The organism is Teretinema zuelzerae (genome assembly GCF_021021555.1).
Lineage (GTDB): Bacteria > Spirochaetota > Spirochaetia > Treponematales > Treponemataceae > Teretinema > Teretinema zuelzerae.
The window spans coordinates 1-54,889 of the sequence record NZ_JAINWA010000003.1; the positions used below are offsets into that span (position 1 = coordinate 1).

The 54,889-nt window shown below is 53.9% G+C and carries 59 protein-coding genes (1 of these 59 cut by a window edge); 24 read left to right on the forward strand and 35 right to left on the reverse strand.

Going from position 1 to position 54,889, the window contains the following annotated elements:
* The 4 genes from hgcA to K7J14_RS07280 all read right to left on the reverse strand — a co-directional run.
* On the reverse strand, nucleotides 1-984 hold a 984-nt coding region (gene hgcA, locus K7J14_RS07265; protein WP_230754839.1), incomplete at its 3' end, for a mercury methylation corrinoid protein HgcA.
* Nucleotides 969-1,454 carry a MarR family winged helix-turn-helix transcriptional regulator gene (locus tag K7J14_RS07270; protein ID WP_230754841.1) on the reverse strand — a complete coding sequence of 162 codons (486 nt, stop codon included), beginning with the start codon at nucleotides 1,452-1,454 and terminating at the stop codon, nucleotides 969-971. The genes hgcA and K7J14_RS07270, both read right to left, overlap by 16 nt.
* Before the next feature lie 65 nt (nucleotides 1,455-1,519).
* The gene (locus K7J14_RS07275; protein WP_230754843.1) at nucleotides 1,520-1,864 is read right to left on the reverse strand and encodes a Rieske (2Fe-2S) protein; all 345 of its coding nucleotides are present in this window, start codon (nucleotides 1,862-1,864) and stop codon (nucleotides 1,520-1,522) included.
* A gap of 15 nt (nucleotides 1,865-1,879) precedes the next feature.
* On the reverse strand, nucleotides 1,880-2,554 hold the full coding sequence (locus K7J14_RS07280; protein ID WP_230754846.1) for a hypothetical protein: 675 nt from the start codon (nucleotides 2,552-2,554) through the stop codon (nucleotides 1,880-1,882).
* 325 nt (nucleotides 2,555-2,879) lie between these two features.
* On the opposite strand from K7J14_RS07280, the gene carB reads away from it, so the two are divergent.
* The gene (gene carB, locus K7J14_RS07285) at nucleotides 2,880-6,116 is read left to right on the forward strand and encodes a carbamoyl-phosphate synthase large subunit (protein WP_230754848.1); all 3,237 of its coding nucleotides are present in this window, start codon (nucleotides 2,880-2,882) and stop codon (nucleotides 6,114-6,116) included.
* Nucleotides 6,117-6,272: 156 nt separating this feature from the next.
* On the opposite strand, the gene K7J14_RS07290 is transcribed toward carB, so the two are convergent.
* Entirely contained in the window at nucleotides 6,273-6,698 is a 426-nt protein-coding gene (locus K7J14_RS07290; RefSeq protein ID WP_230754850.1) for a MarR family winged helix-turn-helix transcriptional regulator, read from the reverse strand.
* 105 nt (nucleotides 6,699-6,803) lie between these two features.
* Here K7J14_RS07290 and K7J14_RS07295 point away from each other — a divergent pair, with 105 nt between their 5' ends.
* Nucleotides 6,804-7,286 (forward strand): DUF2798 domain-containing protein, encoded by a 483-nt coding sequence (locus K7J14_RS07295; protein ID WP_230754852.1) that lies wholly within the window; start codon nucleotides 6,804-6,806, stop codon nucleotides 7,284-7,286.
* 37 nt (nucleotides 7,287-7,323) lie between these two features.
* Entirely contained in the window at nucleotides 7,324-8,259 is a 936-nt protein-coding gene (locus K7J14_RS07300; RefSeq protein ID WP_230754854.1) for a 2-dehydropantoate 2-reductase, read from the forward strand.
* Nucleotides 8,260-8,321: 62 nt separating this feature from the next.
* On the opposite strand, the gene K7J14_RS07305 is transcribed toward K7J14_RS07300, so the two are convergent.
* Nucleotides 8,322-9,527, reverse strand: a complete 1,206-nt coding sequence (locus K7J14_RS07305) for a cation:proton antiporter (protein ID WP_230754856.1) — start codon at nucleotides 9,525-9,527, stop codon at nucleotides 8,322-8,324.
* 110 nt (nucleotides 9,528-9,637) lie between these two features.
* Here K7J14_RS07305 and K7J14_RS07310 point away from each other — a divergent pair, with 110 nt between their 5' ends.
* Nucleotides 9,638-10,411 (forward strand): hypothetical protein, encoded by a 774-nt coding sequence (locus K7J14_RS07310; RefSeq protein ID WP_230754858.1) that lies wholly within the window; start codon nucleotides 9,638-9,640, stop codon nucleotides 10,409-10,411.
* Between the two features lie 25 nt (nucleotides 10,412-10,436).
* On the opposite strand, the gene pdxT is transcribed toward K7J14_RS07310, so the two are convergent.
* The 6 genes from pdxT to hisS all read right to left on the reverse strand — a co-directional run bounded on the left by pdxT (nucleotide 10,437) and on the right by hisS (nucleotide 15,652).
* On the reverse strand, nucleotides 10,437-11,102 hold the full coding sequence (gene pdxT, locus K7J14_RS07315; protein WP_230754859.1) for a pyridoxal 5'-phosphate synthase glutaminase subunit PdxT: 666 nt from the start codon (nucleotides 11,100-11,102) through the stop codon (nucleotides 10,437-10,439).
* A gap of 4 nt (nucleotides 11,103-11,106) precedes the next feature.
* Entirely contained in the window at nucleotides 11,107-11,991 is an 885-nt protein-coding gene (gene pdxS / locus K7J14_RS07320) for a pyridoxal 5'-phosphate synthase lyase subunit PdxS (protein WP_230754861.1), read from the reverse strand.
* A gap of 25 nt (nucleotides 11,992-12,016) precedes the next feature.
* Nucleotides 12,017-13,564, reverse strand: coding sequence for an aminotransferase-like domain-containing protein (locus tag K7J14_RS07325; RefSeq protein WP_230754863.1), 1,548 nt, complete (start codon nucleotides 13,562-13,564; stop codon nucleotides 12,017-12,019).
* Nucleotides 13,565-13,628: 64 nt separating this feature from the next.
* A complete protein-coding gene (locus K7J14_RS07330) occupies nucleotides 13,629-14,030 on the reverse strand; it encodes a bacteriohemerythrin (protein ID WP_230754867.1) in 402 nt (133 codons plus the stop codon).
* Nucleotides 14,031-14,081: 51 nt separating this feature from the next.
* The gene (locus K7J14_RS07335) at nucleotides 14,082-14,330 is read right to left on the reverse strand and encodes a YkgJ family cysteine cluster protein (RefSeq protein WP_330165593.1); all 249 of its coding nucleotides are present in this window, start codon (nucleotides 14,328-14,330) and stop codon (nucleotides 14,082-14,084) included.
* A 20-nt stretch (nucleotides 14,331-14,350) separates the two neighbouring features.
* Nucleotides 14,351-15,652, reverse strand: a complete 1,302-nt coding sequence (hisS, locus tag K7J14_RS07340; protein WP_230754871.1) for a histidine--tRNA ligase — start codon at nucleotides 15,650-15,652, stop codon at nucleotides 14,351-14,353.
* Nucleotides 15,653-15,722: 70 nt separating this feature from the next.
* Between hisS and K7J14_RS07345 the strand changes: the two genes are divergently transcribed.
* Nucleotides 15,723-16,505, forward strand: a complete 783-nt coding sequence (locus tag K7J14_RS07345; protein WP_230754873.1) for a type III pantothenate kinase — start codon at nucleotides 15,723-15,725, stop codon at nucleotides 16,503-16,505.
* Here the strand turns inward: K7J14_RS07345 and K7J14_RS07350 are convergent.
* Nucleotides 16,471-17,565 (reverse strand): N-acetylneuraminate synthase family protein, encoded by a 1,095-nt coding sequence (locus tag K7J14_RS07350; RefSeq protein ID WP_230754875.1) that lies wholly within the window; start codon nucleotides 17,563-17,565, stop codon nucleotides 16,471-16,473. The two genes, K7J14_RS07345 and K7J14_RS07350, sit on opposite strands and share 35 nt — an antisense overlap.
* Before the next feature lie 133 nt (nucleotides 17,566-17,698).
* On the opposite strand from K7J14_RS07350, the gene K7J14_RS07355 reads away from it, so the two are divergent.
* The 6 genes from K7J14_RS07355 (at nucleotide 17,699) to queA (ending at nucleotide 22,197) form a co-directional block, all read left to right on the forward strand.
* On the forward strand, nucleotides 17,699-17,923 hold the full coding sequence (locus K7J14_RS07355) for a hypothetical protein (protein ID WP_230754877.1): 225 nt from the start codon (nucleotides 17,699-17,701) through the stop codon (nucleotides 17,921-17,923).
* A 163-nt stretch (nucleotides 17,924-18,086) separates the two neighbouring features.
* On the forward strand, nucleotides 18,087-18,827 hold the full coding sequence (locus tag K7J14_RS07360) for a YebC/PmpR family DNA-binding transcriptional regulator (RefSeq protein ID WP_230754879.1): 741 nt from the start codon (nucleotides 18,087-18,089) through the stop codon (nucleotides 18,825-18,827).
* Between the two features lie 189 nt (nucleotides 18,828-19,016).
* A complete protein-coding gene (locus tag K7J14_RS07365) occupies nucleotides 19,017-19,448 on the forward strand; it encodes a crossover junction endodeoxyribonuclease RuvC (protein ID WP_230758817.1) in 432 nt (143 codons plus the stop codon).
* Nucleotides 19,449-19,479: 31 nt separating this feature from the next.
* Complete coding sequence (gene ruvA / locus K7J14_RS07370; RefSeq protein ID WP_230754881.1) at nucleotides 19,480-20,103, forward strand: Holliday junction branch migration protein RuvA; 624 nt, start codon at nucleotides 19,480-19,482, stop codon at nucleotides 20,101-20,103.
* Complete coding sequence (gene ruvB / locus K7J14_RS07375; RefSeq protein ID WP_230754883.1) at nucleotides 20,100-21,161, forward strand: Holliday junction branch migration DNA helicase RuvB; 1,062 nt, start codon at nucleotides 20,100-20,102, stop codon at nucleotides 21,159-21,161. The genes ruvA and ruvB overlap by 4 nt, the downstream gene beginning before the upstream one ends.
* Entirely contained in the window at nucleotides 21,136-22,197 is a 1,062-nt protein-coding gene (queA, locus tag K7J14_RS07380) for a tRNA preQ1(34) S-adenosylmethionine ribosyltransferase-isomerase QueA (RefSeq protein ID WP_230754886.1), read from the forward strand. The genes ruvB and queA overlap by 26 nt, the downstream gene beginning before the upstream one ends.
* On the opposite strand, the gene K7J14_RS07385 is transcribed toward queA, so the two are convergent.
* Genes K7J14_RS07385 through loaP form a run of 6 tightly spaced genes read right to left on the reverse strand, consistent with a single transcriptional unit; the run spans nucleotide 22,190 to nucleotide 28,762 of the window.
* Nucleotides 22,190-23,029, reverse strand: coding sequence for an FAD binding domain-containing protein (locus K7J14_RS07385; protein WP_230754888.1), 840 nt, complete (start codon nucleotides 23,027-23,029; stop codon nucleotides 22,190-22,192). The genes queA and K7J14_RS07385 overlap by 8 nt on opposite strands.
* Complete coding sequence (locus K7J14_RS07390; protein WP_230754890.1) at nucleotides 23,019-23,495, reverse strand: (2Fe-2S)-binding protein; 477 nt, start codon at nucleotides 23,493-23,495, stop codon at nucleotides 23,019-23,021. Before K7J14_RS07390 ends, K7J14_RS07385 begins: the two co-directional genes overlap by 11 nt.
* On the reverse strand, nucleotides 23,495-25,582 hold the full coding sequence (locus K7J14_RS07395) for a xanthine dehydrogenase family protein molybdopterin-binding subunit (RefSeq protein ID WP_230754892.1): 2,088 nt from the start codon (nucleotides 25,580-25,582) through the stop codon (nucleotides 23,495-23,497). The genes K7J14_RS07390 and K7J14_RS07395 overlap by 1 nt, the downstream gene beginning before the upstream one ends.
* Before the next feature lie 5 nt (nucleotides 25,583-25,587).
* Nucleotides 25,588-26,751, reverse strand: a complete 1,164-nt coding sequence (locus tag K7J14_RS07400) for a DegT/DnrJ/EryC1/StrS family aminotransferase (RefSeq protein WP_230754894.1) — start codon at nucleotides 26,749-26,751, stop codon at nucleotides 25,588-25,590.
* Complete coding sequence (locus K7J14_RS07405) at nucleotides 26,741-28,240, reverse strand: polysaccharide biosynthesis protein (RefSeq protein ID WP_230754897.1); 1,500 nt, start codon at nucleotides 28,238-28,240, stop codon at nucleotides 26,741-26,743. Before K7J14_RS07405 ends, K7J14_RS07400 begins: the two co-directional genes overlap by 11 nt.
* The gene (gene loaP, locus K7J14_RS07410) at nucleotides 28,241-28,762 is read right to left on the reverse strand and encodes an antiterminator LoaP (RefSeq protein ID WP_230754899.1); all 522 of its coding nucleotides are present in this window, start codon (nucleotides 28,760-28,762) and stop codon (nucleotides 28,241-28,243) included. It lies immediately after the preceding gene.
* Between the two features lie 89 nt (nucleotides 28,763-28,851).
* On the opposite strand from loaP, the gene K7J14_RS07415 reads away from it, so the two are divergent.
* From K7J14_RS07415 to K7J14_RS07425, 3 genes are read left to right on the forward strand one after another with little or no spacing between them, the layout of a single operon-like run.
* Complete coding sequence (locus tag K7J14_RS07415; protein WP_230754901.1) at nucleotides 28,852-29,379, forward strand: hypothetical protein; 528 nt, start codon at nucleotides 28,852-28,854, stop codon at nucleotides 29,377-29,379.
* Between the two features lies 1 nt (nucleotide 29,380).
* Nucleotides 29,381-30,817, forward strand: a complete 1,437-nt coding sequence (locus tag K7J14_RS07420; protein WP_230754903.1) for an SPOR domain-containing protein — start codon at nucleotides 29,381-29,383, stop codon at nucleotides 30,815-30,817.
* A 3-nt stretch (nucleotides 30,818-30,820) separates the two neighbouring features.
* Complete coding sequence (locus tag K7J14_RS07425; RefSeq protein WP_230754905.1) at nucleotides 30,821-31,894, forward strand: diacylglycerol/lipid kinase family protein; 1,074 nt, start codon at nucleotides 30,821-30,823, stop codon at nucleotides 31,892-31,894.
* Between the two features lie 81 nt (nucleotides 31,895-31,975).
* On the opposite strand, the gene secA is transcribed toward K7J14_RS07425, so the two are convergent.
* Nucleotides 31,976-34,756: a preprotein translocase subunit SecA gene (gene secA, locus K7J14_RS07430; protein WP_230758819.1), complete on the reverse strand. Its 2,781-nt coding sequence runs from the start codon at nucleotides 34,754-34,756 to the stop codon at nucleotides 31,976-31,978.
* A 76-nt stretch (nucleotides 34,757-34,832) separates the two neighbouring features.
* Between secA and K7J14_RS07435 the strand changes: the two genes are divergently transcribed.
* The 5 genes from K7J14_RS07435 to K7J14_RS07455 all read left to right on the forward strand — a co-directional run bounded on the left by K7J14_RS07435 (nucleotide 34,833) and on the right by K7J14_RS07455 (nucleotide 37,914).
* The gene (locus K7J14_RS07435; RefSeq protein WP_230754907.1) at nucleotides 34,833-36,074 is read left to right on the forward strand and encodes an LIC_12708 family protein; all 1,242 of its coding nucleotides are present in this window, start codon (nucleotides 34,833-34,835) and stop codon (nucleotides 36,072-36,074) included.
* Nucleotides 36,071-36,634: a hypothetical protein gene (locus tag K7J14_RS07440; RefSeq protein ID WP_230754909.1), complete on the forward strand. Its 564-nt coding sequence runs from the start codon at nucleotides 36,071-36,073 to the stop codon at nucleotides 36,632-36,634. The genes K7J14_RS07435 and K7J14_RS07440 overlap by 4 nt, the downstream gene beginning before the upstream one ends.
* Before the next feature lie 85 nt (nucleotides 36,635-36,719).
* On the forward strand, nucleotides 36,720-37,133 hold the full coding sequence (locus tag K7J14_RS07445) for a hypothetical protein (RefSeq protein ID WP_230754911.1): 414 nt from the start codon (nucleotides 36,720-36,722) through the stop codon (nucleotides 37,131-37,133).
* Between the two features lie 6 nt (nucleotides 37,134-37,139).
* Nucleotides 37,140-37,550, forward strand: a complete 411-nt coding sequence (locus K7J14_RS07450; protein ID WP_230754913.1) for a (deoxy)nucleoside triphosphate pyrophosphohydrolase — start codon at nucleotides 37,140-37,142, stop codon at nucleotides 37,548-37,550.
* Nucleotides 37,537-37,914: a hypothetical protein gene (locus K7J14_RS07455; protein WP_230754915.1), complete on the forward strand. Its 378-nt coding sequence runs from the start codon at nucleotides 37,537-37,539 to the stop codon at nucleotides 37,912-37,914. Before K7J14_RS07450 ends, K7J14_RS07455 begins: the two co-directional genes overlap by 14 nt.
* Before the next feature lie 22 nt (nucleotides 37,915-37,936).
* Here K7J14_RS07455 and rlmN read toward each other — a convergent pair whose 3' ends face one another.
* The 6 genes from rlmN to K7J14_RS07485 form a co-directional block, all read right to left on the reverse strand.
* Entirely contained in the window at nucleotides 37,937-39,010 is a 1,074-nt protein-coding gene (rlmN, locus tag K7J14_RS07460) for a 23S rRNA (adenine(2503)-C(2))-methyltransferase RlmN (protein WP_230754917.1), read from the reverse strand.
* Between the two features lie 9 nt (nucleotides 39,011-39,019).
* On the reverse strand, nucleotides 39,020-40,159 hold the full coding sequence (locus tag K7J14_RS07465; protein WP_408033980.1) for a tetratricopeptide repeat protein: 1,140 nt from the start codon (nucleotides 40,157-40,159) through the stop codon (nucleotides 39,020-39,022).
* A gap of 12 nt (nucleotides 40,160-40,171) precedes the next feature.
* Nucleotides 40,172-40,459: a hypothetical protein gene (locus K7J14_RS07470; protein ID WP_230754920.1), complete on the reverse strand. Its 288-nt coding sequence runs from the start codon at nucleotides 40,457-40,459 to the stop codon at nucleotides 40,172-40,174.
* A 96-nt stretch (nucleotides 40,460-40,555) separates the two neighbouring features.
* The gene (rsmD, locus tag K7J14_RS07475) at nucleotides 40,556-41,125 is read right to left on the reverse strand and encodes a 16S rRNA (guanine(966)-N(2))-methyltransferase RsmD (RefSeq protein WP_230754922.1); all 570 of its coding nucleotides are present in this window, start codon (nucleotides 41,123-41,125) and stop codon (nucleotides 40,556-40,558) included.
* 1 nt (nucleotide 41,126) lies between these two features.
* On the reverse strand, nucleotides 41,127-42,413 hold the full coding sequence (locus K7J14_RS07480) for an FAD-dependent oxidoreductase (protein ID WP_230754924.1): 1,287 nt from the start codon (nucleotides 42,411-42,413) through the stop codon (nucleotides 41,127-41,129).
* Nucleotides 42,414-42,425: 12 nt separating this feature from the next.
* On the reverse strand, nucleotides 42,426-42,866 hold the full coding sequence (locus K7J14_RS07485; protein WP_230754926.1) for a hypothetical protein: 441 nt from the start codon (nucleotides 42,864-42,866) through the stop codon (nucleotides 42,426-42,428).
* Nucleotides 42,867-43,046: 180 nt separating this feature from the next.
* On the opposite strand from K7J14_RS07485, the gene rpsF reads away from it, so the two are divergent.
* From rpsF to dnaB, 5 genes are all read left to right on the forward strand, one after another.
* Nucleotides 43,047-43,328 (forward strand): 30S ribosomal protein S6, encoded by a 282-nt coding sequence (rpsF, locus tag K7J14_RS07490; protein WP_230754929.1) that lies wholly within the window; start codon nucleotides 43,047-43,049, stop codon nucleotides 43,326-43,328.
* A gap of 17 nt (nucleotides 43,329-43,345) precedes the next feature.
* Entirely contained in the window at nucleotides 43,346-43,861 is a 516-nt protein-coding gene (gene ssb, locus K7J14_RS07495; RefSeq protein WP_330165594.1) for a single-stranded DNA-binding protein, read from the forward strand.
* Between the two features lie 11 nt (nucleotides 43,862-43,872).
* On the forward strand, nucleotides 43,873-44,178 hold the full coding sequence (rpsR, locus tag K7J14_RS07500) for a 30S ribosomal protein S18 (RefSeq protein WP_230754931.1): 306 nt from the start codon (nucleotides 43,873-43,875) through the stop codon (nucleotides 44,176-44,178).
* Nucleotides 44,179-44,315: 137 nt separating this feature from the next.
* Nucleotides 44,316-44,870: a 50S ribosomal protein L9 gene (rplI, locus tag K7J14_RS07505; RefSeq protein WP_230754933.1), complete on the forward strand. Its 555-nt coding sequence runs from the start codon at nucleotides 44,316-44,318 to the stop codon at nucleotides 44,868-44,870.
* A gap of 9 nt (nucleotides 44,871-44,879) precedes the next feature.
* On the forward strand, nucleotides 44,880-46,214 hold the full coding sequence (gene dnaB, locus K7J14_RS07510) for a replicative DNA helicase (RefSeq protein WP_230754935.1): 1,335 nt from the start codon (nucleotides 44,880-44,882) through the stop codon (nucleotides 46,212-46,214).
* A 28-nt stretch (nucleotides 46,215-46,242) separates the two neighbouring features.
* Here dnaB and K7J14_RS07515 read toward each other — a convergent pair whose 3' ends face one another.
* From K7J14_RS07515 to rpsB, 9 genes are all read right to left on the reverse strand, one after another.
* A complete protein-coding gene (locus tag K7J14_RS07515; protein ID WP_230754937.1) occupies nucleotides 46,243-48,249 on the reverse strand; it encodes a WD40 repeat domain-containing protein in 2,007 nt (668 codons plus the stop codon).
* On the reverse strand, nucleotides 48,242-48,862 hold the full coding sequence (locus K7J14_RS07520; RefSeq protein ID WP_230754939.1) for a CpXC domain-containing protein: 621 nt from the start codon (nucleotides 48,860-48,862) through the stop codon (nucleotides 48,242-48,244). The genes K7J14_RS07515 and K7J14_RS07520 overlap by 8 nt, the downstream gene beginning before the upstream one ends.
* Before the next feature lie 27 nt (nucleotides 48,863-48,889).
* Nucleotides 48,890-50,218, reverse strand: a complete 1,329-nt coding sequence (gene rseP / locus K7J14_RS07525) for an RIP metalloprotease RseP (protein ID WP_230754941.1) — start codon at nucleotides 50,216-50,218, stop codon at nucleotides 48,890-48,892.
* Nucleotides 50,212-51,324 (reverse strand): 1-deoxy-D-xylulose-5-phosphate reductoisomerase, encoded by a 1,113-nt coding sequence (gene dxr, locus K7J14_RS07530; protein WP_230754943.1) that lies wholly within the window; start codon nucleotides 51,322-51,324, stop codon nucleotides 50,212-50,214. Before dxr ends, rseP begins: the two co-directional genes overlap by 7 nt.
* On the reverse strand, nucleotides 51,321-52,175 hold the full coding sequence (locus K7J14_RS07535; protein ID WP_230754945.1) for a phosphatidate cytidylyltransferase: 855 nt from the start codon (nucleotides 52,173-52,175) through the stop codon (nucleotides 51,321-51,323). Before K7J14_RS07535 ends, dxr begins: the two co-directional genes overlap by 4 nt.
* Nucleotides 52,172-52,882: a polyprenyl diphosphate synthase gene (uppS, locus tag K7J14_RS07540; RefSeq protein WP_230754947.1), complete on the reverse strand. Its 711-nt coding sequence runs from the start codon at nucleotides 52,880-52,882 to the stop codon at nucleotides 52,172-52,174. Before uppS ends, K7J14_RS07535 begins: the two co-directional genes overlap by 4 nt.
* Nucleotides 52,882-53,436: a ribosome recycling factor gene (frr, locus tag K7J14_RS07545; protein ID WP_230754949.1), complete on the reverse strand. Its 555-nt coding sequence runs from the start codon at nucleotides 53,434-53,436 to the stop codon at nucleotides 52,882-52,884. The genes uppS and frr overlap by 1 nt, the downstream gene beginning before the upstream one ends.
* Before the next feature lie 81 nt (nucleotides 53,437-53,517).
* Complete coding sequence (gene tsf / locus K7J14_RS07550) at nucleotides 53,518-54,357, reverse strand: translation elongation factor Ts (RefSeq protein WP_230754951.1); 840 nt, start codon at nucleotides 54,355-54,357, stop codon at nucleotides 53,518-53,520.
* Nucleotides 54,358-54,371: 14 nt separating this feature from the next.
* Nucleotides 54,372-54,889, reverse strand: the 3' portion of a protein-coding gene (rpsB, locus tag K7J14_RS07555) for a 30S ribosomal protein S2 (protein ID WP_230754953.1). Its footprint extends 352 nt past the window's final position; 518 of the gene's 870 nt are visible here — the last part of the coding sequence; its start codon lies beyond the right edge, outside the window; it ends in the stop codon at nucleotides 54,372-54,374.

Genomic DNA, 54,889 nt, shown 5'->3' on the forward strand with positions numbered 1-54,889 from the left:
GAGCTCGGCTCCCTTCTGATTCGTGAATGTGGACGATCCGGTGAAGTTCATCGCGATGTAGGCCGCGGCCGCGCCCGATAACAGAACGGCGGCCGTCGTCGGAACGGCGTGGAAGGTTTCGGCGAGCCGCGGGCTGCCCATGCCGCCGGGCGATGAAAACGCGCAGAGGGCAGCCGCTGCTGTCGTCGCCGCGAAGGGGGCGAGCGAACGTACCGAGAAAAAGCGGCCGGGAAGCCAGGGCAGGAGCAGCGGAACCCCGGCGGCTCCCGCGGCGAGAGAGGCGGCGAGATACGCCGCATACGCTCCATAGCGCGCGCCGTACAGCGGATCGAAGGGCAGGGCGAGGGCGAGGGGAACGATAAGCGACGCGAGAAACAACGGCCGGGCATGGACCAGCTCGATGGGAATCAGCACCGCGCGATCCGCAAGAGTGAAATCAACCGTACTCATGCCGGCGGTTTTTCTCATTCCCGCTTCCAGATACGGTTTGATGTCTCGCGCGCGGACGGGTCCGAACAGAACCTTTCTGCCGGTCGCCCGGCGCAGTTCGTTCGCGTCGACTCCGCTCGCGGAAAGCTGGGGGAGTATCAGCGGAGCCTTCGGCGCGGCCGCGTCCAATCCGCAAAGCCGCGCTCTTCGCGCGATTTCCCCGGCGCAGAACGTTCCCTTTCCCGCGGCGCACCACACGTTCACGCCCTTCGTGTCGATCGCCATAATCCACGCATTTACGCCCGAGAGTTCCTTTCTGAGCGCGTCGAACGAGAGCCGATAGTTCGACGTCACGAGAACCGGCGAATTCGGGTCGGGCTTTCCTGCAAAGTACAGTCCTGGTCCGATGGCGGCTTTATTCCGTCCGATTCCGAGCCTGAGTCGAGCCGCCGCGAGCCTGTCCCCGATCGACAGCTTCGACGAGACGGCGCGCGCGGGAATCGCGGCCTTCATCGCCGGCGAACCCTGCCGGGCGGAGATTACCCGGCGCAGCATGAGTCCGCTCCCTTCGCTTTTCCTGCTCCGCCTTCCGTCCGCTCCTCGGCCATGGCCGCTGCAATGAGGGCGACCGATTCGAGAACCGCTTCGTGCTTGTCCGCGGGGATTCGGGCGAACAGGGCCCGGTATTGTCCGTCGCATAATGCATGTATGTAATCGCACTTCCCGCGTCCCGTTCCGGTGAGAACGAGCGAGATTTTGCGGCGGCTCGTTTCGTCTTCGGTCCGCTCGGCCCATCCCTCGCGCACAAGGGAGTCGGCGGTCCGGCTCAGCGTGCTTTTGTCGAGGGCGAGCGCGTCGGCGAGATCCTGCAGGCTCGAAGGCCCGCGCTCTTCCATTTCCAGCATAAGATGGCACTGGGCGACGGTGACCGAACAGCAAGCCGTTTCGCCGGCGAGAAGCATTCCGGTTTCCCGTTCGAGCGAACGCATGGATTTCCGGAATCTTCTGATTGTTTGTTTGTTCATGCAATAGTTGTATTATGCAACAGTTGAATTGTCAATATCGAATTTTCTCGCCGAGAGGACTGCCCTCAAATTTCGACGTATACGCTACCGTCCTCGATTTCGACCGGAAGCAATTTCAGCCTCATCGAATCGATTCCTCTCGCAATGATGTTGTTTCTGAAATCGTCTTTGATGTCGTTGACGTCGACTTCCCCGGTTTTCAGGCTGAATCGCAAACCGTGGCTGGGACACACCACGTATTCGTCCTCGTAATCCGCCCTGCGCAGATCTCCCTGGGCGTGGGGGCACTTCGCCGCGAATACGCAGATGGTTCTTTTATAGCAGTAGACGACGTACGGTTTTCCCTCGTGAGAAAACTCCGTGATGAAGTTATTGCGCACGTCGAATTCGCTTCCGACTAATACTTTCATATTCGATCCTTCCGTTCAGGCGTGTTGAAGCTCCATCATCGCATGATCAAGGCTCTCCCTGTCAAGATCGGACTTTTCCCGGTAGTCGATTCCGATGTTGACGTTGTTCATTTCGAAAACGTAGAACAGGCATTCCTGGATCAGGTGCTCTCCTTCGAGTTTTTTCTGGAGAACGACGCTCGAATTAAGAACGGACAATCTGCGCGCGCTGATGCGTTCCAGTATTTCTTTCAGGCTTAAGGGGTTGTTCATGCAATCGAGGAGGATTAGTCCGTGGGCCGTTATATACGAGTGAAGACTCGTTTGCATTCCGGAAAAATAATCGTCGATGCTTTCTTTCTGTAACGGGGGAGAGTCGACGCGGTTCGCCGTTAATAAAGAAAACGACTTCGTCAACACCTCAAGATACTCGGTCTCCTGCTTTTCCTGCAGGTATTTATACGCGAACAGATTAGCGAGATATTCGGTTCTTCCGGGTTTTGCCCCGCATTCGGCGTCGAACAGATGCAGGATTATGTGTCCGATTTTATGCAGGATATGGAATCTCGAGAAATATATATCGAAGTAGTACGCTGATTTTGCTTCGTCGAGACCGAGATACCCGGAAATATCGTTCTTTGCCGGCGCAGAAAGGGTATTCCATCTGAATTCCGGAATAATGAATCTGGGCGAATCGTTTTCTTCTGTCATGTGCTCTCCCTTTTTTCTGTTCGAAAGGCTAGCACTTTTTTTAATATGGATTGAAGTCGGAGGACTGCGTCCCGACGCACGCATTCCGTCGTCTCAATATAGCATAGAATTTAAAGGCGTATCTATCGATACTTTCCGGTTATGGGAATATTTTTCGGTATTCCTGTATTCCCTAGCAACAGGTGTAACGACTCTTGAAAAATAACTGCGTAGTTGTTGCATGAAAAGCTTTTCGCTGATTTTCAGCAGGAGATTCTGCAGTCTCATTGCTTTTCTTGAAGTCCTGTTTATGCTATATTTCGCAAAACGGTACAAAGAGGTAGCGATGAAACGGACAGATATTAACAAGGTATTGATTATAGGTTCCGGCCCGATCGTCATCGGTCAGGCATGCGAGTTCGATTATTCCGGCACGCAGGCGTGCAAGGCGTTGCGCGAGCAGGGTTATAAAATCGTCCTGGTTAATTCTAATCCGGCGACCATCATGACAGACCCGGTCATGGCGGACGCTACGTATATTGAGCCCCTCAATATCCGCAGGCTCGAGCAGATCATTGAAAAAGAGCGTCCCGACGCCCTCCTGCCGAACCTCGGCGGGCAAACCGGCCTCAACCTCGCCTGCGAACTGAGCAAGGCCGGAATTCTCGACAAATACAACGTGAAGGTTATCGGCGTCAATCTTGAAGCCATAGAACGCGGGGAAGACCGGGAAATTTTCAAGAACACCATGCGCGAGCTGGGCATCGACACACCCCGCTCAGATATCGCCCACACCGTCCAGGATGCGGAGAAAATTGCCGAACGGCTCGGCTATCCGGTAGTCGTGCGGCCCGCGTACACCATGGGCGGCGCCGGTGGCGGGCTCGTATACAACGTAGAAGAGCTTCAGACGATCGCCGCGCGCGGACTCGAGCTTTCCATGACTCATCAGCTGCTCATAGAAGAATCCATTCTCGGCTGGGAGGAGCTCGAAGTCGAAGTGGTGCGCGATTCAAAAAACCAGATGATTGCCATCTGCTTCATCGAAAATATCGACGCAGTCGGCGTGCACACCGGCGATTCCTTTTGCTCGGCGCCCTTCCTGACCATCGATAAAAAGCTGGAGGAGCGTCTAAAAGCCGAAGCCTTCAAGATCGTCGAATCCATCGGGGTAATCGGCGGAACGAACGTCCAGTTCGCCCACGACCCGAAAACCGGCCGCGTGGTCATCATCGAAATCAATCCGCGCACCTCGCGCTCCTCGGCCCTTGCTTCCAAGGCCACCGGCTTCCCGATCGCCCTCATTTCCGCGAAGCTCGCCTCCGGCCTCACCCTCGACGAAATTCCGTACTGGAGGGACGGCAGCCTGGAGAAATACACTCCCTCCGGAGACTACGTCGTTCTCAAATTCGCGCGCTGGGCCTTCGAAAAATTCCGCGGGGTCGAGGACAAGCTCGGCACCCAGATGAAGGCGGTAGGAGAGGTCATGTCCATAGGGAAGACCTTCAAGGAAACCTTCCAGAAGGCGATCCGCGGGCTCGAGAATTCCCGCCACGGCCTGGGCTTCGCCAAGGATTTCAACAAAAAGTCTCTGGAAGAGCTCACGGACATGCTTCGCTTTCCGTCGAGCGAGCGCTACTTCATTCTCTACGAAGCGCTGAGGAAGGGCGCCGATGTTCAGAAGCTCTACGAGCTTACCTACATCAAGCCGTACTTCCTGGAACAGATGAAGGAACTCGTTGTCCTCGAAGAAGAAATTCTCAAAAACCCCGGACGCCTTCCTGCCGACGAATTGCTCGTCAGGGCCAAGAAAGACGGCTTTTCCGATAAGTATCTGGCGAAGATTCTCGGCATCCGGGAAAAAGACGTCCGCAAAAAACGCACCGAACTCGGCGTCACGGAAGCCTGGGAAGCCGTTCCCGTTTCCGGCAAGGAAAACACCTACTATTACTACTCGACCTACAACGCGGCGGACCGCAGCGTCGCGAGCGCCAATCCCAAGAAAATCATGATCCTGGGCGGCGGACCGAACCGGATCGGGCAGGGCATCGAGTTCGACTATTGCTGCGTCCACGCGGCGATGGCCCTCCGCGAACAGGGCTACGAGACCATCATGGTCAACTGCAATCCGGAAACCGTTTCCACCGACTACGACACGAGCGACAAGCTCTACTTCGAACCGGTCACGGCCGAAGACGTTCTGCAAATCTACGCCAAGGAAAAGCCGGCCGGCGTTATCGTTCAGTTCGGCGGACAGACCCCGCTCAACATCGCGCGCGAACTCTCCGACGAAGGAGCTGCAATCCTCGGCACGAGCATCGATTCGATCGACATCGCGGAAGACCGCGACCTCTTCCGCAAAATGATGGATAATCTGGCCGTACCGATGCCCGAGTCCGGCATGGCGGCCGATATCGACGAAGCGGTCAAGGTCGCTTCCGGCATCGGGTATCCGCTGATGATCCGCCCCTCCTTCGTTCTCGGCGGCCGCGGCATGGAAGTCATCTACGACGAAAACATGCTGCGCGAATACGTCGCGAAGGCAGTCGGCGTAACTCCCGACCGGCCGCTGCTTTTGGACCGATTCCTCAGAAACGCGGTGGAATGCGAAGCCGACGCGCTCGCCGACGGAGATGAAGTGTATATTCCCGCGGTCATGGAGCACGTCGAGCTCGCCGGGGTCCACTCGGGCGACTCTGCCTGCGTTATTCCGCCGGTGTCGATCGACGCCGCCCATCTGGCGACTATCAAGGACTACACGACGAAGATCGCGAAAGCCCTCCACGTTTGCGGCTTGATGAACATGCAGTACGCTATCGAAGACGGAAAGGTCTACGTGCTCGAGGCGAACCCGCGCGCGAGCAGGACCGTTCCCCTCGTTTCCAAGGTGTGCAACACTCAGATGGCGGGCCTCGCCACCCGTTTGATGCTGGGAGAAAAAGTCCCGGCCTTGAAGCTCAAAGACAAGATTATTCCGCATTTCGGCGCGAAGGAAGCGGTGTTCCCGTTCGAGAAATTTCCGGAAGTCGATCCGGTGCTCGGGCCGGAAATGCGTTCCACCGGCGAAGTCCTCGGCCTCTCGGACAGCTACGCGCTGGCGTTCTATAAGTCGCAGGAGGGTGCGGGCACATTCCTGCCCTCCGAGCTCGATCCGGCCAAAGGAGCGGGAAAGGTGCTCATCAGCCTCTCCGATAAAACCGGACAGAGCAGCGAGGCGGTCAAGGTCGGCAAGGTGTTCGAATCGCTCGGCTTCGCCATCCTGGCGACCAGCGGAACCGCGGAGTTCTACCGAGCCGCCGGCGTGAAGTGCGAAACCATCTCCAAGCTGAACGAGGGCCGCCCGAACGTGCTGGACGTCGTGCTGAACCGCCAGGTCAACCTGGTGATCAACACTCCGAGCGGCAGGCGCGACGCCCTCGCCGACGACGCGGTCATCCGGAAGGCAGCGATCAAATACCGCGTTCCCTACATCACGACCCTTTCCGCGGCTCTCGCGGCGGCCGAGGGAATCCGGGCGGCTCGCGGCGGAAAAGGCGGCGTTAAGTCGGTGCAGGAATATCATACGGCGATCACCGAGGCCTAAGCCGTTAGCGCGCGTCCCGATCCGGCGAAGCGGCGAAGCGATTCGCCGGATCGCCGCGTTACAGGAGGCCATGCAAAAGTACTCGCTGTCGGCGCAGTATCAGGCGCCGACAGCATTTTGTATTTCCGGCAAGTCCCGTAAAACGAATCCCTGCTTTTATACCAAATTCCGCCCCAGTATTTCTTTTAAAAGCGAAAAGGACTTTTCCCCGACAGCGGTCTTAATTCGATTCTCAAGGTTTATTTTAATTCGCTCGTATTTCCTGGCGCATTCCGTTCCCGCTTCAGTGAGATACATGTGCTTGTCCCGTTGATTTCCCGGCAGGTGACGGTATTCAATAAACCCGCGCTCTTTCAGTTTTGCCGCCGCTTTGTGCATGGCCTGCCGGCTGATTTTTATCATTTCCGCGGCTTGCGAGATGGAAAGATCCTTTTGGGCGATTTTCGATATAAGATAAAAATCCGTATGAGAGAAATGGACGTCTTCCGTCTTGGCCCAAACGTCTTCAGTCGCTTTTCGCAGAACCGCATGTTGCTCGCTGATTAAATCGATGATGGTCAGAGATGCTCTGTCGCTTTGCATGAAAACCTTCCGTATGTTTTTATTGTCAACTAGATTGACAATAAAAGGGGAATTCAGATACTGTGCCTACGCACGGTATAGTACCGACAGGATGGTTGATAGACAATGGGCAATACGATTTTTCAGAAACGCCTTTTTACGGCGATGATGTGCTTCTTCATGGTTTTGGGAATGACGCTGTATAATATCATTCTTCACAGCGGATTCGGGCTTCATGTGTTGACGGATATGCTCAAGGAATTGTGGATCGTATACGCGGTCGCTTTGGTTCTTGATCTGTTCCTCGTCGGTCCTCTGGCGAAGAAATTCGTATTTTCCGTTATTAAACCCGTCAGCAAGCCGGCCGTCGTTCTTTCGATTTCCACGTGCATGGTTTTTTGCATGGTGACTCTGATGTCGATATTCGGTTCAGTCATGGCGAGCGGCGTATCGGCAGAGGCGGTTTCCGGCTATCCTTCAGTCTGTATCCGCAATTTGATCGCGGCTCTTCCCCTGAATCTCTTGATCGTGTCTCCCCTGGCGCGAGCTCTTTTCATGTTCCTGTTTCCCGAGCTTCGGGAGGAGCGCATTGACACGGAAAAAAGATGAAATTATAGTCTAGAAAACTCTTCGGGAGCGTTCTTTCATGTTTTCATACAATATTATCGGGACCGGCGCCGTGGGCGGCTATTACGGCGGGCGCCTTTCGCAGTCGGGACGCGATGTCCGCTTTCTTGCCCGCAGCGACGCCGATGAAATCCGCAAGCACGGGCTGATCGTCGACTCGGTGAAGGGCGATTTCATCCTTCCCGAAGTTCCGGTGTTCACCAGCGCCGCCGGGATGCCTGCCGCGGACGTCGTCGTCGTTTCGACCAAATCAACCGGCAACGCCCGGCTCCCGGAAATCCTCGAACCCCTCGTTAGCCCGGGAACGATTGTGCTCATGCTGCAGAACGGACTGGGCATGGAGGAAGAACTCGCCGTCCGCTTCCCGGAGGCGATCGTCGTCGGCGGCATGTGCTTCATCTGCGCGCAAAAAAGAAAACCCGCCCGCATTTCCCATCTCGACTACGGAGAAATAACCTTCGCCGCCTTCGACCCGCGCGGAGAAGCGGTGCTTGAAGCGCTGAAAAAAGATTTCGAAGAATCCCTCGTTCCGATCACGCTCGCGGCCTCTCTCGGAGCCGCCCGCTGGCGCAAGCTGTTGTGGAACATCCCGTATAACGGCATGAGCGTGATACTCGGGGCCGACACGAAAACGATGATGGACGATCCTTCCTCGCGGGCGATCATTCGCCGCTTGATGGAAGAAGTCGCGCAGGGAGCGGCATCCTGCGGCTTCCGATTCGACGAAGGCGCCGTGGACAAGATGCTCGCCTATACCGACGGAATGAAGCCCTACGAACCGAGCATGAAGCTCGACTTCGACTACGGCCGTCCGATGGAAATCGAATACATGTACCGCAACCCCATCGCCGAGGCGAAAAAGCGCGGCTGCGAACTTCCCGCCGTCTCCATGCTCGCGGATCTTCTGGAGTTCCGGCAGCGGCGGGCGAACGCCGATCGAAACGCCCCCGCGTGAGGGGGCTCCGAACGAGGACTTTCGACCCCTCTTGATGTGTTCTGCCTCGGTCTTTTTTTTTATTATCCGAGCGGAACCGGAGAGTCTCCGTCCGCTTCCAGGAGGCGGTTGCCGAAGAATCTGATGCCCAGAAGGCCCAGGGGGGCGGTGACGAGGATGGCGAGCACGGCTATCGCGAGAATCGCGTTTCCTTCGGGAATGCCGCGAGACAGGGCGACCCCGCCGAGAGCCGCCTGGACGGTCGCTTTGGGAATGTAGGCGATGGCGCAGAAAAGACGTTCGCGGACGGTCAGGGGAGAGAACGCGGTCGCCAACCAGACGCCGAGCGAGCGGAATACGAGGCCGGCAAGAATGACGAGAACTCCGCGGAATCCCGCGTCGAGGGCCGCCGCCGGCTCGAGCGAAAAGCCGATCATCACGAACAAAACGATTTCCGCGAACACCCAAATTTTCGAAAGCTTGCCCGCTATTTCGTGCGCGATTTTTTCGTGGCGTTCGAGGAGGATGAAGCCGATGGTCATGATGCCGAGCAGGGCCGCAAAGTGGAAGTCGTCGCCGATCTGCACGAGAACTGTCGCGCATACGAGCAGTATGAGGGCCTTTTCCGTAGCCCTGATGGTCGCGTAGCGGCGCTTGAACACGTACAGAAGGGCCGCTCCTGCGAGGGCGCCGGAGGCGATTCCCGCCGTGATCGAAAGCGGAACAGAGAGTGCTGCTTTCAGCGCTCTCGTTCCTTCGCCGGCCGCCAAACCGAGGAAGACGGAAAAGATGGTGATGGCGAACACGTCGTCTATCGAAGCTCCGGCCATGACGATGGTGGGAACCTCGTTTTTTTGTCCCCGCTTTTTCGCCTTGAGGTCGAGCATCGAAGGCACTACCACGGCCGGGGAGACGGCGGCGAGCATCGCGGCGGTCAAGCCTGAAACCGCCCAATCGAAGCCGAATACGGCATGAAAAAGCGCCGTCAGGGCGGCGGTCTCGAAGACGCAGGGAACCCAGGCCATGAGAAAGGCGGTGAGCCCGACTTTTTTCAAGGTCGCGCGGCTGATGCCGAGGCCCGCGCGGAGAAGGATGACGATGAGGGCGAATGATTTCAGGTAGGGGTTGAGCTCCCACAAAATCGAAGGCGCGCTCGATTTAATGGTGAGCGAGCAAACGATGCCGAACACGACCATGCCGAGAATTCCCGGCAGCCGGGCCTTCGCGAACAGCTTTCCCGAAAGCCAGCCTCCGGCGAGCAGGAGTGCGAACATCATATTGAATTGCACGAATCATTCTCCTTTATAAAGCGGACCGATTATACCAGTTTTCGCGGATTCCGGAAATATAGGCGGCATTAGTGGAATTTTGCTATAATCTTTTTTATGAGATCGATGATATGACAAACAGAGTGATTGCAACCATCTGCGACGCAGTCGAAGAAGCGAACGCCGGACACGGCGGAGAAGACATCTGGAAGAAGCCCCTCGTTTCCTTTATCGATGCCGGCGATCCTGCACTACAGAGCTTGAATCTGAGCGTCTCTGTAAGTCATTTCATGCCCCGCGACATTCTCCCCGGAGCGAAAAGCGTGGTCTGCTATTTTATTCCCTTTACCGAACGGATTATTACAAGCAATATTTCCGGCGAGCGCGCTTCGCCTGAATGGGCGCGCGCCTACATCGAGACTAACGCGCTGATTTCCCGCATCGGCGATACGCTCGAAGCCGTATTGGCGCGCTCAGGCTTTTCGGTCGGAAAGATTCCCGCTACGCACAACTTCGACCCTGAAGTCTTGATCAGCGACTGGTCCCACCGTCATCTCGCGGCGATCGCGGGGCTCGGCGCCTTCGGGCTCAACAACATGCTGATAACCGGCGAGGGCTGCTGCGGCCGCTTCGGGAGTCTGGTTACGGATTGTCCTCTCGAGTCCGTCAAGAAAACGGTTGCCGAAAAATGCCTGTACAAGATCGACGGGAGCTGCGGAGCCTGCGTTCAGCGTTGCGTCGGCGGCGCGTATCCGGAAGGCGGCTTCGACCGCTTCGCCTGCTATCGGATATGCCTTGAAAACGCCGAAATACATCGGGACATCGGCTTTGCGGACGTCTGCGGGAAATGCCTTGTCGGCCTTCCCTGTTCCGCGAAGGATCCGTCCGCGCGCCGCCGCGGCTGAACCTGCGACGCGGCATTATGCGCCTTCATTCTCTCGTCATGCCGAGAAAGTACCGATGGATGCGCGAGTCCTCGGGATTGAGTTCCGGATGGAACGAGAGTCCGAGAATGTTGTCGTATCTCGCCAGTATCGGAGTTCCCTCAGTCTGTTCCCCGGAAAGGAAGCGACGGGACCGGGCGAGAACCGCGACTCCCTCGCCGAGTCCGGTAATCATCGGCGCGCGGATAAAGGTCGCGGGGAAGGGCGCCCTGTTTTCTTTTTCTCTCCCGAACGGGGAGTCTGAACCGAACTCGAGGGCTACCTGCTCGACGAACGAGTCTTTCTGCCGTCCGTAGGCGTTCCGTTCCACATCGACCGGGAGCGCGCCGAAGCTCGCTACCCGTTCGTCGCCGCAGGATCGGGCGAGCATGATGAGGCCGGCGCAGGTGCCCATGACGGGCTTTCCCGACTCGATGAAATCGCGGATCGCCTTCCACAGCGGCCCCGGCTCGTACGAGGCTCCCGTTCCCGGTCCGGTGCCCGGTTTCATCAGCTGCCGCGTGATTACGGTCGATTCGCCTCCGGGAATGACAAGGGCGCCGCAGAGCTCGAGGTCTCCGACGGTGCGCACTTCCCGCGATTCCTTCCTGAGCGATTCGAATACCGCCCGGTGGCGTTCGAAACCGCCTTGAAGCGCAAGCACTCCGATCATTGTCTTACCAGCCCCGCCCGGCGATTTTTTCGGATTCGGCCATGCCCGAGACGGGAATGCCGTCCATTGCCGGCCCGAGTCCGGTAGAAACTTGCAAGAGCACGGCCGGATCCTTGTAGTGAGCGACCGCGGCTACGATCGCGCGAGCCCGCTGTTCGGGATCTTTCGATTTAAAAATTCCTGAACCGACAAAGACCGATTCCGCTCCCAGATGCATCATGAGTGCCGCGTCCGCCGGAGTCGCGACTCCGCCCGCGGCGAAATTGGGAACCGGCAGCTTTCCGAGGCGCCTGGTTTCAAGCAAGAGTTCGTAGGGAGCCTGGAGCTCCTTCGCCGCGGTCATCAGCTCCGCTTCGTCCATATTCGAAATTCTTCTGATGTCGGCCATGAGGCGCCTCATGTGGCGGACCGCTTCAACTATATCGCCGGTGCCCGCTTCTCCCTTCGTGCGGATCATCGCCGCTCCTTCGCCGATTCTCCGGAGAGCTTCGCCGAGGTTCCTGCAGCCGCAGACGAAGGGAGCCTTGAAATCGTGCTTCGCGATGTGGAATTCCTCGTCGGCCGGGGTGAGCACTTCGCTTTCGTCGATGAAGTCGATCCCGAGCTCCTCGAGTATCCGCGCTTCAACGAAATGTCCGATGCGGCATTTCGCCATGACGGGAATCGAGACCGCCTTCTGTATGTCGGCGATCATCTTGGGATCGCTCATGCGGGATACCCCGCCTTCCTTCCTGATATCGCTGGGAATGCGCTCAAGGGCCATGACCGCCGCGGCTCCCGCCTGTTCGGCTATCATCGCCTGTTCGACGTTCGTTACATCCATGATGACTCCGCCCTTGAGCATCTCGGCGAGTCCGATTTTCACAGAAAATTCTTCGCGTTTATTCATGTCCTATTCTCTCCTCGATCAGTCGTTAAAAATCGCCGAAGCCAGCGCCCGGCCCGCTTCGGATACCGCTAATCCCCGCAAGATACTCGGCGGCCGCTTCTCCTATGCGTTTAATTCCTTCTCTGATGTCCTTCTCCGAAAGAGACCCGTAGCAGAGCCTGAAAGTGTGCTGGAACGTATTGTCGATGTCCTGCAGGGCTCCGGGCAGGAATGCCGCTCCCCGGTCTATCGCGCGGAGGTAGAGTTCTACGCTCGACGCGCCTTCCGGGAGATTCGCCTGAAGCTGGAATCCCCCTTCGGGAATCGACCAGGAAACCCCTTTCGGCATGTATTCGCCAAGGGCGGCGAGAACGGCGTCCCGCCTCCGGCGGTAGTGATTCTTGATGCGCGCCCGGTGCGCGCGGTATCCCGCGTCGTCCGCGAGAAATTCCCGCGCGATTCCCTGCATCAGGGGCGGACACCCGAGATCCATGGCCTTTTTCACCGCGGCGAGCGCTTCGATGCGTTCAGACGAGCTGACTATCCAGCCGACCCTGAGTCCGCTGATGAAGGACTTCGAAAGAGATCCCAAAATTATCGAGTTTTCCGGCCCCGGATCGGAAAGAAAGGAGCGGGGCGGAGTGCCGAAGTGGAGATCGCGGAACACCTCGTCCGCGAGCAGCACGGCGTTGTTCGATTTCGCCCATTGCGCGAGCGCGAGCCGTCTTGTTTCAGAAATATCCGTTCCGCTCGGGTTATGAAGCACCGGACAGAGATAGAGTATCGTTCCGTCGGAAGCGGGACCGAGATGTTCAGGTTCGGGCCCCTCCTCTCCGCGAGGAACCGTTTCGAAGGGCAGGGCGAAGGCGTTGAAGGCGTTGGTTACGCCGGCATAGCAGGGCGTTTCGCACAGGACCGGCGTTCGCTGCTCAGCTGCTTGCTGCGCTATCAACGATATCGCCTGCTGCGAGCCGCTGGTAACCAGAATATGCTCAGCGCCTACATCCAGCCCGTCCTCCCGGTAGAGCCGGGCGATCTCTTCCCGGAGACTCTCCAGGCCGCGAGGATCGCCGTAGTCGCGGAACAGTTCTTCTCCCCTGGAAAGCGCCCGGAGCACGAGGCGTTCCAGTATGCCGCTTTCGATCGTGTCGGGGTCGGCTATTCCTCTGGTGAAGACTATCGTCCCTTCTTTATTGGCAAGGGCCATAAGGCCTCCGAGCCCCCGTTGAAGGCTGTCGCGCAGCTTTCGCGCCGAACCGGAACGGCTTTCAGGCGCAGAGAGCTGTTCCGGCGCGCGCGGCTCGGCTGTCGCCGCATTCGCGTCCGCTGAGGCGTTTTCGCCCGCTGAGACGCTCGCGCCCGGCGGATCGAGAACAAAGGTTCCTCTGCCGACGTGGGACGAAATGAGTCTGTCTTCCGCGAGATCCTGGAGCGCTCTCCTGATCGTCGCCGCCGTCACCGAATAGGATTCGGCCATTTCGGCAACCGAGGGCAGCCTCTGTCCCGGGGATAATTCCCCCGAACGGATCCGGTCCTTCAGATAGTCGCGGATTTGAATATACAAGGGTATTTGGTTTTCTTTGTCTGGTTTCATATAACTTGATACAGTATTAATACAGTATCAAGTTATATGTCAATCAGTAATTATGCTTTTTATCTTATTTTCGACTCTGTATCCAGAAACCGAAAAGCCGATCCGATCCTTCAATATGCGTAATAAACCAGTCGCGCAGAAAAAGAAGCACGCTGTCGTTGACGGGCATAGCCCCTGTGCGAATTTTGCTTGAAAGACTTTCGACCTGAGTCTCCAATTGTCTGTGCAACTCGGCATGGGCGCTTCTTTCAGGATATGAATGCATTCGAAATAAACGCTCTTCGGTCTCGAAATGGGCTTTTGTGTCCTTGGCGATAGTCTCGAACAGCGCTTTCATGTCGGATTCAGCGGCCCGATTGCGCACAGCTTCGCTCAAGGCGTTGATCAGAGCGACGATCTGCCGGTGCTGCTCGTCGATTTCGGTTATATTCGTATTTAAGGTATCGTTCCATTCAATGAATGCCATATATAGAGTATATGACATAAATGGCGTGCAGGCCTCGATTGAATTGAATTATCAGGAGGTGAGCGCTTCAAGCCGCGTCAGATAGTCGCGGGCGTGTTCATTGCCGTCTCCGCACGTTTCCCGGTCGGGTTTAAAGTTCGAGCATACTTGCGGATAGTTCGGTTGTCCGTGAATCCTGCACCGGTTTTCTTCGTCCAGGTTCGCGCAACGGACCCCGGCGGGCTTGCCTTCAGGCATTCCCGGAAGGGGCGAGGATATCGAAATGTATATGCAGCACGCCGCGCATCCGGGTCGACACATGGAAAGGTTTTCTGTTGTCGTCAGTTTGCTTCTTTGATTTTCTTCGCGATCTCTTCCGTTGAAAGACCGTCATAGGCTTCCCTCGTCGTCAAGTCTTTCAAGCTGATCTTGTCGGCTGCGACGAAGAGCCCCCATCTGACGCCCTTTTTTTCCGCCCAGGCGTACTGCTGCGGGAGCTTCTTCTGGTCCGGGAAGGTTTCGCACGCGATTCCCAAAGCCCGCAGCGCTGACGCCGTTTTCTGATACAGCGCCATATCCGCCGAGTCCTGGCAGAATACGGCGGCGTCGGTGAATCCTGCCTTCTTTCCCTGAAGCCCCAGCTGCTCGAGGCCGGCGATCAGTCGGTCGAGACCGATGGACGAACCGACTCCCGGAATCCGGTCCTTCATGTAGAGGCCCGCGAGATTGTCGTAGCGGCCGCCCGAGCATACAGACCCGATGCCGGGAAGGTCGTTCAGGAAGGTTTCGTATACGACGCCGGTGTAGTAGTCGAGCCCGCGCGTGATCGAAGGATCGAGTACGAAGGACGAGGCGGTTCCAGTCGCTTCCATAAAGGCGTGAATGTCCCTGAGCCGGCGGCTGTCCTCTCCCGGACCTCCGGCGAGCCGTTCAAGCAAACTCAAGGTCGCTTCGAAGTCTTCGGGAGCAGTGCCCGCTCCCTGAATGTAGGCGAGAATTTCATCGGCCGTTTCGGCTCCTGCGATTTCGGCCAGAAGCGCCTTTACTTCGTCGTTGCCTATTTTGGAAAGCTTGTCGACGGTGCGCAGAATTTCTTCGCTTTTTCCGGAAAGCCCCCGCGACGCGAGGAAGCGGTTGAACAGTCCGCGGTGGGAAAGCCTGATCGTAACCGAGGTCACGCCGATGGAGGAGAGGGCCGACCTCATCAGGTCAAGAATCTCGAAATCGACCGCCGCGGAATCGGACCCGACGATGTCGAAATCGCATTGAACGAATTCGCGGTATCTGCCCGCTTGGGGTTTTTCGCCCCGCCAGACTTTCGATATATGATAGCGCTTGAAGGGAAAGTATAATTCTTCCCGGTGTTCGGCTACGAATCGCGCGAACGGCACGGTTAAATCGAAGCGAAGGGCGACATCGCGTCCTCCGTTGTCCTCGAAACGGAATACCTGCTTTTCCGTCTCGCCGTTGCTTTTCCGCAACAGAATTTCCGAGTACTCAAGGGCAGGCGTATCTATGGGGACGAAGCCCGACGATCTGAATGCCGTGGTGAGCGTTTCGATCAACAGCGCCCGCTGTATTTCCTGGGCCGGAAGAAAGTCTCGAAATCCTTTCAAAACTCTGGGTTGTATAAGGTCTGCCATGCTGGTATGATACCCGCTAGCGTCGGTTTTAATCAATCCGTCCCACTCGTTCCGCGGAGGTGGCTTCTCCATGCTGATGGTTGTCGATATCGGAAACACCAACATTGTCGTCGGTCTCTTTCATGAAACAGATCTTGTCGTCGACTGGCGGCTCTATACAGACCCCCGCCGCACGGACGACGAATACGCCTCGACGCTCAGATCCCTTTTCCGCGATTCCGGAATCGCTCCCGGAACGATAGAGAAAACAGTCGTCTCTTCGGTCGTTCCTTCCTTGAACGACACCTTTTTCCGCATGATAGAAAAACTTACCGGAAAGGCTCCCGTCCATGTAGGGCCGGCCATGTACTCGCTTCTTCCGGTCAGGGTCCCCGAGTCCGCGGTGCATGAAATCGGCACCGACCTCGTTTGCGACGCCGTGGCAGCCTATACGCGCTATAAATCCGCCTGCATCGTCGTGGATTTCGGCACGGCCCTCACCTTTACCGCGATCGGCTTCGACGGAGAGATCCGCGGAGTCGCCATAACGCCGGGGCTGGGAACCGCAGTTAAAGCCCTCTTCCGCGATACGGCCCAGCTCCCCTCGGTTCCACTGGAAATCCCGCCTTCCAGCCTGGGAACGAACACAACTCATTCAATCCAGTCCGGGGTCGTCCTCGGTTATGCGGGTCTCGTCGAGTCCCTCGTCGGCAGGATGCGCGCGGATCTGGGAACAGAGGCTCCCGTCATCGCCACCGGCGGGCTTTCGCACGTTCTTGAACCCATCGTGTCGGTCTTTGATTCAACCGATCAGGGCCTCACTCTCGAAGGGCTCAGGCTCATCGCTTCGATCGTACCAGATCGGCAAGGCTGACTCCCGCTCCGTTGTCCACGTCACGAACGAGTTCTCCTCCGATCACCCGTTCCAGCATTTCCGGATCGAGCCCCGGGGTCAGTATTTTCTCTGTGCGAAGAATTCCGATGTCTTCTTCCCTGATCGATTCTCCAGCCTTCATCGACCGCAGATAATGCAGCGAACGATTCGTTCTTCCGTAATTCGCGCGTTCGGATTCGGCAAGCCGCTTTACGCCGTCTCCCAGAACCGCAGACGTCTTCGCGTCCCCGTACCGGGCTTTGAGATCTTCCAGAACTGCTTCCGGAGTTCTTCCTTCTGCTTTGCGCAGTTCCATCGTCATCCGGGCGAACTGTTCAGGGGGGAGGGCAACCGGATCGTCGAGCCCCGGATCGCTTCTGGAAAGACAAATATGCTTTTCAATCATGCACGCGCCGTTCGCGGCGGCGGCCAGCGGAACCAAAACCGGATCCAGTGAATGGTCGCTTACTCCGACCCGCACTCCGAACACCGCCGCCAGAGAGCCGAGCACTGAGATATTGTACTCATCTTCAGGGGCGGGATAGCTCGTGATGCAATGAAGCAGTATCCGCTCAGGCGCCTTCTTCGTCATTTCAAGCGCTTGTTCGATATCTCCCAGGCGGGAAACCCCGCTCGAGAGAATCAGGGGGATGCCGAGTTCCGAGGCGGAACGGAGGAGGGGCAGGTGATTGAGCTCAGGAGAAGCTATCTTTATCCACTGCGGGTTCAGCTCGGCCAATTCCGTAAGGCTTTTTGTCCCGAAGGGGCTGCAGAGAAATCCGATGCCCTTTTTGTCGCAGTATTCTTTTATTTCACGGAAAAAGGAAGGAGGCGCCTCAAGCTCTTTGAACCGGTCGAACAGGCGTATGTCTCCGCCGGGAAGCCGGACGAAGCCGGTGTCGGGATGAAGGATCTCTTCCGCGTAAACTATCTGGAATTTCGCGATGTCCGCCCCGGTATCCCGGGCCGCGTCGATCAATTCCCGCGCTTTTTTCATGCTTCCGCCGTGGCTTGTTCCGATTTCGGCTATTACGGCGATTTTTCCGATTGTGTGTATCATCGTATCTCGGATTTTATCACAGTTTCCCTGCAGGATACGAGATCCTCCGATCGGAAAAAAACATGCTCGACAAAAAAGTTTCGATGAGGTATCATTTCTTGTATTAACTGAATTTTACCCAGGAGAAACACGCATGAAGAATTTATATTGCGACATCTGCCGAAAAGAAATCGAGACTCCGATGCCAAACCGGAATTACTTCCATATTCGCGAGTTCGATGTATGCGAGGCTTGCAAGGATACTCTGGACGCCCGCCTTCGCCCCGTTCTGCGCTCCCATTTCCCCTATTCTCCTGAATGGTACGAGCAGACCGTGATCACCTTTTTGGAAAAAGGTTCTTCTTCCGGCCGGATCTGATTCTTTTCTGAGTCATACCTCGCCTCTTGAAAGACATGCAAGGTTCGTATCCCCCTTTTTTCGATGAGAAAAGGCCCGGGTTTATGCGCCTTGACATGTTTTTTTTCATTATGGTACTATTTCAAAACTTGTAAACCATTCAAAGAGACATAAAGGAGACAGTATGTCAGGACATAGTAAGTGGGCGACGATTAAACACGCCAAAGGCGCTGCCGACGCGAAACGCGGCCAGCTTTTCACAAAGTTCATCAAGGAAATTTCCATCGCTGCGCGAATGGGCGGCGGCGATCCCAACGCTAACCCCCGCCTCCGCACCGCGATTCTCAAGGCTCGCGGAGCCAACATGCCCAAGGACAACATCGAGCGGGCCATCAAGAAGGGAACCGGCGAACTCGGCGCGGCGATCTACGAAGAACTCACTTACGAAGGCTATGGACCCGGCGGAGTCGCCGTTCTCGTCGAAGTTCTCACCGATAACAAGAACCGCGCAGCAGCTAACGTCCGCAATCTGTTCTCCAAGAACGGCGGAAACCTCGGCGCGACCGGTTCAGTTTCCTATATGTTCAAGCGCCTCGGCCAGATCGAATACGACGCATCCGTCGTGAACGAAGACGAAATGATGGAAGCCGCCCTCGAAGCCGGAGCCGACGACGTCGCTGTGGACGACGGAGTGATCACGGTAACCACTGACCCCGTCGCCTTCGAATCCACCCTCGAAGCGCTCCAGGCAAAGGGCTACGAATCCCTTTCAGCGGCCGTCAACATGGTTCCCGATACCTATTCCACGCTCGACGCCGACATGACCCGCAAGGTGCTCAAGCTCATCGACAAGCTCGAAGAGGACGACGACGTTCAGAATGTATACTCCAACATCGACATTCCCGAAGGATTCGAAGCAGAGTAATGTCAACCGCGCCGGCCGCTCGAACAACTTCGGTTGTAAAGAGAGCGGTTCCAGCGCGATATCAAAACCGCCGGCCCATCCGGCGGTTTTTTTTCGTTTTTTTGGGCGCAAAGGAGATCATTTCTGCAAAACAAAACCGACCGTCTGGTCATCGGCATCGATCCTGGCCTGGCTTCGACAGGGTGGGGCATAGTCCTTGCCGCCGGAAATCGTCTCACGCATCTGGGCCACGGTGTCATCGAGACGAGCTCGAAGCTCGATCATCAGACGCGCCTTGTCCGCATATACGAATCCCTCGTCGAAGTCCTTGACGCGTGGAAACCGCAGGAAGCGGGAATGGAAACCCTTTATTTCGCCAAAAACGTCACGAGCGCCCTTTCCGTTGCCGAAGCTCGCGGAGTCGTCACTCTCGCGCTCGGTTTGCGCGGCCTTCCGCTCGGCGAATACTCTCCAAACGAGATCAAGCAGGCCGTTTCCGGTTCCGGCCGCTCCGAAAAGAAAATCGTTCAGGAATCGGTTCGCCTCCTTCTGGGCCTGTCGTCGGTTCCCTCTCCAGATCATGCCGCCGACGCGCTCGCGGCGGCGATAACGCGCATTCACACAGTGCCTCTGCGGTATTGATTTCCCCCGCGGAATCACTCATAATGGCGCCATGTTCAACAGCGTTTCCGGAACCATTACCGCTAAACACCCTTCAGCGATATATCTCGAGAATAACGGCATAGAATGGGATTTTCAGGTCAGTTCGGCCGCCCTCGATCGTCTGGGACCGGTCGGTTCCACCGCCCGCATTTACAGCTGGCTGTACCATCGTGAAGACCAGATGCGGCTGTTCGGATTTTATTCGGTCGAAGAGCGCAACCTTTTCCTTGATTTATTAAAGGTCGACGGAATCGGCCCGAAGCAGGCGGTGAAGATTCTTTCAAGCATCCCCTGCGCCGAGCTTGAAGCGGCTCTCGAAGCTGAAGACCTTTCGCGCCTTGAATCCGCACCCGGAATCGGGAAAAAAACCGCGCAGAAAATGATTCTCGCCCTCAAGGGCAAATTGACCCGCATCGATTCAAGCCCCGGAAAACGCGGCAAGGACGCTCAAACTCCCTTCGACGACATCGTAAACGCTCTATCCGACATGGGCTTCGACCGGAAGCTCGCCCTCGAGGCTGTCGAATCCTCCGCCGCCTCCCTGGGCGTGAAAATTTCAGCATCGGGCGCCTCAGTCGGCCATGAAAAGGAGCAGGAATTGTTCCGCCAGGCTCTGGTCGCCTTAAGCTCATGACGGATAACGATGTAAACGACGCCTTTCCCGGCATCACCCGGCCTGATTCCCTTCCCGACGATGAACGCGACCGCGCTCTCAGACCGCGCAAACTCGTCGATTTTCAGGGGCAGGAACAGATCAAAACGAATCTCGCGGTCTTTATCCAGGCTGCCCGGGAACGAGGGGAAAGCCTTGATCATGTGTTTCTGATCGGTCCTCCGGGCCTCGGGAAGACGACTCTTGCGCAAATAACGGCGAACGAGCTCGGCGTCGACTTCAAGGTCACGAGCGCTCCCGCCCTGGATAAGCCCAAGGATCTTGCAGGAATTCTCGCGACGGTGACCGAGCGCACCGTTTTTTTCATCGACGAAATCCACCGCCTCAAGCCGGCCATAGAGGAAATGCTGTATATCGCGATGGAGGACTACGAACTCGACTGGATCATCGGCCAGGGTCCGAGCGCGCGCACAGTACGCATTCCCCTTCCTCCGTTCACCCTTATCGGCGCGACCACACGCGCGGGAATGGTTTCAAGCCCGCTTGTCAGCCGTTTCGGCATCGTGCAGCGTTTCGCTTTTTACAGCGACGACGAACTCACCGACATCATCCTCCGTTCAGCCGGCATTCTCGGAGCCGAGATCGACGGATCCGCGGCCCGCGCGCTTGCCCACTGCTCGCGGGGCACGCCGCGCGTCGCGAACCGCCTGCTCCGCCGAATGCGGGACTTCGCCCAGGTGTTCGGCAACGGCTTGATCACCGAATCGGTAGTCTCTGACGGGCTAGAGAAGCTTGAAATCGACTGCCTCGGCCTTGAACGCTACGACCGCGAAATTCTGCGCTCGATAATCCAGAATTACGGCGGCGGACCCGTCGGGGCGGAAACTCTCGCCATATCGGTGGGAGAAGCCCAGGACACGCTCGAAGACTATTACGAACCGTATCTGATTCAGGCCGGCCTGCTCCAGCGCACCCCGCGCGGACGCATGGCGACCGAACAAGCCTACTCGCACCTGAATCTGCAGCGTACCAACCGGGGAAAAGACGACACAGATGCAAACCAGCGACTTCCATTTTGAACTTCCGCCCGAACTCATAGCCCAGACTCCGTCGGGAGAGCGGGGCAAAGACCGGCTTCTCCGCCTCGACCGGCGAACAGGCGCCTGGTCTGATCATGATTTTTCAGGAATCGCCGATCTCGTCGATCCCGGCACGCTCATGGTCTTCAACAACTCGCGCGTCCGCCACGCACGTTTGTACGGCATCGCCGATTCAAGCGGCAACCGCGCGGAATTCCTTCTCATTTCCCGCGTAGACTCGCCCGATTGCGAGAACGGCTCGCTCTGGAAGGCGATGGCCAGGAACGCCAAGAGGCACAAGCCGGGAAGAACTTATTCGTTCGACGACGGGTTGAAAGGCGAGATAGTTGCAGACGAAGACGGCTCTCTTGCGGGTACCGAATTCCGCCTCGTCAGATTCAACCGTGTCGTCGAAGATTCCTGGCTGGACAAGTTCGGCCATCTTCCGCTTCCTCCGTACATCACGCGCGAGGACGGCATCGAAGACGCTGACCGCTACCAGACTGTGTATTCCCGGACCGTCGGCTCGGTAGCTGCTCCTACGGCTGGTTTGCATTTTACCCCGGAGGTTCTCGCCTCGCTCGACGCCCGCGGAATTGAACGGGCAGAAGTCACCCTTCATGTCGGGTTAGGCACCTTTCTCCCGGTCAGAACCGAGACGATAGAAGATCACGTCATGCATGAAGAGCGGTATGAAATCCCTGAGGCGACGGCCCAGGCGGTGAATCGCGCGAAGGCGGAGGGGCGCCCTGTCCTGGCGGTGGGAACCACCAGCGTTCGAACCCTCGAGTCTGCGTACGACGCGGATAAGGGCTTCCTTCCCGCGGGAGAGGGTTCAACCGGCATATTCATCTATCCCGGCTACGAGTTTAAAGCGGTGGATCAGCTTTTTACCAATTTCCACACCCCGGGCTCGACGCTTTTGATGCTGGTTTCTGCATTCGCGGGCAGGGAACGGATTCTCGCGGTCTACGATCACGCGATCGAGGAGCGGTATCGGTTTTTCTCCTACGGAGACTCGATGCTCATCAGGTAAGCGTTTTGAGTCCTTCTTCCAGAAGGTTGAAGATGCAGGACCGCTCAAGCGACGGCGGAAAATAGCTTTCTTCGAAAAAAAGCTCGGCCTTTTCCTTGATGATCATGATATCCCTCATGCTTAAGGGGAGGCTTCTTCCGATCAGAAGATTTTCGAATTCCTTCTTTCGAAAGAAAAATTTCCCTGCGAAGGCTATGCGCAAATCCGCAAGGATGTTTTTTTGGAACTTCGCGAGAAAAGCGAAGGACGCGGTTCCTGTCGTCACAATTCCTTCGGCTCCAAGCCGCTGATAGATGCTGACATCCCACAGTTCGGTGGGAATGCGTATTTTGCTTATGAAGTCGGGTTCTCTCGAAGCTTCGCGCCCTTCGTTCGAAAAGTATCGCGACATGGGAATCCAGGAAGCTTCGCCGGGGGTTCTGATTTCCAATCGGGCGTCCAGCGCTAAAAGCGGAGCGAATGCGCTCAGCCGTTGCCCTTTCGCCGAGATGTTTCCGCCAATCGTAGCGAGCGAGCGTATTCCCGGATTCGCGATTCCCTTGATAGCGTCGTACAGCACGTCGGGAACGTTTTTTCTTCCCAATTGAAGAATAGCGTCCAGCGTGACGGCAGCTCCGAATTCCACATATCGCTCGGTTTTACTGATGCTGCAGAGTTCGGGGATTCTTCCCAATGCCAATACTTCCGACGGCAGATGCAGATTCCTTCCCGTCTGACGTCTGGCGATCTCGGTGCATCCGGCCGCAAGCGTGATTCCGGTAACGTTTTTCAGAGTCGTCTGGACTTCCGCTATGCTTTGAGCATAGGTTACTTCTGTTAATTTATTGAGCATTTTTCCGCTTCCGCCGCAAAACCGCGGCTGTTTTTACTCCCGCGATCAAATCTTCGATGCTTGTGCACCGGCATGCGTTTCCCGCAAAACACTCCCGTATCTCCTCGGACGTCGGCCTGAGCGTTTTTTCCAACAAGGCGTGCGCGTGGAGGATTTTTCCCGCGTCGCAGTATCCGCACATCTCCACCTTCGCTGAAGCGAATCCTTCTTCGATGTCCCGGTAGTCGACCATTGTTTTAAAGTATTCGAGAGTGATGATCGAAGCGCCCCTGATTTGAAACACGGGAATCATGCAGGACGGCACCGGGCTTCCGTTCATAAGCACCGTACAGGAACCGCATCTTCCGGAAAGGCAGCCTTCCTTCGCCGAAAATTTCGAGTAGCGGTTTCTCAGAATATGCAGGAGCCGCTCTCCCGGATTCGAGTCGATGAACATCAGGTCGCCGTCAAGTTCGAATGGTATCATTATTGAACATCCTTGCGCGCTGCGTGCATCGCGGCCCAGATAAAATCCTGGGGCGCCGGAACTTTCTCGGCCTGTTTACCGATGATCTGCGAAAGGGCCGCGTTGTAAGCGGCCGGAATGAGATTTCCGGCGATCGTTCCTATTCCCCTGGAAGGAGATTCCGAATCGACGAGGATGATATGAATGTCCGGCATTTTCGCGGGGGATAAAACGTTGTATTGAATGCTGTCCCGCGGGGCGAGCTTGCCGTCTTTAACCGTGATATGCTCGGTAAGCGTCTTTGACAGCGCCGCGTACGCCGACTTTCGCAGAGCCGTCGTCGCCGAGTTTTTATTTCTGATTTTTCCCGCGTTGCAGGCGATCCAGATGTTCTGAATGACGACCTCGTAGGTCGCGGGATTAAGCTCCAATTCTACGGCGCACGCTCCCGGCGTCGTCGAGATGAACGGAGTTCCGCAACAGGTTTTCGGGTTCCAGGACGAGGCGCGCGGAGCTGTCCATATTTTTTTTACGGATATCGGAAGCGGCTGGCGGAAGCGTTGTTTTTGAATCGTGGCGCACGCTTTTTCCAGCAGGGGAAGCTGTATCGCGAGTTTTGCGGACAACGTGTCGGGGCCCGTTTCGCTCATCGTATCGGTATCTACTCCTGCGAACTCTATAGCGTCTTCTTCGATTCCGAGAATGTCGGCGGCCGTCCGTCTCATCGCCTGCCTCATTCCCGACGACTGTACATCGGCGAAAATTTTCAGGATGCCGTCTGTTTCCATGGTCATTTCGAGGCTGTATTTCGTTCCATCCGGAACGCGCGAAGTAAATCCGTTTCCCTGGAAGCCGGTCGCCAACGAGATTGATTTGATGGTTCCGTCCCGGAAGTCTTTCTTGCGATTCGCCAGCAAGCTGTAGGCGGCGTATTTACGGGGAAAATCGCTGGCTATGCATAAGTGTTCGAGCAATTCCGCGATTTCCATTTCACCGATGTCGTCGGTGATTCCTGCCCTGTCTTCCTGCTTTTTCGTCCTTTTATACCGCAGATTCAGGAGTTTCCATTCGACCGGAGAGATCGGCATGCGCTGGAGCGCTTTCGAGAAATGCGATTCCAAAGCGAGCAGGGCGGACGATTCTCCCCATCCCGACAGGGTTCCCATCGGGGGCAGGCTGGTCCGGATCGCCCATGTTTCAACGCGGTACGCTTCGGGTTCGTATAGACCGGTCGCCGAAATGCTGATGCGGTCGACGATTTCGTCGATCAGGGGGCTGTAGGCTCCGGCATTTACCAAAATGCGGACGATGAGGGCTTTGAGCTTGCCGTCTTCTCCGATCTTGCTTCTGCAGCGGATCAGTACGGGCGCCGATTTTCCTGAAAAAAGAAAGTCTTCCTGGCGGGTGAAGGCGATCTGCACCGGGTGTTTGCATAGAACCGACGCTAGCGCCGCCTGAGCCGCCAACAGGGATGGAAACCATATTTTACCGTCCATCGGATCGCCCAGCGCGGTCGGCGCAACTCGTATTTCCCGGGGATCGAGGTCGAGAACGGCTGAAACCGTGTTCCTGACATGGAAGGGCCACTGGGTGGCCAGATGGATATCCATCCGGTCTCCCGCCAAATTCACGTTCACCGCCAGCGGTTCGGCGTAATAGTGGTCGCTCGGCCCGATTTCCGTGGTGCTTTCGGTTTCCAGCCCCTCTCCTTCGAAAACCTGGTCGGGATCTCCGATATAGATCACTCGCTTCGCCGCGACCTGTGAGGCTGCAAACTGCGTATCGAAATGAAGCGGGTCGAGTTTTTCGGTTTCTATGAGAACTTCCGCGACCAGTTCGCGCACCTTCGTCAGGTCGGGGCCGACCAGAACGCCGAGCGGCTCGCCGAAGTAGGCTATTTCATAGGGAGTGAAGACCGGGATGGATGTTCCGAATGCGCGCAGACGGTTTTCTCCGGGAATATCGGTCGCGGTATAGAGATGGTATCCGTCGGGCAGGGGCGGGCTCTTTATGTTTACGAGCCGCCCTCGTTGAATCGAGGAGCGCACCAGTACGCCGTAGTATTGATTCGGGAATTTCAAGTCGGTGCAAAACGCCCGTTCATCCATGCGGCTCAGCTCCTTGCGTAGGTATCCGCTGTCGAAATAACAGCCCTGATCACCCGGTCTTCCTGTTCTTCGCTCATGCCCGGCCAGAAGGGAAGCGTAATTGTCGTCTCGTATCGGCGCGCGGAACAGGGAAATTCTTCTCTCGTAAGATTATAGCGTTTTTTAAAATATGTCAGTTCAAAATGCGGAATAAAGTGGACTGAAATGCCCAATCCCTGTTTCTGCAGTTCGGCGGCGAATTCGTCCCTGCCGATCGTCAGTTTTTCGGGGATAATGCGCAACAGGAACAGATGCCATGCATTTCCCGTCCCGTCCGGAGGGAGCTCCAGGCTCGGGCAGGACCGGAAGGCTTCGGCGTATTTTCTGGCCGTTTTGCTTCTCTGGTCGAGAAACGAATCAGCTTTTTTCAATTGTTCGCGGCCGATTGCCGCGAGAATGTCGGGCAGATTGCATTTCCATCCGTCCTCAACCACGTCGTAGACCCAGGATGCCTGCACAGAGGTATACCGGTCCCATATCGTTCTGTTTATGCCGTGGGACCGCATCAGCTTGATCCGCTTTTCCGCTTCGTCGCCGCGCACATGAACCATGCCTCCTTCCCCGGTGGTGATGGTTTTGGTTGCGTAAAACGACCACACTCCCGCGTCGCCGAGCGTTCCCGCGAAGCCTCCAGGCGTCCGCGAGGGAAAGGCGTGGGCCGCGTCCTCGATGACCGCTTTTCCGTATTTTTTTCCAAGATAACAAATGGCTTCCATGTCGCAGGGAAGCCCCGCGACATGGACCGGAACAATCGCGCGAATTTCAGGATGCTTTTTCAACGCTTCTTCGATCCTGTTCGGATCGATGTTGTAAGAATCGCTTTCGATGTCCGCCCAGCGTATGTCGGCTCCGAGGTGCCGTGCCGCGGTCGCCGTAGAGGCGAAGGTGTAGGGCGTCGTCAGTATCGATGTTCCCGGGCCTACGCCGAAGGCGTCGTATGCGAGCATGAGGCCAGATGTCGCGCTGTTCACTGCGAGGCAGTGCGTTCCGCCGATGAAGCGCGAAAACTCGTTTTCGAAGGCAAGCGCTTCTGGACCCGTCGTCAGCCACCCCGAGCGCAGCACGCGCAGAACGGCGTCTTCTTCGTCCTGAGAAAAGGACGGTTTGAAAAAAGGTATGTTATCGTTCATGTTTTCCGCCATTCATTCCTTCCTTTATTCCCGGAACATGGCCGGCAAGAATGCGATAGAGTTCTTTTCTGTTTCTGTACAGGTGCGCGGCCTCGGGATCGAAGAGGCAGATCGGCCGTATTTCCTCCATAAAGGAATCAAGATCGAGGGTTTTGTCTTCTTCCGACCGTTCCAGCTTGAGTATTCGGGGAAAATCCGTTTCCATCGGTTTTTCGCGCCTGCTCCACAGCGGCTCGTCGAGGCGTTCTCCCGGACGCGAACCGATGATCGAGACGGGAATATCCTTTCCCGGCTCGTACCCCATGAAGCGGATGAGCTGTTCCGCTATTTCAATGATTTTTACCGGCTCGCCCATGTCGAGAAGATATGAGTTGCCGTTTTTTCCGACTCCGCCTGTTTTTAAAACGAGCGAACAGGCCTCCGGAATGGTCATGAAGTACCGCACCATCTGCGGATCGGTAACCGTCACCGGGCCGCCCTTTTTAATCTGATCGATGAAAAGCGGAAGAATGGAACCTCTCGAGCCGAGCACATTGCCGAATCTCACGAACATATAGGCCGTATCGGCAGGGGCTTTTTTTCCGGCGTCGAGCACCATGTTTTCGCAGAGCATTTTCGACACTCCGTAAGCGGAAACAGGCTCAACCGCCTTGTCGGTCGAAATAAGAACAAACCGTTTAACGCCCTGGGCCAGGCAGGCGTCAATCAGGTTCTTCGTTCCGAAAATATTGTTTTCCATCACGGCGACGGGATTTTCTTCCATGAGGGGCACATGCTTATATGCCGCGGCGTGAAACACGACGTCGCAATGCAGCTGTCCGATGATGTACCGCATATACTCACGGTCTTTCAGTTCGCCTATGACCGGCACTATCGTCGCTTTTTCTCCGACCCCGCTTTCCTGTAAAAGACGCAGCTCCCTGTCGATCTGATAGATTGAATTTTCTCCGTGGCCGAACAGATATATTCGTTCGGCGCCGCCTGAAAGAAGCTGGCGCGCGAGTTCGCTTCCGATCGAACCTCCGGCTCCCGTGATCAGCACCCGTTTTCCCCTCAGATACGCGAGGCTTTCCTTGAGGCTGATCGCTACCGGGGCTCTGCCCAGAAGATCCTGAGGGTTTATGTCTCGCGCCTGTATGAGGTGGGCCGATCCTTCAAGAATCTGGGCAATGCCGGGCAGCAGCCTGATACGGGAAAAACCGGCGGCTTTGAGCACGCTGTAAATGTTACGGAGCGTTTGAGGGCTTGCGCTCGGAATCGCGATGAGCGCTTCGTCGCCCGCTCCTATCCGGAGAAGCCTGGCCGTCTGCTCGATGGGGCCCAGAACGGGAGTTCCGTCGATGGTTTTGCCGATTTTCTGGGGATCGTCGTCGAGAAAGGCGATAACCTTTCCGAAGATTCCTTTTTCGCGTATTTCCCGGGCGAGCATCGTTCCGGCGATTCCCGCTCCAATAATATGAATATTCGTTTCAGAAAAAGACTTCGTCATTTATTCACGACCTATGATTTCAAAGGCTAGATCGACGAAGAATGATTCTTCATACATATCAAGCTGAATTTTGGCCCTCTTCTTCCGCCTGTCGACTTTCACGATCTTGCCTTCCAATCCCTTGAGCGGTCCTTCGATCACCTGTATCCGGTCGTTTTCATCGAACAGCACCCGGGATGCCTGCGCAATCGGACCGAAAGACATAAAATGCTTCAGAATCGAAAGGTCGCGCCCCGACAAGGGCTTTGCTTCGGAATTAGCCGGCAAAAAACGGTAGAATCCGGGCGTCGTCCTGAGTATCCAGTATAGAGAGTCGGTAAGTTTCGGAAGTTCTATAAAGATGTATCCGGGAAAAATAGGCAAAAGAACCGTAGTTTTCTTGCCGTTTTTCGTTTGAGACATTTTTTTTCGCGGAAAAATGAGTCTGAGGGCTTCATTTTCGATTTTGGGAAGAGCAGTTTGGACTTTTTGTATATAGAGCTCTTCAGAGCGCGTTTTAACTTGGAGGGCAAAATACTCCATGCATCGAACAGTATCATAGAAAAATCAAAAAGAAAAGCTCATCTGCTTTTTTGCTCGGCCGATACTAATATCAGAAAGGGAGGGGACTCATGCGTTCCTTAAAATTTGCAACGGCTATCATTCTGGGCTTTGCGGTGTCTGCCGCCGGCGCTCAGACTTTCAATCTTTCCATCGTGCAGAATGAAAAAGCGCCTGCGATCGCGATCGAGCTGAGCAGGGTTGTCGAGGATGAAATCCTGGGGCAATGTTTTAACGCGGGCTTGATTATTTCTAACGATGAAATCCGCTTTAACGGGTCTGATTTTCCGGACAAGAAATTCGGAATCAAACAGGCTGCCTTCGGCATGTCGGACTACCTTCTGGCCGTGCTTCTCGTTTACGGCAAAAACGAAAAAAAAATAGAAGAAAAAAGCTTAACCTATGCCGAGCTGGAAAAAATTCAGTGGAGACTGGTAAAGGTGAGCGACTCCTCCGTAATTGCGGAAAAAACTATAAAAGCGTCGAGCATTCCGGTCCAGGATTCGGATCCGTATAATCAGGCCCGGGTGATAGCGCGATCGATCACGAGCGAAACCACCGAGCTCGTGAGAAATTCCGGAAAAAAGGAGAAACAATAAAATGAAAGGCCTGAAAACCAGCATTTTCAGCTTGTTGCTTATTCTATCTACAGCAACCGCCCCCCTTTGGGCGATTTGGGAAGGAAACGCCGGCATCGCCGCGGCGGGCGAATTCCCCTCGTCCGGATTGTTCGCCCGCAGCGACATGTTCCCCAAAAACACCATCGTCGAGATTCAGAATCTCGAGACTGAAATCACTATCCGCGCCGTCATCACCGGTCCTTCCGGCGTTCCCGGACTCGTCGCGGTATTGTCTCCTGAAACGGCTTCAGCCTTAAGCGTGCGCGCCGGTTCGGTAAGCCGCGTGCGCATATCGGTGCCCTCCGCGGTTTCCGAGACAGCGGCCCGCGGAACCCTGAGCTCGCCGACCGCCAGCGTCAATCCCGATCCGGATTCGAATCCTGCCGCGGCCGCGGCCATGGCGAAGATCGACCTGGAAACAACGAACGCGGACACCTCCGCCGACGATCTCATCTCGGCCCTGGGCTCAGAGGCCGCAGCGGAAGATGCCCCCGCGGTTCAGGAAACTCCCGCGGAACAAACTCCCGCGGAAGAATCGATCGCGGCTCAGGAGACTGCCATCCCGGAAGACTCTGCCGCGACAGCTCCGGCATCGATCATCGACACCGCGCCGGACCTGCCTGCATCGGAATCTCCTGCCTCCGTTTCGGAAGCATTCGCGGCAAAAGAACCCGAGCTTCCCTCCGAGGCTCCCGCCGCGGCCGCTCCTGAAGTTCTGGACGATCCCGTCGCCGAAGCGCCTGAAACCGCGCCTGAACATTACTTTGCGGAGCCTGAGCTGTCCCTGGCAGCCGAAGAACCGCCGGAAGCAATCGCCGAACAGGCCGCTGCCGTCGCCTCCGATGCCCCCGTCCCTTCAATTGTACCCGAAACCGAGGTTTCCCTCGTCCCGTCGGCTGAGCGGCCTCCCGAGGCGCCCGTCGAACAGAACATTTCCGCGGTTCCGGTGGTGCCTGAAATCGCGGCTCCGGCCGCTCCTTCTGCTGAAACCGCGCCGTCGCCGATAGAAACCGTCCCGTCGATCGCCGTCGTTCCTTCAATCAGGGCTCCCTCGAAAGCCGCCTCTTCGGCTTCCGCCGCCGTCGTTCCCCCGGTTCAGGCAAGCGCCGCGCCGACCGCGGCCGTCAGTGCTTCGGCCCCGGCTCCCGCCGCGATATCGGGCTTGCCCTTTATCAGCTCCTTTGCGAAAGGAAGCTACTATGTGCAGATCGCAAGCTGCGCCGAAACTCTCAACGCCAAGAAAATCGTAGACGAGTGGGGCGCTTCGTATCCCGTCGTCGTCGAGCGCTCTTCCAGCGCGAAGGGCGAATTATTGAAAGTGTACGTCGGACCCGTCCAAAAAGACGAATACGGAGCTGTCCTCGAACGTTTCCGCCAGCTCGGATTCAAGGATGCCTTCGTCAAAAAGGCGAATTAACCGATGGACTATATCGAACAACTTTCGTTTATCGTTGAACGCTCCAGCGCCTTCGCCGGAAAACATGTCAGAATCTCTGTCATCGTAAATCCCGTCGCGGGCGGCTTTACCATTCCTTCCCGGGTAAAAGCGAATAAAATCGCTCTGGAGGAAGCCGTTCAGTCTGTTTCCTATCGGAAGCCGGCAGCCCGTTCCTGTTCCTGCGCTGTGTTTCGCACTGAATCGGCCGGACATGCTTCCCGCCTGGCGCGCGCCGTATTCGACTCGATTCTTGAAGACGCGGCTTCAGATGTTCTTCATCTCGTCGTAACCGCCGGCGGCGACGGAACAAGCCTGGACGTCCAGGCTGAAATGGCGAAAATGGTTCTGGAAGAGGGCCGCGGCGAATTGTCCGATCGGGTCTGCCTTCTCAGACTGCCCTTCGGCACCGGAAACGACGGCTCAGACGGTCGAACGCTCTCTGAATCCTTTACTCGCCTTGTCGGCGACTCCCGCTTCGAATTCAGGCCGGCCGTAGTCGTTCGCCCGCATAACTGTTCTGCTTCCCCCTGGTACGCCTTCAACATCGCGAGCCTCGGCCTCGACGCCTTCGTCACCCACATGACGAACCATGTCAAACGGATCGTTCCCGGGGACGTCTACAAAATCTGGGTCGACGCCGCTTGTCTGTTCTACAACCGCCTCTATCCCCTCGGATCGATGCGGGTTAACGCGTATTCAGCCGACGGCACGCAGGTTTCCTCCTACGCTGAACCCCTGCTTCTCCAGGTGATGGGCGTATCAGGCTACCGCACCTACGGCTCCAACCAGCGCATCCTTCCAGACGAAAGGAACGTCTGCGCCGCCCGGGACATGAGCCTCCTGCGCAAGCTGTCGCTTAAAAAATACGTAAAAGAGGGAACTCATGCGGGTTTTCCCGAAATGATCATGTACACTGCCGCCAAACTGGTCATCAACTACGATAAAAAGATTCTCGTGCAGATGGACGGCGAGTCCCACCTTTTGGACGCGGCAAGTTTTCCGCTGGTAATGGAATTATCGAAACCCTTCATGCAGGTTCTCGTTCCGCAGATGTAGAATAAAAGCATTTTATCATTTTGAAATACAAAAGCGGTCCGCTTATTCGCCGGACCGCTTTCTTTTTTTGAACGTATCGGGTCACACTCCGTGGCAGTGTTTGTACTTTTTACCGCTTCCGCAGGGGCACGGCTCGTTCCTGCCCACCTTCGGGATGCTGCGCACCACCTGAACGTTCTGCGGATTGCTTACGCTCATGGGGCCGGCCGGACGGGCCGCGGGCGCCTTGGTTCCAGCTCCCGCGTCCTGATTTCCCGCGAAGGTGCCGAGCGCGTTGTGCTGGGCGTTCACCGTTACCTGGCGCACCTGCCGAACGGGAGCGGCTTCTCCTTCAACCTTCACTTTCACCAGGAACACCCGCGACGCTATTTCCAAACGGATGTCGTCGAGCATGCGGTAGAAAATATCGAATCCTTCGAGCTTGTACTCGGTAAGGGGATTCTTCTGGCCGTAGGAACGCAGATACACGGCCTCGCGAAGAGACTCGAGGTTTTCAAGATGGTCCAGCCACTTCTTGTCGATGGCCTGCAAATACTGGAATCGGATGAAGGTGTTGAGATTTTCCTTCCCGGCAAGGCCTTCCTTCTGTTCCAGATCAGCCTGGAAGCGCTCGAAAATCTTCGTTTTCGCCTCGTCGGGATTTTTCTGCGCCGCATCGATGTCGGAATCCCGCAATCCATAGCCGAAACGCTCCTTGAACTTTTCGACGAGTTCGGAAATCGCCTCATCCTTGTTTTTTCTGCCGGAAGCCGAGAATTCGTCGATATAGGTTCCGATGTATTCGTCAGCCGTTTCAAGAACCCGCTTCGCCAAATCGCAGTCCTGCAGGATGCTGTTGCGCTGGTCGTAAATATAGGTTCGCTGTTCGTTGAGCACATCGTCGTATTCCAGCAGATGCTTTCGTATGTCGAAGTTGCGCTCTTCAACCCTGGACTGGGCTTTTTCTATGCTTTTGTTCAGCCAGGGATGGTAAATAGGTTCTCCCGGCTCCATTCCGATCCTCGTCATGAGCCGTTTGAGGTTTTCGCCTCCGAACAGCCTCATCAGATCGTCGTCGAGCGAGAGGAAGAACTGCGATCGTCCCGGATCGCCCTGTCGTCCCGATCGTCCGCGCAGCTGGTTGTCGATGCGGCGGCTTTCATGCCGCTCGGTGCCGATGACGTACAAGCCGCCGAGGCTGCGCACTTCCTCGTAGTCGGCCTGCCATTTTTTGTATTCTTCTTCGAATACCGCCTGGTATTCCTCGGGCGTCGCCTGGGTCCCCGCGCGCTTTCTCGCCCGGTATTCGGGGTTTCCTCCGAGCTTGATGTCGGTTCCGCGTCCGGCCATGTTCGTCGCGATGGTGACCGAACCCTTCGCTCCCGCTTCGGAAATGATGAGAGCTTCCCGCGCGTGGTTCTTTGCGTTCAAAACCTCATGGCGGACTCCCTTTCGGGTGAGCAGAGTTGAAATGCGTTCCGATTTCTCGATCGACACGGTGCCTACGAGCACCGGCTGTCCTTTTTTATGGGCTTCTGCGATTTCATCGCAAAGCGCGTTCCATTTTTCCGTTTCGTTCAGATACACCACATCGTCTTCGTCGATGCGCGCTACCGGGAGGTTGGTGGGAATCACCACTACTTCAAGGCCGTAAATCTTGTTGAACTCGACCGCTTCCGTATCGGCGGTTCCCGTCATTCCCGAAAGCTTGGCGTACATTCTGAAGAAATTCTGAAAGGTGATGGTAGCCATCGTCCGGTTGCGCTGGGCGATGCGAATTTTTTCCTTCGCTTCGATGGCCTGATGCAAACCGTCGGAATAGCGGCGGCCTTCAAGCACGCGACCGGTAAACTCGTCGACGATCTGGACCTGTCCGTCGCGCACGACGTAATCCACGTCGATTTTATACAGATGGTGAGCCCTGATCGATTGGGTGAAGTAATGGATGTATTCGAAGTTTTCTTCGTCGAAGAGGCTTCCCGTGATCAGACCGCGTTTATGCAGGATGGCTTCGATGTTGTTCATTCCCTCGTCGGTGAACGAAACCTTCCGGCTCTTCTCGTCGAGCTTGTAGTCTCCGCGAACTTCCTCGCCCTGCACCTCGTCGGGGTAGTCTCCCGTGTCCGGCTTCCGCTCCACTTCCCGAAGCTGGCCGACCAGCTTGTCTACATCGAAGAATCGGGCGGTATCGTCTTCTGCGGAACCGGAGATGATCAGCGGGGTTCGCGCCTCGTCGATCAGGATCGAGTCGATTTCATCGACTACTGCAAAATTGAATTCTCTCTGGGTGCGTTCGCTCGTCTCCCATTTCATATTGTCGCGCAGATAATCGAAGCCGAACTCGTTGTTGGTTCCGTAGGTTATATCGCAGTTATAGGCTTTTCTCCGCGCTTCGTTGTCCATATTGGAAAGAATAGAGCCGACCGTCATGCCGAGGTACGCGTACACGGGACGCATCCAGTCCGCGTCGCGTTCCGCCAGATAGTCGTTCACGGTGACGATATGAACGCCCTTTCCGCTCAAACTGTTGAGGTAGGCCGCGGCGACGCACATGAGGGTTTTTCCTTCGCCGGTTTTCATTTCTACGATGCGCCCCGAATGAAGAACCAGAGAACCGAGCATCTGCACGTCGTACGGACGCTCCCCCAATACGCGGCGGGCTGCTTCCCTCGCCAGGGCGAATGCTTGGGGGAGGAACGAATCCAGGGATTCTCCGGCCTCGAATCGCGCTTTTAATGCGGCTGATTGTTTCGGGAAGTCTTCTTTTTTCAGGCTTACCGCCCAGGCTTCCTGGGCGTTGATCTCGTGGAGGAGGGGAAGAATTGCCTGTATGTCTCTTTCATGCTGGGATCCGAAGAAGAAGCGGATAATTTTATCTGTAATCATTGAAACAGTGTACTAAAACCTGTAGCGGTTGACAAGCACGAAATTGCGCTCTACCTTGTTTCCCGGAGGCGGTATGCGCGCTTTTTTGAACCTTCCAAAGCGGTTATTCGCGGCGGTTTCCGTGTTGTTTCTCCTTTTTTCATGTTCCCGCGACGCCGTCACGTTCGTCGGCCGGGAGAAGCTTTTTTCGCTGGATTATGGCCGTTTCGAGAATGAAATAGATCTTTTCCAGCTTGATTTCGGCTCGAACGGACCGGATACGCAGATATTCATGAAAGACGGTATGTTTTACATCACCAACTCTGGCGGAAAAAAAATCCTCCAGCTGACTTCTTTCGGCGATCTCCTGTCCGTATTCTACAATCCCGAACATAATCCCGAACCTTCCTTCGCCCGCTCCGTCGACGCGGATTCCGCGCAGATTGAATCCGCCGATTCAACGCGCAAGGCCATCTCGTACCCGTTCAATCATCCGGTTTTCCTTTGCGTCGACAATCTGAAGCGCCTGTCCGTGGTGGACCAGGTTCCGCCGGAGCGAATGGAGTACGACTCCGTATCGCAGGTAGCCCTGAAAAATGTCGTGCTTCGTTTCTCCAGCGACGGAAAATTTCTCGACTGGATAGGCCAGGAAGGTCCGGGCGGATCTCCCTTTCCTCCGGTTGCCGCCCTGCATACGAATAATAAAAACGAGTTGATCGTACTGTCCCGATCTCAAAACTCACTGATTGTGTACTGGTATTCCGTCGACGGAAATCTTCTCTTCAGAGTTCCGGTCAGCTATCGGAATCTTCCCGGCCCCTACGATTCCCAGTCGCAGGTGTTTTCCTCTCTTGAAAAAATCGTACCTTCCTTTACGGATCGAACGCTCTACCTGAAAATCGATTATTATATTCCGGTAATCGATCAATCCACCGGCGCCAACGCCGGAATCAGTTTCGACAAGAGCTGCGTGTATCCGTTCCTGATCGATGAAGGCGCCTACGGGTCGAGAATCGATCTTCCCGCGTATACTGAAGTCGAGCAGGGCAAGCTCGGTACCACCCAGTTCCGCAAGCCGTATGAATTGCTGGGCGTTACTGCGAGCGGATGGTTTTTTCTTTCCACTCCCTCTTCCGACGGATACACCATCGAGATGATGGATGTAAAAAGCGGAAGAATCATCTCGCGCACCCTGCAGATCCAAAATGAAGAACTCGCGTATAACGCGATGGCCCTCTCTCCCGACGGCATCCTTTCCGCCCTGTTGGCGACTCCCTGGCAGTCTTCCGTAGTATGGTGGCGCACCGACGCGCTGATCGGAGAAATACGCAGATGATAGGCGGAGACGAAGAGTCGCGGCCCGCCGACGGACAAGGCCAACCGGTTTTTCATTACAACCGCGAAAGACGCCTCCAGCGCGCTCCGGAGCCGGTCCGCCGCGCCTGGGCGGAGGGATATACGCCGAACAAGGGCTTCATCCGCGGGTTGACGGCGAACGCCGGGCTGAAAAGCATTCTGGTGTCCATCCTTCTTCTGGTCATGGCGATTTATTTCGTCTCGTTTTTTGGTGAAAAAGAAAACTCCTCCTCCCTCGACGGTATCGATTACACGCTTCGCGCTTTTCTGCACGGAGAAACCGTCTATGTAACCGTGACATGCACTTCGGAAGAACCTGATTCGAGCCTTATACCGGTTTCGGCCGCGTTCACCGCCCTCGATGCCTCCGGCGAGACGGTCTCGTCGTCCTCGGCCTCAGACGTTTTCGCAGGCGCAGAAACCCGAATACGAACGACGTTTCAGGATTATGAGATAGCCCGCATCCGGACAGTGCTTGCAATAGGTTCGGACGAACAAAAAAAACAACTAACGCTCAGCGTCTCTGTTGACCGGAACTGATCTTTTTTATATGCTTAAGATCAGGATTCGTCCCGGTCGTTGAATAAGCGCATCCGCAAGCATTGCTGGATCCCAGGAGAAAAAGATGTTGCAGTTTTATTTTTTGTCCATAATGCTCAATTTAGTCGGGGGATTGGTTCTTCTTTTTTCCGATCGGGAGGATTTAGACCAGGTAATAGATTCAAAACTGACATCCCTCGCCCGAGATGAAACGTTTCGCCTTGTTCTTGGAATCCTTGCCGCTATAACCGGTTTCTTCAAGCTGCTATCCGTTATACGGGGAGACGTGCCCGTTGTGGGAGATCTCCTTCCGTCCCTGTCCGGACTCGCCTGCGGTTTTATCTTCCTCTATGAGTTTTATCGGACGAGAACGGCTCTCGACGAAGAATCGATACCTGTTTTTCTGAAGAGCATCGTTAATTCCAGAAAATATGTAGGCGTTATTAGCGTGTGCGCGGCAGTCCTTCATTTCCTTTTCCCGACTATACTATTCCTGTAATCCTCGATGAGAGAATCAATAGCGGGAATCATACTTAAAGATTATACTTTTCTCATAGGCCTTCGCTTGCCGAAAGGCGAGATGGGCGGCCGGTGGGAATTTCCCGGGGGCAAAATAGACCCGGGCGAAACAGCCGAAATTGCGATACGGCGCGAATTTCTCGAGGAAATGAATATCGACGTATCGATCGGCGAGCTGATAACAACGGTAGAGTTCACCAATCACGCAGGTCCTTCGCTCCTTCACGCCTATCACGTTTCGATCCCGGATCACGCTTCCATAGTGCTTACCGAACATTCGGAGCTTCGATGGGCGACTCTGCAGGAGATCGAAGAGCTTCCCTTCGTGGACTCGGATCGGCTGCTTCTGCCCGAAATTAAAAAATGGCATTCCAGGATCAAGCATGAGACCCTATAAGCCTGTCGCAGCCGTTCTTTCGCTTGCCGCTTGTCTGTTTTTTTGCGCATCGTGTTCGCCTCGTAATTCGATATCTGAACTCGCGTTTCCATCCACGCCGGCGATTTCGGCCGATAATCGCTTCGCCCTGATAACAGATCCCTATGTCGCTGCCCGCGATCAACCCGGAGAGAAGGGAATCACGATCAGCCACTTCAGGAGAGGCGATGTTCTTACGGTTCTCGGAAATACGATACTTCCGTCGGCCGATGAGAAAACCTCCCGGCTTTGGATCCAAACAGAAAAAGGCTGGATTTCTTCAGTTCAGGTCAGGCTGTACTCAGACGAATCCCGTGCCCGAAGAGCCGGAGATAAAATCAGGTAATTTTTCGGGTCTTGAACTTCTCTCACTCGAAATCATCTTCGTCGTCTGTTTCATGTACTGATGACTGCATCGATGATTTTCCGAGCTGACCGCAGGCTCCGCCGATTTTTTCGCCCCGTTTATAGCGCAATGTGGCGTTCAGTCCGAGTTTTTCCAAATAGTCAGCGAAAACGTGAATTTCATTTTTATCGGGCGTTTGAAAGGGCAGGGTTTCGACGGGGTTCCATGCGATCAGGTTGAAGTGCGCGTTCAGTCCGCGGGCAAAATCAGCCATTTCCCTCGCATTCTCTTCCGATGTATTGACTCCCCTCATCAAGGCAGCTTCGAGGGTTACCCTCCGTCCCGTTTTATCGGAAAAATACCGGATCGCTTCCTTGAGTTCGGGCAACGGGTTGGTTTTATTGACCGGCATGAGCTGTGTCCGCAGCCGGGAATTGGCCGATGTAAGGGATACCGCAAGGCGGATGTCCGGTCCATTGTCCGCCAAATCGCGGATGCCGGAAACAAGTCCTGAAGTCGAAAGCGTAATCCGCCTTTTTGACAAGGCTCTGCCTTCCGGGTGCGTAAGGATTCGTATCGCTTTTCTGATTTCCGGGAGATTCAGCATCGGTTCTCCCATACCCATGAACACAATGTTGTCCAGTTTACCGACTGTGTCTTCAAGATGGAAGAATTGTTCGACAATTTCTCCTGCGTCTAAATTTCTGCTGAATCCGATGTGGCCTGTCTGGCAAAAGGCGCATCCCATGGGACAGCCGATTTGACAAGACACGCAAGCTGTTTTTCTTCCCTGTCTGTCTGTGAGCAGTACCGTTTCGACCGCCCCGCCGTCTGCGCATGCTATCTGGAGTTTAACCGTTCCGTCTGGATCCCGCAAAGTTTGCGAAATCACTGTCGAAAAAAGAACCGCTTTTCCCGCCAGCTCTTCACGTTCTTTCAATGAAATATTGGTCATGGCCGAGAAATCGCGAGCTCCGTCGGCGATCCATTTGAAAATCTGCTTTGCCCTGAATTTTTTTTCCAGCTGCAATGCAGAAAAAAGCTCTTCCGGGAGCAATCCCGAAAGAGCCTTCATAGTCGAATGCGAATTGTTCATATCCTTCCGTCAGCGAAGCTTATCAAGCATATCGGTGATAAGTTGATTGCGAATTCCGAGTTTTTGGAACGACTGAAGGGTTTCAACCGCTTTTTGGCGTTCTCCTACGTTTATCTGGCATTCCGCGAGCTCAAGGTACAGCCTGAAGTTCTTGGGATCAGCCTGAATCAATCTGTCCAGGCTCGAAGCCGCCTCGTCGAAGCGGCCCTGGATCTTGCTGATCATTGCAAGGCCCAATACGGCGTATACGTCGAACTCTATGTCGAGCGCGCGCTGGTAATAGTTCTGCGCCAAGTCGTAATCGCCCATGTTTCGATAGGCGTCGCCTGCGCGGGTAAGGATCACTTTGTTGTTCGGATCCTTATCGAGAATTTTATTCCAGTATTCTACCGACCTGAACTGCTGATTCATTCCGCGGTAGCAATCCGCGAGACCGAAAAGGGCGTAGAAATTGTCGGGATCCATCTTCAGGGCTCGTTCAAAATAATAGATTCCCTGTTCGAAGGTTTTCAGCTTTCTGTGGCAGTTGCCGATGGAGGTCAACACGCGGATATCGACGCCTTGATCGTTGATATCAAGCATTTTCTGCCAATAATACAACGCGTCTCGATATTCTTTGAAATCATAGTGAAGATGTCCCAGTCCTATGAGGGCGTACGGGTTGTTTTCTTCCATATCCAAAACTCTCAGGTAGAGAATTTTAGATTGCTTGAAATCCCGGATTTTGCGATAGGCGTCCGCAACCCGCGTCAGAACGGTAATATTTCTGTCGTCATGCTGGAGATATTGTTCCCAAATCTCTATAGCCTTGTTGTATTGATTGAGCGCTTTATAGCAGTCTGCCAGGCCGAAAAGGGCGTAATTATTTCCCGGATGAAACGAGAGGCAGTTTGTATAATAATCCACAGCCTCGCGGAACTTATTCCGTTTTCTCGCGGCGTCTCCGAGCCCTACCAGCGCATAGTTATTATCCTGTTCGAGCGAAAGGATTTTTTGAAACGCGCGTTCCGCTTCGTCTATTTTATTATCTTTTAATAGCAGATACCCGTTTTTAGACAGTTCCGCTATTTCATTGAATTTCTTTTCTTCTTCAGTAATGCCCGCAGTAGGTTCGGGCATGGGAGGCATGTCGTTCAATGCATCTGCCATTTTTATTCCTCTTCACGTTTTAATCAATGATTCTATCACTTGAGCGATTTTGCCGATCAGCGGCTCAGCCTTTCTTTTATTATGAGCCAGCCAAAACATTTTTAAAGCATCTATCTCCCGTCCTTTCGAAAGATAATGATCGCCGATCCTCGTCAAACCATCAGAATACCCGGTAGTAACGAATATTCTTCTTGCAGCCTCGATTTCGCCCTCGTTATAGAACTGGTTGCCCTTTCTGTTAAGAGCCGCCTTCTGTTCGGCGCTGAGGTTCTGTATGGGAGCGTCGACGCTTTTTATCAAGCCTAGTTCACGAAAACGTGAAAAATCAGCTGTTTTTTTTTGATCCAACTATAACCCTTACCAATATAATAAGATTTTTAAGAAGGGTATGCAAGTCTAATTATCGCACGGGTTTATCATTTCAGGGGATTCGATTTCCTTTTTTCGATAAAAATCAACGATAGACCTGCCGTACACCCTTTGGTCGATTCTTTCCAGATTTCCGATGATCTCCGGCATTTCCCGTTCGCTCGGCCGGTGCATGATCGCCAGTCCCCCGGGTTTCAGCACAGACAGATCTCCGGTCATTTCAATCAGTCCTGCATGGAATTTATACGGAAAAGGGGGGTCGAGATAAATGATGTCGAATTGTTGTTTGGAACGCTTGAGAAAAAGCTCTACCGACATGAATTTGCATTCTATCCGCTTCGGAGCTATCGATACGTTCTTGAATATCGTTTTAACCTTGCCTTGATCTTTTTCGACAAGATACACGGGATCGGCGCCCCTGGACGCAGCTTCCAGGGCGCAAATTCCCGATCCTGAAAAAAGATCCAGGAATGACTTGCCCTCAAGGTCTCCCAAAATCGCAAAAAGCGATTCCCTCATTCGATCCATCGCAGGCCGGATTACTCCCGGAGGACATTCGACAGTTCTTCCTCTCAGCGCGCCGCCGGTAATCCTCATGTCACCAGCCCTTCCTGCGCTTTATTCCGTCGGCAGCCCTGAGTCCTGACGCCCAGGCGCCGGTAATGCCCCGGGATGTTCCCGCTCCGTCTCCGATCAGATAGATATCGTCCGCGGCCATGAAGAACTCGTCTTTGAAAACCGGCTTGTTCGCATACAGCTTTATTTCAGGATAATAGAGAATCGTGCCGGGATGCAAAACTCCGGGAACGATGGTGTCAAGTTGTTTTAACGCCTTCCATATAGAACGGAGAAATTTCGCAGGCATGGCCAGGCTGATGTCTCCGGGGGTACAGGAGGGGAGCGAGGGTTCGAAGTCGTATAAATCGTCGTTGAGTCCGTCTTTGGTAGTGCGCTTTCCCATGCGGAAGTCGCCGATCCTCTGCATGATCGGATGTCCGCCTCCGGTCAACATGGCCAGGGATGCGAGAAATTCGGCGTAATCCTGTCCGGAGGCGAGCGGTTGCGTGAACTCTACGCTTCGAAGAATGGCGAAGTTCACCAGTCCGTTCGGCGGACGCTCATGAGACCAGGCATGTCCGTTCACGCTGTAATACGTTTGTCCATTTGCGGCGGTATATCTTTCCTGTACGACGTGAGCGGCTCCTGAATTGGTGCAGAATGTGCGGGTTCGCTCGGGGAAGATGAATTTCGGGTCGTAGTAGTCTTTCACGATCGGATAGTGCTCTAATCGCGTTTCAACACGAACGCCGACGTCGATGCTGTTGTCGGTGTACGCGATATCGTTTTCGCGCATAAAACGTCGTAGAAAGTCGAACCCGTGCCGGCCGGGCGCTACGATCAGCTGATCATAACCGGCTTCGCGTTTCGATGTATGCGCTGTTTTCGTGTTTTTATCGATCGAGATCAGTTCTTCTTCGAGCGATATTTCGACTCCCGCCGCCGCAAGACGCGCCAGCAGGGTTTTAATGAGGGCCAAGCCTCCGTCGGTTCCCAGATGGGATTGTCTGATCATCAACAATTCGACGCCAATCCGGCTCGCACGTTTTTGATAGGTGGAAAGATTTTTTTGAGGCATGATATCGGGTTGAAGGAATTGTTCGACCCGTTCTATATAACGCGAGGAATCTTCCCTGTTCCAGTATTCAACCGGAAAGCCGATCGGCCAGGTGAAATTCATCTTGCAGTCGTTCCGAAGGCCTCCGGACGAGACTTTTTCTTTTTCTATCAGAAGGATTTTCATATCCTGCTTGACGGACAATAGTTCAAAAGCGGCGGCGAGTCCTGCAGGACCGGAGCCTGCAATGATACAGTCATAGTGAATCATGACTGCACTATATCAGAAATGAAGAAGTTCGCTCAACTCATTTTGCGATACCATATCGCGGGAATCGAAATTTGCGTCTTTTTTCTGGATATTATTTTGAATTTCCGCGGAGAGCGCAAGATGCGTATTTTTTATGGTTTGAATTTTAGGGAGCAAGTTTGCAAATGACTCTGATAAACCTGATTTTCCAGACAACACTAGGGTCAGCAAATCTATATATCGTTCCTGGCATGAGCGTAATGAATGCAGAATGGCGATATAGCCCGAGATCCGGGAATTCGAGAGTATCTGAGCCGATAATTTCTGTATCGAAACGTCGAGAAACAGGATGTCGTCGACAAATTTATCGTAAAAATAATCTCCCGCGAGATCCAGCAATAATCCTTCCTTGAGAAGATCGGCTGTTCTGGCTAACTGATAGATATTGTCCTGAAATACGATGTTCTGAAGCATATGATTTCTCCGTTGTTCCTTGCTATCTATCGGCATTACAAGTCTTTATCTTGACCAAAGAGAGATAAAACGATATAAATACAGTTCCGGTCTTGTACCGGTTTCCGGGAATTGATCCGGAAAAACTCCCGCCCGTGCGCAAGACGCTCGGGCCCAGCAATGTGTCCGTGAGGAGGAACCATGAGAAAGTATGAACTAATGGTCGTATTCCCGATTGAGGAAGACCAGTTCAAACCCGGAATCGAAGCGGTAAAGAAAACCCTGACTGATTTCGGCGCGCAGATCGCAGGAGAAGATCCCTATGGAGATAGGGATCTTACCTATGAAGTCAAGGGAAGAACCAGAGGGCGGTATGTTCTGTTCACCCTCAACGCATCCCCCGAGAAGATCGTTGAAATGGATAGGCAGTTTAAGTTGAATACCAACCTGCTTACATTCCTTTTCGTTAAAGTAGAAGAATAAACCCAAAGGAGCGCCTTGTGGCTGACGTAAATCACGTAGTGTTAATCGGACGGCTTACCCGCGATGCAGAGTTGAAATATACTTCCGGGGGAATGGCTGTCTGTAAATTCGCTTTAGCGGTGAATAAACGACGGAAACAGGGTGAGCAATGGGTTGATGAAGCTAATTTCTTCGATATCGTCCTGTGGGGTCGGTCCGGAGAAACGTTGAATCAATATCTGGTTAAGGGGAAGCAAGTCGCAGTAGAAGGCGAATTGCACCAGAATCGATGGGAACAGGAAGGGCAAAGCCGCAGCAAGGTTGAAATCATGGCCAACAATGTTCAGCTTCTGGGCGGCGGTCCCGGCGGATCGGGGGCTTCCGGCTCCATGTCCGGCGGAGCTTCCGGCGGTTATTCCAATTCCTTGGGCGCTCAGGGCGGCTCAGGGTCTTCAGATGCTTCATGGCAGAAAAGACCGAACGCGCCTTCGCGTCCTGTTCAGGATATGGATGATTCGATTCCCCCTGATTTCCCCGACGATATTCCATTTTAAGGAGAACTGATATGTCTGATGAAAAGATGAGAGATATGGATAATGATATGCCGATGCAGGATGCCATGCGCGATTCCGACGACCGCGGCAGCGGTCGCAGGGGCAAGGTGTTTTTCCGCAAGAAGGTGTGCCGTTTCTGCACCCAGAAATCGAAAATCGATTATAAGGATTCCGACGGTCTCCGCAGATACACCACCGAGCGGGGCAAGATTCTTCCCCGCCGCATCACCGGAACCTGCGCCAAGCATCAGCGACGCCTTGCTGTCGAGATCAAGCGCGCACGCGCTCTCGCCATGCTTCCGTACGTCGTAAGCTGAGAATAGAACGTTTATTCGTTGAATCGAGCGGTCCTTTCTTTTATGTAAAAGATCGGCCGCTCCTTTTATATCCGGCATGATATCGATCCAACTCCTGGACGCGGTATCAGTCGTAATCAAAGAGTAAGGAGCTCGAAATGAAAGTAATCCTCAACAAGGATGTAAAGCACCTCGGAGAAGAGGGCGATGTTAAGGACGTAGCCAACGGATACGCCCGGAACTATCTGTTCCCCCGCGAACTGGCCCTTCCATGCAACGACATGACTCTCGCGTTTTTCGAATCCCGCAAAGCGGAAATCGAAGCGAAGAAAGCTGAAAAGCGCGCAACCGCAGCCAGCCTCAAAGACAAGCTTGAAGCTCTCGCTATCACCCTCGTCATGCCGGCCGGAAACAACGGAAAGCTGTACGGAGCCGTCACGAATCAGACAATTGCCGACGAACTCATCAAACTCGGTTTCGAGATTGAAAGGAAGCGCATTGAGCTTCCCGGTCTTACTTTCAAGAGCGTCGGAAAATATACTGTTACCGTCAAGCTGTATGAAAGCGCCACGGCTACCCTCCAGGTCGTCGTCGAAGCTCAGCCGCATGCTGAATCTTCTTCGTCCAAACCTGTACGCCAGGAACGCCATAGCCGCCGCCATGAGGACGCCGCTCCCGAAGCTGCTCCCGAAACCGCTGCAGACGCAGAGTAAAAACGCCGTATGAACATGCCTTCGCTGAAAGATAAGGTTCCGCCTAATAACTTGGAAGCCGAACAGGCGACCTTAGGCGCCCTTCTTCTGGATGCGGAGGCTATCGGCACCGTTATCAGGTACCTGAGGCCTGATAATTTCTATTCCCTTCAAAATCAGAAGATATTCAAATCCATTATTTCCCTTTTTAATAAAGGGCAGCGTTCAGATCTCATCACCATCACAGACGAGCTTCGCCAAGCCGGGGAGCTCGAGGCGGCCGGAGGGCCGGCCTACATCGCTTCCCTGACAGATACCGTGCCCACAAGCGCGAACGTCGAGTATTACGCCAGAATCGTATTGGAAAATTCCGTTCGAAGGGCTTTGTTGACGATTTCCCACAAAATCATAGCGGAAGCCCACGACCAGTCGACGGAAAGCCGCGCTGTGCTCGAAAACGCCCAAAAGCAGATTTTCGAGCTTACCGACGCGAACCAGTCGGCAACTTTTAAAACGCCGAAAGACATAATTCCCCGAGCGATCGAAGCAATCGAAAAGCTCTATCATACCCGCGATGCCTTTACCGGCGTTCCATCTGGTCTAATCGAACTCGATCAAATGACGAGCGGGTTCCAGAAATCGGAATTGATCATTATCGGCGCACGTCCATCCGTCGGTAAAACAGCCCTTGCTCTTTCCATGGCGGCTCATACGTCGATAAAAGAGAAAATTCCGACAGCGTTTTTTTCCCTTGAAATGTCCGATATGCAGCTCATGCAGCGTCTTATATCATCCGAGGCTAAAATACCTTCGGAGAAAATCAGAACCGGCTTGCTTAAATTGAGCGATTTTCAGAGCATACAGGATGCGGCCGGGCTTATCTACGAAGCGCCCCTGTATATTGTCGATATGCCGAATATGAAGCTTCTCGATCTTCGGGCAATGGCCCGCCGCTTGAGGGCTCAATTCAATATAGAAATCATTTTCGTCGATTATCTTACCCTGATCACCAGCGAAAACAGTTTGATTCCTCGCCATGAACAAATCGCCGAAATTTCCCGGTCGTTGAAAAGTCTTGCCCGCGAACTGAATATTCCGGTCGTTGCGCTTTCTCAGGTAAAACGGGATGCCGAAGGAAAGAAACCCAATCTTGCGGACTTGCGCGAATCGGGATCGATAGAGCAGGACGCAGACGTCGTCATGTTTCTTCATCGCGAAAGGGTGTCCTCCAAGGATGCCGGCGATAAAGAACAGGCGATCGATACCGAACTAATCGTCGCGAAGCAGCGAAACGGACCGATCGGCGATGTCGAGATCCTGTTTTTGCCGAGATATACAAAATTCGTTTCTAAAGCGCATGGATAAAAAAAACGGCCCGAAGGCCGTTTTTTTTTTATTCTATCCAATATCCTTCGGAAGAGATCGCCGCTGTTGAGACGACTTCCTGCCTGTTCTTGTCGTACCAGCTCAGGGACCCGTCACGATTAAGACTGACTACATATTGATCCGTCATGGAACATTTATCCGGAAGGGAATACCCCCTGTCGTATCTGAATTGAACGCCGCCCGACGTGGGAATTTCTACGAGCGAGCTTTTTCCCAGATTCGTAATGATGCCTTTGTTTATCGGCATCAGCGAAGCGTTCAAATCTTCGTCTGCGTAAGAGGCGATGACCGTCGCTGTCGTTTTAAGAATCTGAACCGGATCTACGCGTATCGACACGAGTTCCGTTGCTTTATTCTGTCCTCCTTTTACGAGAAAACCGAAAAAGGCATCATTGTCGTCGATTGAACGGGACAGACCGTACAGAAGATCTCCGGTAATCGGCAAGGGAACCGTTTCGCCTGTTATAATGTTCACCAAAATCAGCGGATTAGGAGTTCTTGAGTTCGACGATTTGGAAATAAGTATGAAGTTTTCATCGATAGGGACAACATCCTGGAAACCGATGCCCGGATACTGCAGTTCGGAACCATTATTTTTTTTGACGACGGCAAGCCGGTTCCCTTCAAGAAATACGATACCATCGGAATTGATGAAAAGACTGGAGATTCCTTCTTGCGCCGAATGCAATTCCTTTCGTTTATCGCCGTCGAGCGAGGTTTGTATCACCGGGACGGCTTCTGTAGTCGACCAGAACACAAGAGAATCCTCGAACAACTTGATGCGATTGCCGGATATTCCGTCGAATGCGAATACAGGAGGAGCCCCTGGGCCAGAAGATATGAAAACCGCTCCCTTTGAAAGAAAAAATACTCTGCTTCCGTCAGTCGCTAGATCGTCGATTCTTTGAAGCGATATTTCCGTAATACGGGCAATCGCTGCAGCGGGTTGTTGGAATCCAACAGCGGGGGCGCCGCTTCCATGCTCAGCGGTCATGAGCTCGCCCGTCGAAAGTCCTAAAAGCAATCCAGCCGCGGTACGTTCCGCCGCTGTTACCGAGACCCCCTCCGGAAGAGTAAAGACGCTTATGCCGTTGTTGCCGTCTTTTAGGAGCCAGTCGTTATCTGCGCCGCGTTCGACCCACCAGGGCACGATGTCGTTCTTCGATCCTGCGGCTACGGGATTTTGCGCCGGCCACGAAGATACGGCTTTTCCGCTCGTCGCATCGAACATTTCAATAAATCCGTCTCTGTATCCGGCGATGAACCGGTTGTTATTCAAGAGCATCGGACTGTTAAGATCTGTTTGCGACTGGTATTCCGCCCTGATTTTGCCGGATGAAATATCGGTATACAAAAGTCGTCCCGAAGGACCGAACGTTACCATGCTTGTTTCGGAAGCGCCGGTCGCGCCGAGATTGACGACCCCGGGCGGCTGTGAAAATACCTGTTTGAATTTGCCCGATTTCGACTCCAATAGAGTCATCCCGTCGACAGAGGCTGTGCCGATCATCAGCCAGGTTCCCTTTGCCGACCATTCAAGAGAGCGCACGGAATCTTTGAACCGTTTTGCGTACAACCGCCTTTTTGTTCTCCAGTTCCATACAGAAATTCTATGAAGACTGAATCCGTCGGTTTCATAGACCGATAGTACATCTTCCAGGGGATTAATTGCGATTTTTTGGATCATTACATCAGAGACCTGCCAGGTTTCGCTTGAGCCGTCGGCATCATGCTTTGTTACGAAACCGTCGGCGCCGGCGCTGAAGAAGGTGCCTTCGGGTGCGGCGTTTCTAATAGCCAGAACCGCCTGGGAATGCCTTCTCCCGGGGGATTCCGCAGGAACTGCATCGCCGGTATCCTGAATTTGAGATGTTTGATCATCCGAAGCTGCGCTGTTTCGGGCCGGGGTAAATCCTTCGATCGTCTGGGCTTGCTTCGACTGGCCGGCATCGACTGTTGCGCATGAAATGCACATAATTCCGGAAACCAGAAAAATAAACGCTTTTCTAATCATTACCGTTGTCCTCGATAAGAATGTTTTGCCAGGAGATGTATGAGCCGTTGCAGACGGCTTTGGAAACATCGTCGTCGGGATTATTCGAAATCGACTGGCGTATGGAATGATACAATTTCATGGGTATCTTGGTTACCGCGACCTCATCGTTCCGTAATCCATGAATATGAAACTCCAGTGCTTCACTGTCATTTGCAGATTCAAAATAGATGCGAACTGATTTTCCGGGATTCGTCTGTTCCGCCTGTTCGGCAAGATGGTATTTGAGGGTTTCGACAGCCGTAACATCGAGACCGGCTTTAAGGGCTGCTATCCTGTCGGCGAGTTCAGGATATCCGATGACGACTTGCGTTCCTTCGGGTATCTCGAGCTTCCTTGAGAAAAAAAGCATTCGATCAGCTTCAGGAATCAACAGGAGCCGAGCGTGCTTCGACGGCCAAAGAACTTCGGTTCGCAGATCTGTGTTCAGCTGCGCATTGCAAGAAGGGCATACGCAGGATAAAAAAGAACCGTCGTCAATTGCGTCGATCACCTCGGGTCGTTCGTCAAGGTTGACGGTTTCGGGAAGGTCCACTGAAAAAGTCTGATCGCAATGACATGTAAGTTCTCTCATTCTGTCGCCCCCAAATAACTTGAATCGTCATTGCCGAAGCAAAAACTGTATGTCTCCGAACATCGCAAGCGTAAAGAGAAATAAAATAAAAGCGATGCCGATAAATTGCACGTAATACATTGTTTTAGGCCGTATTGGGCGGCCTCTGAAGAGTTCCAGCACGGAAAATAAAATAATGCCGCCGTCGAGTATTGGAACCGGCAACAGATTCATTAAAAAAAGAGACACGCAAATAATGCTCATCAACTCGGCAAAGCCGGAAATGCTCGACTGAGCGATTTCGCCGATCATCAGCGTTATGCGCACCGGCCCGGAAACTGCTTCGGATACATCCACTCCGCGGAAAAGCAATCCTATGCTTTTTACGGTGAGCGCGATTAATCGGACTGTTTGTTCCGCTCCTGATGAGATGCTGTCGAGAAAACCGGTGCCGGGCACCGTGACGATGACGGTATTCCATTGGATGCCTGTTTTCGGTATCGAATCTTGCAGGTACAGTACAACGATTGTTTTTTCGAGAATCAGGGAATCGCGTTGTATGGTGAGCGTCGCTTCTTCCGGCTTTTCTTTGAACATCTCTTCGAATCCGAAATAATCTTCAACAGACCTGCCGTCAACTGCTGTAACAATATCTCCCGCGCGCAACCCGGCAGATTCCGCGGCGGAACCGGATTCGACAGAGCCGATCGATAAAGGAATCCACGGCTGCACGCCGATTCTGCCTGCTCCGGTTTTTTTATCAAGAGCCGGGGTAACGAAGGTCGTTAATAGGCTTTCGCCGCGTTTATAAACCGCCTCGATTTTTTTTTCAGGGTTCAAAGAAATATATTGCTGAAGATCGGTGAATGTATGCATGTCGTTCCCGTCAAGTGACACGATCTCGTCGCCGCGAATCAGCCCGGCTTCTTGAGCGGGAGACGGAGAATCGACATCGCCGAACGAAACCGGGATGATTTTATTCGAGTACGTGTGATAGAGGCTTCCCGCGGCGCTTATGAACGATAGCGCTATGAAGGCGAGCAGCAGATTGGCCGCGGGGCCGGAGAACGCTATAAATACTCTTTTAAGCGGATGCGCCGCGTAGAAACTTCCCGGTTCTTTGGGAATATCGATTAATCCTTTTTCAAGTGATTCGCTGACGGCTTTTTCGCCCTTCATACCGCAATATCCGCCAAGGGGAAGGGCCGATAACCGATACTCCGTGTCTCCGATTTTCTTTCGAAATATAACCGGACCCCAGCCGATGGAAAATGTTTCCACCGTTACGCCGCTCAATCGCGCGCTGATAAAGTGGCCTAATTCATGTATGAGGACGACGATTCCGAGCGCGACGAGACCTATGACTATTTTCAGCATTTAAGAAGAGTCTCCATTATATTAATCGCGCGCATTCGTGCTTTCTCATCCGCGTCAAGGACTTCCTCGAAACTTGCGGGTTCCTGCGCCCAATCATGCTCCAGCGTTCCGGCGGTAACTCGCGCAAGGTCCGAGAAGCGTATTTTTTTATGAAGAAAAGCGTCGACAGCGATTTCGTTCGCCGCGTTGAAAGCGATAGGATAGGATGCCCCAAGCCCCGCTGCACGATACGCCAATCCCAATAATGGAAAATCTTCGCGCCGCGGGGGTTCGAAGTCCATCGCGAATTTCTTCGAGAAATCGAGAATTTCCAAGCTGGATTCAGGAAGTTCGGGCCAATCAAGAGCCGAGGCGATCGGATGCCGCATATCCGGTTTTGAAATCTGGGCGTACAATGTTCCGTCCTTAGTTCTGATCAGCGAGTGGACGAGGCTTTGCGGATGTACAACTACTTTAACTTTTTCGGCAGGCATGTTAAAAAGCCTGCATGCTTCAATGACCTCTAATCCCTTGTTCGCCAGAGACGCCGAATCGATCGTTATTTTCGCCCCCATGCTCCATGTCGGATGGCGAAGCGCGTCTTCCAGAGTAGCTTGAGCGATTTGCTCAGAGGTCCAGGCGCGAAAAGGTCCTCCTGAAGCGGTGAGAATCAATTCCGAAACCGCATCCGGACCGAACGATTGAATCAACGCGAAAACTGCCGAATGTTCCGAATCGACAGGAAGCAGCTTAGCTCCGTTTTTTAGAGCCGCAGCCTGGATTAACGGTCCGGCCATGACGATAGTTTCTTTATTGGCAAGCGCCAAATCCTTTCCAGATTCCAATGCCGCTACCGAAGGCATCAGCCCGCTGGCTCCAGCGATTCCGTTTACTACGATATCCGCATCAGACTCGGTTAGTCCCCTTAGAAGGGATTCCATCCCGGATTCCGAGGTGAGGTACGCACGGGCATTCGGAAAAAAAGCCGCCAATTTCTTCAAGGATGCTCCGTCCGAATGGGCTTGAATCCCGACCACCTCGTACTTTTCCGGCGTATGCAACACGATGTCGACCGTGCTTGTTCCGATTGAGCCGGTAGCTCCGAGAATGAAAACCTTTTTTTTCATATGCCGAAACCAAGGAGGTAGTCGCAAAGAATATAAAAGACGGGAGCGGCCAGCAGAACCGAATCTATGCTGTCCAGAACTCCTCCGCGGCCGGGTATTACGTTCCCCGAGTCTTTGATTCCCGCTGCCCGTTTAAAGATCGATTCCAGTATGTCTCCGATAATAGCAGCAGAAGAAGTCAATACTCCCAAAGCGATCAACCCCGCAGGATGAATGTCGAAAACCGCCGGAAAAAAGAATCTTCCAAGGAAGGCGGCAAATATCGAGCCTGCGACGCCTCCGAAAAAACCCGCAAGGCTTTTATTTGGGCTGGCAGGAATCATTCCTCTGTTTCCCTTGCCGAAGAGCATGCCGAAAAACCATGCCAAGGAGTCGCATCCGAACACCATCATGAAAAATACCGCGAGCAAGGCTCCGGCATCCTCCCAAACGGTGATGATTGAAAGGTACATTACCAGGTATCCGGGATAAATCATGGTGAAGAAGGACGATCCGATCCGCTCGAGGGCCTTTTCGTCTATTCCCCTGAAACTGATGACGAACTCTATGGCGAACAAAATGAATACGCCGATTGCGATGGAGTAGGTGATGATCCGGAACGGATATCCGAGCACCGAATATGCGAAAGATGCCAGCGGTATTATCAAAGAAATCGGCAACAACAGGCCGAGAGGGAGCACCTTCAGTTTTTTAGCCAATAGATTATGCATTTCCAGTACGGCGAGAACGCTGAAAAAGAGGATTTCCAGATGAAACGCTAGGTAACCATAATGCGGCAGGAATACTACTGACGCGACCAAAAGAGGGAGCCCGAGGAAAAAAAGAAGCAAGCGTTCTATGAGTTTTTTCATTTTACTGTTCCGAATCTTCTGTCTCGAGTTGTGTAAAAATCCACGGCCTGTTCAAGGTGGGTTTCAGTCCAATCAGGCCAAAGATCTTCAGAAAAATATAATTCTGCATACGCAGATTGCCATAAAAGGAAATTGCTGATTCGTTGTTCGCCGCCTGTTCGGATGAGAAGATCCATGGGCGGAAGCTCCGGCGCATCGAAATATTCGCTGAATGCCGCTTCGTCGAGCATTGGTATTTTTTCAATTGGTATTTTTTTTACCGCCCGGAGTATTTCGTCACGTCCGCCGTAATTTATAGCGAGACTGACGGTTGTACCTGTATAAGAAGAGGTCTCCTGAACTACAGCATTAATTTCAGAAGCGATATCGGCGGGCAGACCGGAAATATCCCCAAGGTGCCGTACGCGAATGCCGTTTTGTCGATAAAAATTCAGCTCAGCCTTAAGATGCACTGAAATGAGAGACATAAGAAACCCTACCTCTTCGGCTGCCCGTTTCCAGTTTTCCGTAGAAAAAGCGTAGAGAGTGATGTACGGTATCCCGAGATTAGCGGCTTTCTTGACGATCGCCTTCGCTACCTCAAGGCCCCGTTTATGCCCCTGCGTTCTGGCTAATCCCTGACGTTGCGCCCACCTGCCGTTTCCGTCCATAATGATGCCGACGTGCGCCGGCAAGTTGGCGCAATTGCGCGAAGAGTGCTGTGTCATCAGCCTTCCATTATTTCTTTTTCTTTATCTTCCAGAATCTTATTGATATCCTGGATGAATTTATCTGTTGTTTTTTGAAGTTCCTCTTCAGTGGTTTTTAAACCGTCTTCGGTTAAGAGTCCTTCTTTTTGGAGTTTCTTTAGCTCGTCGTTTCCGTCTCTTCGGATGTTCCTGATCGCGACCCGGCTTTGTTCTGCGGTGGCTTTTGCCTGTTTCGCAAGATCCTTGCGTCGTTCTTCCGTGAGCGGGGGTATCGCTATGCGGATAACCTTGCCGTCGTTCGAGGGATTAAGTCCAAGTTCCGATTTTTGTATGGCTTTTTCTATTTCGCCGATTAGGTTTTTATCCCAGGGCTGAATTACAACCAGGCGCGCTTCGGGAATTGAAATCGTCGCAACCTGGGAAAGAGGGGCTTTGTCGCCGTAGTAATCGACGCGAACCTTATCAAAAAGGCTGGCCGAGGCGCGTCCTGTGCGGATAGTATTCAGTTCATCTTTCAACGCGGAAATGGATTTTTTCATCCGTTCCACATGAGGCGCGGTATGTTCGGACATCTGATTCTCCTTAAGTTTATTGTAAAAGAGAAAACCGGCCTCCATCAGAAAGCCGGTTTTCCTTACTTGAATTAAGTCTGATCAGTTGACTCCGAGCTGGAAAAGCACCATCTTCGAGAGGGTGATTTTTGCTCCTACTGAAGCGCCGACCTCATCCATTTTCTTTGATACAGACAGCTTGTCGTCCTTAACGAACGGCTGATCCAGGAAGCAGATTTCAGCAAGATGCTTTTTCAGCTTTCCTTGCACGATTCCTGCCTGGACGTTTTCAGGCTTGCCGGATTCTTTAGCCTGAGCTTTGAAAATCTCGGTCTGTTCCTCGATGTATTTGGGATCGACTTCAGCAGAGGTCGTATACATCGGGGTGAAAGCGGCGACATGAAGACAGCAGTCGTACGCGAATTCCTGAACGGAAGCGTTTTCGAACACGCCCGCTTTATCGGATTTCATCATGATCAGAACGCCGGTCTTTTTGTCTGAGTGGATATACTTGGCGATGTATTCATCGGCTCCAGCCGACAATGAAACCAGGCGGTTGAGAGCCATGTTCTCTCGAACCTTGGTCGCCATGTCAAGAACCATAGCGGACAGATCGGGAGTTACTTCCGTGGCATTCTTCGCGAACGCGGTAGTGATTACATTGTCGCCGAGCGCTACGAAATCTTCATTTTTTGCGACGAAGTCCGTCTCGCAGGTAAGCTCGGCCATAACGGCCTTCTTTCCGTCGGTCTTGATGAGGATAAGACCTTCTGAGGTAGCTCTGCCTGCTCTTTTTTCTACAGCCGCAAGACCCTTCTCCTTGAGAAGCTTCTCGGCTGCTGCGGCGTCGCCGTTGCAGGCCGCAAGCGCGTTCTTGCACTCCATCATGCCTGCGCTGGTTTTATCGCGAAGCGCTTTAACGTCGGATGCTTTAATTTCCATAACGGGCAGTCTCCTTATTTGTCGTAAAGTTTGTCTTCGTCAACGAGTTCCGGAGTTTCTTCGCCAGAATCAGCGGCAACTTTATCGGTAGGAGTGTAGTTGCTGTAGTCTTCGATTTCTTCGTCTTTTTCGACGGATGCGCTGCCTGATTCGGAGAATTCCTCATCGTCGTCCTGAAGGTTTTCGATGATTTTAAGTCCGTTCTCGTTGTCGGCTTCGATAACAGCATTCGCAATGATCTGGGTAAACAAAGAAATGGCGCGGATAGCATCGTCGTTGCCGGGGATCGGGTAATCGATTCCCTCGGGATTGCAGTTGGTATCGACGACAGCGACGATCGGGATGCCCATTCTGCGAGCTTCGGCGACGGCGATCGTTTCCTTGCGGGTATCGATCACGAAGATGATTCCGGGAAGCTCTTTCATTTCCTTGATTCCGCCGAGGTTCTTCTCAAGCTTCGCCTTTTCCTTCTGGAGAGCGGCGATTTCTTTTTTTGTGAGGCTTTCGAATGTTCCGTCGATTTCCATCTTTT

Excerpts from the sequence above, each read along its gene's own strand:
- K7J14_RS07270 (WP_230754841.1), bottom strand. The coding sequence starts at position 1,454 with ATGAACAAACAAACAATCAGAAGATTCCGGAAATCCATGCGTTCGCTC.
- K7J14_RS07275 (WP_230754843.1), bottom strand. The coding sequence starts at position 1,864 with ATGAAAGTATTAGTCGGAAGCGAATTCGACGTGCGCAATAACTTCATC.
- K7J14_RS07280 (WP_230754846.1), bottom strand. The coding sequence starts at position 2,554 with ATGACAGAAGAAAACGATTCGCCCAGATTCATTATTCCGGAATTCAGA.
- carB (WP_230754848.1), top strand. The coding sequence starts at position 2,880 with ATGAAACGGACAGATATTAACAAGGTATTGATTATAGGTTCCGGCCCG.
- K7J14_RS07290 (WP_230754850.1), bottom strand. The coding sequence starts at position 6,698 with ATGCAAAGCGACAGAGCATCTCTGACCATCATCGATTTAATCAGCGAG.
- K7J14_RS07295 (WP_230754852.1), top strand. The coding sequence starts at position 6,804 with ATGGGCAATACGATTTTTCAGAAACGCCTTTTTACGGCGATGATGTGC.
- K7J14_RS07300 (WP_230754854.1), top strand. The coding sequence starts at position 7,324 with ATGTTTTCATACAATATTATCGGGACCGGCGCCGTGGGCGGCTATTAC.
- K7J14_RS07310 (WP_230754858.1), top strand. The coding sequence starts at position 9,638 with ATGACAAACAGAGTGATTGCAACCATCTGCGACGCAGTCGAAGAAGCG.
- pdxT (WP_230754859.1), bottom strand. The coding sequence starts at position 11,102 with ATGATCGGAGTGCTTGCGCTTCAAGGCGGTTTCGAACGCCACCGGGCG.
- pdxS (WP_230754861.1), bottom strand. The coding sequence starts at position 11,991 with ATGAATAAACGCGAAGAATTTTCTGTGAAAATCGGACTCGCCGAGATG.
- K7J14_RS07325 (WP_230754863.1), bottom strand. The coding sequence starts at position 13,564 with ATGAAACCAGACAAAGAAAACCAAATACCCTTGTATATTCAAATCCGC.
- K7J14_RS07330 (WP_230754867.1), bottom strand. The coding sequence starts at position 14,030 with ATGGCATTCATTGAATGGAACGATACCTTAAATACGAATATAACCGAA.
- K7J14_RS07335 (WP_330165593.1), bottom strand. The coding sequence starts at position 14,330 with ATGTGTCGACCCGGATGCGCGGCGTGCTGCATATACATTTCGATATCC.
- hisS (WP_230754871.1), bottom strand. The coding sequence starts at position 15,652 with ATGGCAGACCTTATACAACCCAGAGTTTTGAAAGGATTTCGAGACTTT.
- K7J14_RS07345 (WP_230754873.1), top strand. The coding sequence starts at position 15,723 with ATGCTGATGGTTGTCGATATCGGAAACACCAACATTGTCGTCGGTCTC.
- K7J14_RS07350 (WP_230754875.1), bottom strand. The coding sequence starts at position 17,565 with ATGATACACACAATCGGAAAAATCGCCGTAATAGCCGAAATCGGAACA.
- K7J14_RS07355 (WP_230754877.1), top strand. The coding sequence starts at position 17,699 with ATGAAGAATTTATATTGCGACATCTGCCGAAAAGAAATCGAGACTCCG.
- K7J14_RS07360 (WP_230754879.1), top strand. The coding sequence starts at position 18,087 with ATGTCAGGACATAGTAAGTGGGCGACGATTAAACACGCCAAAGGCGCT.
- ruvA (WP_230754881.1), top strand. The coding sequence starts at position 19,480 with ATGTTCAACAGCGTTTCCGGAACCATTACCGCTAAACACCCTTCAGCG.
- ruvB (WP_230754883.1), top strand. The coding sequence starts at position 20,100 with ATGACGGATAACGATGTAAACGACGCCTTTCCCGGCATCACCCGGCCT.
- queA (WP_230754886.1), top strand. The coding sequence starts at position 21,136 with ATGCAAACCAGCGACTTCCATTTTGAACTTCCGCCCGAACTCATAGCC.
- K7J14_RS07385 (WP_230754888.1), bottom strand. The coding sequence starts at position 23,029 with ATGCTCAATAAATTAACAGAAGTAACCTATGCTCAAAGCATAGCGGAA.
- K7J14_RS07390 (WP_230754890.1), bottom strand. The coding sequence starts at position 23,495 with ATGATACCATTCGAACTTGACGGCGACCTGATGTTCATCGACTCGAAT.
- K7J14_RS07395 (WP_230754892.1), bottom strand. The coding sequence starts at position 25,582 with ATGGATGAACGGGCGTTTTGCACCGACTTGAAATTCCCGAATCAATAC.
- K7J14_RS07400 (WP_230754894.1), bottom strand. The coding sequence starts at position 26,751 with ATGAACGATAACATACCTTTTTTCAAACCGTCCTTTTCTCAGGACGAA.
- K7J14_RS07405 (WP_230754897.1), bottom strand. The coding sequence starts at position 28,240 with ATGACGAAGTCTTTTTCTGAAACGAATATTCATATTATTGGAGCGGGA.
- loaP (WP_230754899.1), bottom strand. The coding sequence starts at position 28,762 with ATGGAGTATTTTGCCCTCCAAGTTAAAACGCGCTCTGAAGAGCTCTAT.
- K7J14_RS07415 (WP_230754901.1), top strand. The coding sequence starts at position 28,852 with ATGCGTTCCTTAAAATTTGCAACGGCTATCATTCTGGGCTTTGCGGTG.
- K7J14_RS07420 (WP_230754903.1), top strand. The coding sequence starts at position 29,381 with ATGAAAGGCCTGAAAACCAGCATTTTCAGCTTGTTGCTTATTCTATCT.
- K7J14_RS07425 (WP_230754905.1), top strand. The coding sequence starts at position 30,821 with ATGGACTATATCGAACAACTTTCGTTTATCGTTGAACGCTCCAGCGCC.
- K7J14_RS07435 (WP_230754907.1), top strand. The coding sequence starts at position 34,833 with ATGCGCGCTTTTTTGAACCTTCCAAAGCGGTTATTCGCGGCGGTTTCC.
- K7J14_RS07440 (WP_230754909.1), top strand. The coding sequence starts at position 36,071 with ATGATAGGCGGAGACGAAGAGTCGCGGCCCGCCGACGGACAAGGCCAA.
- K7J14_RS07445 (WP_230754911.1), top strand. The coding sequence starts at position 36,720 with ATGTTGCAGTTTTATTTTTTGTCCATAATGCTCAATTTAGTCGGGGGA.
- K7J14_RS07450 (WP_230754913.1), top strand. The coding sequence starts at position 37,140 with ATGAGAGAATCAATAGCGGGAATCATACTTAAAGATTATACTTTTCTC.
- K7J14_RS07455 (WP_230754915.1), top strand. The coding sequence starts at position 37,537 with ATGAGACCCTATAAGCCTGTCGCAGCCGTTCTTTCGCTTGCCGCTTGT.
- rlmN (WP_230754917.1), bottom strand. The coding sequence starts at position 39,010 with ATGAACAATTCGCATTCGACTATGAAGGCTCTTTCGGGATTGCTCCCG.
- K7J14_RS07465 (WP_408033980.1), bottom strand. The coding sequence starts at position 40,159 with ATGGCAGATGCATTGAACGACATGCCTCCCATGCCCGAACCTACTGCG.
- rsmD (WP_230754922.1), bottom strand. The coding sequence starts at position 41,125 with ATGAGGATTACCGGCGGCGCGCTGAGAGGAAGAACTGTCGAATGTCCT.
- K7J14_RS07480 (WP_230754924.1), bottom strand. The coding sequence starts at position 42,413 with ATGATTCACTATGACTGTATCATTGCAGGCTCCGGTCCTGCAGGACTC.
- K7J14_RS07485 (WP_230754926.1), bottom strand. The coding sequence starts at position 42,866 with ATGCTTCAGAACATCGTATTTCAGGACAATATCTATCAGTTAGCCAGA.
- rpsF (WP_230754929.1), top strand. The coding sequence starts at position 43,047 with ATGAGAAAGTATGAACTAATGGTCGTATTCCCGATTGAGGAAGACCAG.
- rpsR (WP_230754931.1), top strand. The coding sequence starts at position 43,873 with ATGTCTGATGAAAAGATGAGAGATATGGATAATGATATGCCGATGCAG.
- rplI (WP_230754933.1), top strand. The coding sequence starts at position 44,316 with ATGAAAGTAATCCTCAACAAGGATGTAAAGCACCTCGGAGAAGAGGGC.
- dnaB (WP_230754935.1), top strand. The coding sequence starts at position 44,880 with ATGAACATGCCTTCGCTGAAAGATAAGGTTCCGCCTAATAACTTGGAA.
- K7J14_RS07515 (WP_230754937.1), bottom strand. The coding sequence starts at position 48,249 with ATGATTAGAAAAGCGTTTATTTTTCTGGTTTCCGGAATTATGTGCATT.
- K7J14_RS07520 (WP_230754939.1), bottom strand. The coding sequence starts at position 48,862 with ATGAGAGAACTTACATGTCATTGCGATCAGACTTTTTCAGTGGACCTT.
- rseP (WP_230754941.1), bottom strand. The coding sequence starts at position 50,218 with ATGCTGAAAATAGTCATAGGTCTCGTCGCGCTCGGAATCGTCGTCCTC.
- dxr (WP_230754943.1), bottom strand. The coding sequence starts at position 51,324 with ATGAAAAAAAAGGTTTTCATTCTCGGAGCTACCGGCTCAATCGGAACA.
- K7J14_RS07535 (WP_230754945.1), bottom strand. The coding sequence starts at position 52,175 with ATGAAAAAACTCATAGAACGCTTGCTTCTTTTTTTCCTCGGGCTCCCT.
- uppS (WP_230754947.1), bottom strand. The coding sequence starts at position 52,882 with ATGACACAGCACTCTTCGCGCAATTGCGCCAACTTGCCGGCGCACGTC.
- frr (WP_230754949.1), bottom strand. The coding sequence starts at position 53,436 with ATGTCCGAACATACCGCGCCTCATGTGGAACGGATGAAAAAATCCATT.
- tsf (WP_230754951.1), bottom strand. The coding sequence starts at position 54,357 with ATGGAAATTAAAGCATCCGACGTTAAAGCGCTTCGCGATAAAACCAGC.